Genomic DNA, 55652 nt, shown 5'->3' on the forward strand with positions numbered 1-55652 from the left:
CAATGGCTGTACACGACCAGTGGTGAGGCGCTCTTATCCTTGTTCGGGCAGTTGGTTGAAACTGAAGCTCGCCAAAATGGTGGGCAAGCTATTCGAGCTGCCATTTTGTTGGCTGCCGCCGATCCCAACGGGCTTTCACTGCTCAACATCATCCGTCACTACCCGACCCGCAAGCTACGATTGGATCTGCGACAAATTCAGGCTGTGGCCCAATCTGTCAATACCAGCCTGGAGACTACTGGTGAGTTGATCAGCGCTGTTGCCCAAGAGTCGCGGGCCACTGCCGCCGCGGCGCCAGCCCTGGACTATAGCGCCCTGCCAACCCTAGGCGAAAACGGTCAGTTTGCGGTGGAGCAGCGATCGCTACTATTAAACGACAGCCAGCGAAATCGCACCTATCCCGTTGACCTTTATCTACCCGCCGACATCGGTGCCATTCAAGGCCCCCTGCCGGTGATGATCCTGTCCCATGGCCTGGGTACTATCCGCAACCATCCAGAAGCGGTCAATCTTGCTCGAGGGCTGGCATCAAATGGTTTTTTTGTGGCGATGCCAGAACACATTGGCAGCAACCAGACCTACCTAGAGGGTCTGGCACAGGGCCTGTATCAGGAATTTTTTGACCCGATGGAATTTATTGATCGCCCGCTAGATATTCATTTTCTACTCGATACGCTAGAGCAGCTCAATGCGACTGAATTTCAGGGGCATCTTCAGTTAGATAACGTGGGTATCATGGGTCACTCGTTTGGTGGTTATACCGCGCTAGCAGCCGCAGGTGGCACCATTGATATGAATTATCTAGAGCAGCAATGTGATTTAGACGCGGATATTGGCTCAAATGCTATCAACATCGCACTTTTACTGACGTGCGGAACCCTAGAGCTAGCAGCGGTGCCCAGTGCCATCCAACAATTAACCGACGGTAGTCTGACCGACGACCGCATCGGCTTTGTGTTCGCCCTCGCTCCAGTTAGCGGCCTCTTTGGCGAAACGGGGCTGAGCACTATTCAGATTCCAGTGGTACTCATGGGTGGAGAAACTGATATTGCGACTCCCGTTGCCCTAGAACAGGTGGTTGCCTTTGAGGCCCTGACGACACCAGAGCGCTACCTATATTTAGCCGAAAACATTTCTCATTCCACAGCGCTGACTCGATTAGTCCTCGATATCACTAACTCCAGTAACAATATCGTTGAGCTTTTTGAAGAAAATGAAGCCGTGTTTTCGAGCCTGCTGGCGTCCTTAGTCATTGCCCATGGAAAATTCTACCTACGCGATGATGAGTCGTATCGACCCTATCTAACGTCTGCCTACGTTGAGGCCGTCAGTGTAGAGCCCATCAAACTTCATTTGATACGAACCTCAGCCGAAGGATTTTAGACATAGGCCCAACGGGCCGAGTTGGCGACATCATAGGGGACGTTTATTTAGATAGAAGACTCTTAGGTCGATGGGAGATCGAGCTCCTCGCCAACCTCACGGGCACGTTCGACGAGTTCCACTATTAACGCTTCGCGGTCGGTCACTGTGCGAGCAGCGATTTCAGCATAGTCAGTGCCTGGAGTATGCTTGCGCCCCCAAACCCCACTGTGACAACAATAGATGAGACAGCTTAGCCAGTCCCAATTAGAGTAGAAGGAACGGTTATCCCGCATGTCAGACTCTATGCAATCGCAGCTCTTGAATCCTGAAAACAATGGGAAAGCCGCCCGTCTAGATCCCGAAGTTCTAGAAAAACCTGTCCGCCGTCAATTCACCGCCGCTTATAAGCTCGAGATGGTACAAGCTGCAGATCGGTGCACTGAGCTGGGTCAAATCGGGGCCTTACTGCGACGAGAAGGGCTGTACTCATCGCAGTTGAGTACCTGGCGCAACCAGCGACAACAGGGGCAACTGCAAGCGCTGGCCGATAATAAGCGGGGCTGCAAAGCCACAATTCCGCATCCGGTTCAACAAGAGCTGGCGCAATTGCGCCGAGAGAATCAACAGCTGCGCCACAAAATGCAGCAGGCCGAACTGATCATCGATATCCAAAAAAAGACTTCGCAGTTAATGGGGATCTCTCTGAGTCCTATCCATTGCGACGAGCCCGACTGAACCGTGCTGCTGAGACCCTGGCGCTCGACGTGGGCGTTGCCCCGGCTTGCCTGGCGTTAGGCGTCAGTCGAGCCACCCTGTATCGTCAGCGTAGCCCGTCCACGCCGTCTGCCCCTAAGGTTCGACCTAAACCGCAGCGCTCCCTGTCTGTGGCAGAACAGCAGCAGGTGTTAGCCTGGCTCAATTCAGAACGATTTATGGATTGTTCGGTGGCTGAGGTCTACGCCACGCTCTTGGATGAAGGCATCTACCTCTGTTCGATACGGACCATGTATCGACTGTTGGCCGCTGATGGCGAGACCCAAGACCGGCGTCAGCAACGCCAGCATCCCACGTATACCAAGCCAGAACTGTTGGCCACCGCGCCCAATCAACTCTGGTCTTGGGACATCACAAAGCTCCGTAGCCACCAAAAATGGACGTACTTTCAGCTCTATGTGATTCTCGATGTCTTCAGTCGCTATGTCGTCGGCTGGATGGTGGCGCATCGCGAATCGGGCGCGTTGGCCGAGCGCTTGATTCGACTCACCTGTCAGAAGCAGGCCATTGAGCCGGGGCAGTTGACGCTCCATGCTGACCGGGGTACGTCAATGACCTCGAAGACGGTCGCGTTCCTGCTCTCTGATCTGGGCGTGACCAAGAGCCATAGCCGTCCCCAGGTGTCCAATGACAATCCGTTTTCGGAGGCGCAATTCAAAACCTTGAAATATCAGCCCACGTTTCCCACACAGTTTGGCTGTATCGAAGATGCCAGGGCCTTTTGCCAACACTTCTTTGCCTGGTATAACCAAGTCCATCATCATGGGGGCATTGGTCTATTGACCCCTGAGGTGATGCATTCAGGCCAAGCTGACGTCGTCACTCAGCAACGACAAGCCGTTTTAAACACGGCTTATCTCGCCCATCCTGAGCGCTTTGTCCATCATCCGCCCACTCCACCCGTGGTGCCCAATGCCGTTTGGATCAATCCACCGATAGCAGCTCCTAACAGCCAGGCGGTTCCACACTAATTTGTTTTTAGTTTCTGTCTCATTTTTGTTGACACATTCCGAACCAGCAAATCGATCAGGACTGGAACTAGCTCCAGGCCGCTATCGGTAGGAACATACTTACGACTGCGACCATCGCGAGGATCCCGTCGCTGCTTTAGTACGCCAGCCTCGATCAATCGCTCCAGTCGATCCGTCAGGGTATTCGTGGCGATGCCTTCGTCAGCGGCAATTTCTGAGAACGCACGGCGTTGCCCCAACAGCACATCTCGCAGCACCACCAGCGTCCATCGGTCTCCTAATAGATCTAGAGCGCAGGCAATCGGGCAGTTTGAGCGCGGCGTGTCTTTGCCAGACGGCATGAATCGCTGATCGCTGATGGTTCAAGGGCTTCAGAATTATAGCTTGCATTTTGCCAGTCAAAAAGTTACTCTTGTTTTGCAAGTTAAATGACTTGTGTTTTGCTACTGTGCGTCTACCCCTAATCGTGACGTCCTGCCTTGCTAGCTGAACAGTCATGTTGTGAAACAAAACGTGCGGGACTTGCTCGCCTCACTACCCCGGAAAGGAACGATTCATGGACGAAACCAAATATCCCGAGGGTAGCACCGCGCTACTCTTCATCGACCCCTACAACGACTTCCTTGCAGAGGAGGGCAAAATGTGGCCCCAGGTCGCTGAGGTGGCCCGGTCGGTCGACCTTCATGCCAACCTGGCTCGGGTCCGTGCGGCTGTGCGCGAGGCCGGGATCCCGATCTTCATTCTGCCCCACCATCGGCACAAGCCGACGGATTTCGAGGGATGGGCGAACCTGACACCCTCACAGCGTGCGGCGCACGAATACCAGTTGTTCGCCGTCGACAGCTGGGGCGGCAAGTGGTATCAGGGCTTCGGCCCCGAACCTGGCGACATCGTCGTCAAGGAACACTGGGGTGCGTCCAGCTTCGCCAATACCGACCTGGATGTGCAGCTGCGCCAGCACGGTATCACCCATGTCATCTTCATCGGGATGATTGCCAACACCTGTATCGAAACTACCGCGCGCTATGCGTCCGAACTCGGCTACCATGTGACGCTGGTACGCGATGCAACGGCGGCCATGTCGGCAGAAGCCATGCACGCCGCCCACGAAGTCAACGGCCCGACCTATGCGCACGCCATTCTCACCACGGCAGAGGTTGTTTCGAGACTGGTTAGTGAGGACGCCGCATGATCTCGGGACATGCAGCAACGACGCTGGTGGCCAAACGCGCAGTGCCGGAAATGCCCTGGTGGCTTCTTCTTGTCAGTGCCTTTCTGATCGATATCGCGATGTTCACTTTCGTCGCGCTCGGCATTGAGACAATGGCTCCTACGGGTGCCGACGGACCGACCCTGGCGAACGTAATAGTCGACATGACATTTAGTCACGACCTGATCCCCCAGATTGGCTGGACATTGCTGGCCGGTGCGATCGCGTTCGCGGTGACGCGCCGTCGTGTGTTCGCGCTTACTGCCATGGCATTGTCGTTGGGCCATTGGCTGGCAGACCTGGTTACGGGCTACGAGCACCATGTCTTTGGCCCTGAAAGCTATTCCCTTGGGACCGACTGGTATCGCCTGAACCTGCCGGCGGCGCTGTCGTTCGAGGCCGCTCTTGGTATATTTTGCGTCTTTATCTTCACCCGCGGGAGATCATTCTCGCCCGGCGCACTGGCGGGACTCTACGGTCTGTTCGGTGTTTTCCCCTTCGCTTTCCTCTTCATCTGACGCCAAATCCAATCATCGTTCGGCGCAGGCCATCCGCCTGAGAAAGCGAAAGCACTCCAAAATTCCTTGCATACGACAAGCAATCGTGTGTATTACTGCTTTTGATCCGCAAGCGATTGTTCAACCAACAAAAACAGGAGCCATTTCATGCTTACAGTCGGAGAAGCCACCGCAAAAGCCATCATTAACGCACCTATAGAGTCTATAAATTTAGGTGAATGGATGTTTACGATTAGTTCAGAAGAATATGCGGCCTGCGCCGAGGGGCACCAAAGTGCAGCGCAAGGGAAATTGGTTTCCGGAAAAAGGTTCTCGGTAAACTTAGAAACCGTGGGCGGCATGTTCATGGTTCAACACTACATCGAGACGGTTTCGGAAAGAGATCATGTCGTGGGCTTTTCACCCAATAGCGTTTTTTGGCTAAATGATACAGACTACGTCTTTTCACAAATTACTTGGGAGCTAAAGGTGGCGCAACTTGATGAGAATCGCTGTGAGCTTACTTGCAGCGTTCTCTCGAAAAGTGAGAACGAAGCGTTCGTAACCGCACTAAACGAGGCAATGAAAGATGTGCCGCCAGAGAACACTCCCCTTCAGCAACACATCAACGAAGAAACCCCGTTGTTTGGGAAAGACATCGAACGTAAGGCATTGGCTGGAGTTTGGGTTTGAAGTAGGGTTTTCCAGGGTCTGGATCGCCCTTGGCGCACCTGAAGTGCTCGCGAATCACACCAATTTCTTCAACTACCAATCTACAAAATCAAAGAAATGCCATGCAAGTTCTCATGATTGTTCGCTTGACCAGCTCATCGAAATAGTGAGCGATGAAAGCCAACATCATATCCATTCCTGCTAGTCGTCAGAATCGCGGGCACGTTCGACAAGTTCTGCCAGTAAAGCATCGCGATCGCCCACGGCACGGGCCAAAAGTTCGGCAGGAACAGTCCTCGACATGTACTTATTCCCCCAGACCATCAGCTCGATTAGTACCGGAATCAGTTCTAGACCGCTCTCGGTTGGTACATATCGACGACTGCGGCCATCGCGGGGATCTCTTCGCCGCTCAAGTACGCCAGCCTCGATCAATCGCTCCAGTCGATCGGTCAGGGTATTCGTGGCGATGCCTTCGTCAGCGGCAATTTCTGAAAACGTGCGGCGCTGCCCCAAAAGCACATCGCGCAGCACCACCAGCGTCCATCGGTCTCCTAATAGATCTAGAGCGCAGGCAATCGGGCAGTTTGAGCGCGGCATGTCTTTGCCAGACGGCATAAATCGATGATCGCAAACAGTTCAAGGGCCCTAAATTATAGCTTGCATTTTGCCAGCCAAAACGTTACTCTTATTTCGCAAGTTAAATCACTTGTATTTTGCAAGCTAACCAGACTGGCCATGACTGGCTGAGGAACTATCCATGGATCTCAACGGAAAGCGTATCGTCATCACGGGCGGCGGTTCAGGGATTGGGTTGGCAATGGCGCGATCGCTCGCTTCTGAAGGTGCCCACGTGGTGATCACGGGCCGCGATCAGACGAAGCTAGCGGCGGCGGCTTCCCACCATGCCAATATTTCGTCCCAGGTCTGCGATGTGGCTGACGAGGCGGCTGTTGTCGCCCTGCGCGACGCTATGGATGCGGCGGGCGGCACGGATATTTTGGTCAACAATGCCGGGATCATGCACGCGTTTGATGTCACCCAGGGTTTCCCGCTGGAGAAACAGCTGCAGGAAATCGACATCGACGTGTCAGGCCCGGTGCGTCTGGTTCACCACTTTTTGCCTGGGATGCTGAAACGGGAGTCGGTGATTGTCAACGTCAGCTCCGGCTTAGCCTATGCGCCCTATGCTGCGGCCCCGGTTTACAGCGCGAGCAAAGCATTTTTGCACTCCTATACCCAAAGCCTGCGATCGCAACTGGCGAATACTTCTGTTCGGGTGGTGGAGCTGTTGCCGCCGGTCGTCGATACTCCATTGGCGGCTGACCTCGATCCGTCATTCCCCCGCATATCGCCTGAAAAGTTAGTCGCAGCCCTGATCAAAGGGCTTAAAAACAATACTGACGAAATTGCTCCTGGCCAGTCAGCGCAGCTGAAGCTGATGAGTCGCCTAGCACCCGGATTGCTCTTTCAGCAAATGAATAAGAACGTCTAGAGCTAATGATTCGGATGCATCTAAAGGTTAGGGGACACTGCTAAAACTTGCGATCCCTCAGTCGTTGCATAGGCCTAACGATTCATTTAGGGCAGCGCAAGATGAAATATTCAGTCATCTGACTCGATACCGATAACTTAAGCACGGAGATAGTAAATGATCCTGAACAACTGGACTATCCTGGGCATTCAGAGCACCATCGGATTAGTTCTATACACATTGATATTTTTCTGGTACGTGCAACCGAGGCTCTCAAAGTCACCCTTTGAAAAAGCCGTTTTGCCGCTGCTGCTATTGCACGTTTTTCGCTTTGCGGGCTTTGCATTGCTGGTTGTTGGTCAGGTAGATCCGTCTTTGCCGCGACAAGCGCTGTCTGCGATCGCCTACGGCGATTTACTGGCTGGCCTCAGCGCGTTAATTGCAGCGCTGGCCCTGCGAGGGAAGTCTAGTTTGGCAGTACCGCTGATTTGGCTCTTCACTTTTATCGGAGTTGCAGACATCGTGAATGTCGGGCGCATCGCCATCGGGCTTGATCTGTTCAATCAATACATCGGCACGATGTGGTTTGTATCGATCTTGTTTTTCCCGACCCTTCTGATTGCACACATTTACATTGTTTATCGTCTCCTTAATAAGGGAAATGAAGATCTTAAAAGGATTGAAAACACCTAATGAAAATTACTTTTCCAGAGCGCGAGGACACAGATCTCGTAACGCCTCCAGATAGTCAATAGAGGAAATATCCTATGTCCAAACGATCTCATTTCATGGCCGTTGTCGCCACTGGACTGTTTGCAGGCGGCGGTACCATGGTCGGCCTCTCCTTCGGAATTGTCTTTCTGGGACTTGGCAACCTGGTGCCAGCGATGAGCGGTGAGCAACTGGTCGAGCTTTTCCCGAAATACTGGATCGCGATCGCTTGCACGATCATCCCTGTCGCACTCACAAAAACGATCTCGCTCTTTACCGCAACATTCACGTCACCCAAGGGCAACGGTGTTCGGCGGCTTTGGTCCTGGGCGCTGGGTCTTTGGCTCATCAACTGCACGATCACCGTGGGATACCACCTTCAGGTCGTGATCGCGTCATTCCAGGGCCAGTACTCCCCTGAGGAAATGGTCGGCACGATCCAGATGTGGATTGCGCTTCACTGGGTTCGGGTGGCGCTGGCCCTGGCGAGCTTTGTGTTGGCTATCCTGGCGACCCTGCGCGCGGCCATAAAGAACGCAACCCGGCAGCGACGGACTGAACAGCCATCGATGCAACGAGGAACTCAATTGTGACCAAAACTCCTGCCCGACAATACGCTGATCATCACGGATGTTGAGAATGGTGGCCTCGCCGCCCTGTCGCCCGACGGCATGCTCGGAACACTGACCAAACATTCAGAGGTTGATTGACAAAACTTTGGAGGTAGGTTGGGTGAAACGCAGTGAAACCCAACGCCAGAGATAGTTTCGTTGGGTTCTGCTATCGCGCCACCCAACCTACGCAATAAAAGGCATTTCGGAGATTTGTCAGTCAACCGGGGTAACGCCAGCAGACTCAGCAAAAAGAAGACTCAGTAAAAAGGTATCGACAATGACCCAAAGAGTCAGATGGGCCATCGCTATATTGATGGCAGCAACGCTTTTCCGGGTTCAAACAGTCCTTTTCCTTCCCACAGTGGAAATGTTCGGCGGTCCTGCTCCAGATGGTTGGTTTGGTCCGTGGCTAAGCGATGCCATCCTCGGCTTCCTCTTGCCGGTAATGCTCTTCCTGTTTTGGACGTGGCGCGGAATCCGGGTCTGGGGCATGCTGGTGGGCTATAACGCTGTCGGAGCCTTTGACTATTCCCAAGGTCTGATCACGCAATATATCAGCCCAATGCCAGCAGAGATGGCTTCGCCCGCAACCGTCTATGGTGGCATTGGCATCTTTGTGGTGTTGCAGCTGATCGCGCTCTGGCTGCTGTTCCGCCGCGATGTTGTCGCCCATTTCAAAACGTGAGTTCAGAGGGCAGGCGGTGTCAACAATCGGTGCAATCATCGCGTTTTTTCTGATGAGAGCAGAAGATCAGTTGGCAATACTTTTTAGCGCAAGGGAATCTGAAAATTATTACGTCGATACCACAGGGAATTAATTCAAGACTATGGATTTCAAAACCGCTTTGATTGTTGGTGCAGGCAATGGACTCAGCGCATCGATAGCACGCCTTTTTTCTGAAAACGGTATGACGATAGGATTAGCCGCTCAAAATACTGAAAAGTTGACGCCTCTTTGCGATCAGATTAAGGCACAGGCTTTTCAGTGCGATGCCTCGCAGCAAAATGAGGTTGAGCAGCTTTTTGCTGACTTTGACAATCGCCTTGGCTCGCCTGATGTAGTGGTTTACAATCCTAGCTACCGCACCCAGGGATCTCTGGTTGATTTGAAGCCTGCCGATGTTGAAAGAACATTGGCCGTCACAGCCTTCGGCGGTTTTCTCGTAGGCCAGCAGGCCGTGAAGCGAATGCTAGAAAAGGGGCATGGGGCAGTTTTATTCACAGGTGCTTCTGCGAGTGTAAAAGGCTATGCGCTTTCTGCGCCTTTCGCGATGGGTAAGTTTGCCCTGCGCGGGCTGGCTCAAAGTATGGCCAGAGAACTAGCGCCGAAGAATATTCATGTGGCCCATTTTATTATTGATGGGAGCATTGCCTCGCATCACCGACCGCAGCCTGAGGATAAGCCGGACAGTTTTTTAGAACCGGATGCGATCGCACAAACCTATCTAAACACCTTAATGCAGCACCGCAGCGCTTGGACATGGGAAATAGAGCTACGTCCCTGGGTCGAACGGTTTTGAGCCGAGTTATCTGTTCTCCTGCCCTATATGAATCTTACCCTCAGCTTGGAGGCTCAAAAAAGATGCAAAACATAGTAGCCATTGTCGCTATTATTGCCACCGCTGCTTTTGCTGGCAACATGATTAATATCGGCATGAGCTATGCGAGATATTGGCAATTCATTGATCCAATTGCCTTTATGGAAGATTTTAAGGTGAAGTTTCCGCTGCTTTTACCCCCTACGGCAGCTACTCTCTTGCCTGCCTTGATTGCAACCCTGTTGGCTGTTGTCTTCAATTGGAATACCCCTGCAACTCGATCACTGTGGCTGGTTTCTTTATTTGGATTATTGATTACCGTAGCCATTACGCTAATTTACCATTTGCCTAACAACCTGGCTTTCATGGACTTGAAGTATAGCGCGACAAAAGCAGCCAGCCGATTGCAAATTTGGGTGTTACTGCATTGGGTGCGAGTGGTGGTGGCGATCGCCGCCGCCGTCTTTGCAATTTTAGGTTTCAAAAAGTCGTGACATGAATAGAGTTGAATTCAAAGGGTATTGCTCATGAAAAAAGTCGTCGTTTGCGGAGCCAGCGGATTGGTTGGCACCAGGCTGGTTCAGCTGCTCCATGAAAAGTCTTGTCCGTTAGTGCTCGTGGGAAGAACCCCTCAGCGGCTTAAACAAAAATTTCCATTTGCAGCAGATTGCTATTCCTGGGAGGAATTTTCGGCATCCCCAGCTCAAGAGTTAGGTGTCATCATCAACCTTTCGGGTGCCAGTGTCGGTGAACAATCGTGGTCGGATGCCTATAAGCAAGTCATGACTGATAGCCGTCTAAATGCGACCAAAATCTGCGTAGAGGTCTGTAAACAGAATCCAGATATCCGTCTGATTAATGCGTCAGCAGTCAGTGCCTACGGGTTTTATGACCATGACCACGAGGCGTTTTCAGAAGCTGACCGCGATCGCAGAACAGGCACTTGCTTTTTGCAGGAGATGATTGACCAATGGGAGCAGGCAACGGAGCCAGCCGTGGAAGTGGGTAATCGGGTGGCGCTGCTGCGAATCGGATTCGTACTTGACGGCGATGGGGGGGCTCTGCCGACAATGGCAGCTCCGTTTCGTTATTTCCTGGGGGGAAAATCTGGCACGGGGAAGCAAATCATGTCGTGGGTCAGTTTGCGCGATCTGGTGGCCGCCATCGAGTTCATTTTTGACCATCCCGACCTCAACGGCCCTATCAACATTGTTTCGCCAGGGGCCTGTAGCAATCGAGTTTTTGCCCAAAGCCTGGGCAAAGCGTTGGGCAGACCAAGTTTTGTCCCTGCACCCGCTTTCTTGATCAAAGCGCTGATGGGGCAACTAGGGCAAGAACTGGTTCTGACGGGGCAGCGCGTCTCACCACGCAAACTGCTAGAGGCAGGCTTTGTCTTCCAAGATCAAGACATCGAACAGTGCCTGAGAGAAATTTACAGCCGTTAGATAGGGATGGCTCGATGGAGATTGTGTGCTGCCTCTCTATAGATTTCACCGTCTAGTGGTTCACATCATTCGAGAAACCGGCATTTGATTTGGGAGTAAATGCATGAATTCTGCCTATGGAAGGTTATGTGGTATTACCGGTGGATCACTGATATTACTTGGTTTTACCCTACTTACCGTGATGCTGGTTTTCTTGGGCACGGGTCAGTCACCCATTCCAGTGGATGGCGTAGGGTATTACTTTGTGGCATTTACGGGCTCTGTGCTAATGGCCTGGGGGCTGAGTCTACGTGTAGCCTCTCGGGACATGGATCTGGCGCGTGTCCTCGCCCCTGCTAATGCCATGGGTATGGCGTTAATGGCGTTCTATCGATTGGTGATTGTGTTCAGCAGTGCTGATGTCAGAGCATGGATTGGCTTTCTTCCGATGGGTGAAGCCTTTCTTTTTGGTGGTTTAGCCATTGCCTTTTGGTGGGGACGCCCAAAGCCTGTTTAGAGCTGAGCGTGAAGCTACCTAACGGTCGCAATCACCGGACACAGATAACTTTTGCAACCAACCAACTGAACTGTTCCGGTGCATTGCGATTGTTATACAGCGATCGCTGAATCACTTTTGTTCAATGATCATTACCAGCATATATCCACATTGGTTCTGTTTTCCCAGCCCTTGTAAACCCACATTTCTCGTAAAATGAAATCGCCTCACTGTCAGCTACAAGCATGTGCATGTGCATTTGTTCGTATCTCTTCTTTAAGATTTCCATGATTCTTTTGCCAATGCCTTGACCTTGATAATCTGGATGAACTAACAGATGGGGATAATACACGACTAAAAACCCATCTGAAATTGCATTGCCAATGCCCACAAGCCTTTCGCCATTCCACGCCGAGACAAGGGCATGAGAGTTAAGTAACGCTTGATACAATGCCTGGGGTTTTTGTGCTGAAGACCAACCATTCAACTCGTATATGGGGAGAATCTGCTCGATCGCAATATCTCGCTGCTCAGAAAAAGTAATCATGTCTAGTGGGATTGACCTACAACTTCGTAATGTACGACTCTTGGTTCAAACTCTAGTAGGAAATCTTCGTCTTCCGAGTAATATTTCGCAACTTCTACATCCTGACCAGCGAAACCTTGAATGACTTCCATACTTTCCCAAAACGAGAGGGTAATGAAGTGCGTTACCTCTCCTTCAGGATGTTCAAGAATGTAGACACCGACATTCCCCTCTACCGATTGATAATCAGGGATAGCCCGTGTGTTCAAAAATTCTCGGTATGCTTTGGCTTTAGAGGTTGGTACTCTACCATGCCAGATTCTTGAGATCATCTTTTTCCAGGATTCAATGAAACTTATACTAATTCAGTTCGATCAAAACATCCTTAAAGCTGCCGGACTTACTAACCACCTACAGGGAATGCTCCCATCGACAAGTGAAGCTGTATACAGCGGTTCCCGGGTGGGTGAGGTACAGATTTTTATCTGAGATTCCTGCGTGGCAAGGGTTTCAGAGCTTGTGCTGTACCTTATGGGATCAAGAAACGCTGTAACTCGTAATTAGAGGGAAAATTTCTGCCTAATACCCCCACGCGGGATCTTAGATAGAAATCTGTCTGCCTCAACACCCCCATAGAGATCTTATGCGAGAAATTTCAGTATAAATCCCTGGCGTCTAGGGGGCAGATAACTGAAGATGCCCTTCTGGCAAGTACAGAGTTATTTGTGGATAGTTCAGCTCCACTAAGGCGCTTGCTTGACCAGGTGCGCGATGCGATTCAGTTGAAACATTATTCTGACCGGACGGAGCAGTCCGATGTTTAGTGAAACGCCTGTGGCAGAACCATGAGTCGGTTGCAAAGGGAGACATCCAGTGAAATAACTCTGAGTCCTGGAGTAGCTGCCCGCGCCGCAACCAGCATCCCAATCTCCCTCGGCAGCTCTTTCGTGAAAAGTTCCAAAGTTTGTCCAACGCAGAGTAGGACAATTTCTCCCCGGCTGCATCAGCGCAAGCCAGCTCGGCTAGCTGCGCGCGCAGGCAACTACTCGATTATTTTTAACGCATTACATTCATAGCAATCTGCCCACCTTTTTGAATTCACCCCCATTTAGGGATCGATCCTTAACACATCGTCGCTGGCTGCAGGGAGTTCAAACATCATGCCGTCTTCGGTGAGCACGGTACCTTTGGGCAGCTCCCGCGAGAAGATCTTCTTGAATAGAGCATTCTGAGGCGGTGGCACCAGATGGTAAAGGGCAAGCTGCTGCACCCCACTCTGTTCAACTAAATCTGAAAGGTCGCTCGTGTGTGCATGATAATTCTGAAATTCATGCAAAATCTTCCCAAATCGCGTCCCTGCTGAGGCCTGCTCAAGCGTCTCGATAATCGGCAGCGACAAACTGTCTTGAAGTAATAAGTCTGCCCCGGCAGCGGCCTCGATGAGGCCCGGTGTAATGGTTGTATCGCCACTAATGACTACGGATCTGCCCCGATAATCGAATCGATAACCCACCGCAGGGCGGATTGGATCATGATTCACCAGGAAGCTGGTGATGGACAGAGCTCCCATCTCAAGCACCGTGCCGACCTCCATCAATTGAGCCTGCATCACCCCAAGCTCGGGAGGTAAAAGCTCCTCGCCATGATGGGCCACCCGATAGGTTGAGTCGAGCCGATAAGCGGTATTCAGGCCATCGACCACCTCCGACACGCCATCAGGACCATATACGGTCATCGGCTTGGGCCTCCCAGCTACCCAGGAATTAAGGTTGAATTCAGGCAGCGCAGCGATATGGTCGGAATGAAAGTGGGTCAGGAAGACCGCTTCGAGGCGCTCTAGCGGCAAGCGCCCAAGGGTAGCAACCTGAGCGGAGCCAGCACCGGCATCAACTAAATACAGTGATTCTCCAGCGAGAACGGCAATACAGGCCTGAGCCCGCCCACGGGCGGGCATTGGGGACGAGGTACCACAAAGAAAGACCTTAAGCCCCTCATAGCTATCCATGCTGGCAGGACGTGCCATCTCTGCGGTCACGGCTTTTTCGAGCATCCAGTCCTGGGCTGTCTCCGAATTCCAGGCCCAAATTCCGAAGGCGATGATTATGACAATCAGGCTAGCGAGAAATCCGAGGGCTTGTTTCATCATTTTGAGTTGAACGACTCATTGTCTCCTTAAATTCCAAAGTCTGCTTGCACCTCGACAAGCGATCGCGCCCACAGCTTCTCCGGTTGCCAGGTATCAGGATCGAAGTGGGCGTTGCGACCCCGGTGATAGGCCGTGAGTAAGCGAGATCGCACCGCCGCATGACTGAGCGCCGGGATCTGTTGCCGCCGTTGCCGCTGAATGCCCCGCAGAGCTCCCAGCCCAATGAGCATGTTCGCTAACCGAAACTTGGCCCCGAGTAAAAATGCCTGCACTTCCGCTTCACCTACGGGGTCGATGTCATAGCCGGTTAAGACATGAATGCCGTCGTGGAGTTGTTGGCGGCGTGGCCCTCGGACGAACGGGGAAAGACTATTGGCATCAAGGTGTTCCGCCCAGGCATGGCCGAGGGTGCCGGGGGGGAGCGATCGCAAATAGTCCATTTCCACAATCGGCGGCACGTTGAGATCGAGGCGATCAGTAACCCAGCCCAACACTTGCAAAAAGCGATCGACTCGCTGGGTCTGCATCTTTTCTACGGACGATACGGAAGAGGTGTTCATGGGATTTCTGTGTGATTACAACGTCAGCAAATGTGGTCATTCAGAGGGAAGGAGGCGGTCGAATCCTCGGGTTCTGTCTCAGTTTTGTTAACGACGACGGTTTTGGCGACGTTGTTGACGAGTTGGTTGTTGACGATTTTCTTGTAGTTCCGCCAGTTGTTCGTCAGTGAGTACTTCACGCAAATCGGCTTGGGTGTCTTGCAGCACCTTGCGGAGGTCTCCCCTTTGACTAGTCGTCAGGTTGTCGATCGCCTGGACGGCTGCTCGCACATCTTGCAATTCTCGGTACGCTGCCTGAAATTGTTCCTGTTGCTCGTCGGTCAGGATGCCGTCTAAATCGCCGCTCAGGTCTTGAAAAATGTCCTGCACGGCTGCCTGCTGGTCGTCACTCAGTTCGAGTTCCTCAAGCAAGGGATACACTTGAGCGTTGGCAGCAGTTAGGGTGAGCGGAGCCATCATCAACGTTGCGGTAGCGGCAAGGCTGATCAGTCCGAGATGAAAGAAGCGTTGCATGGTTTTGTCTCCCAGTGAGTCGTGAACTCTAACGCTCTCAATTTAGCCAGGAGACAACGCTAAATATTGGCTAGGAGGTCATGTCGTGCCCATGACTTTGGTCATGTTCTATGCAGACTGAAGTGGGGTTAGATAGAACATGCCCACCGTTAAGTCTTTTCATGCCGTCGATTCGCACCATTCGCCTGGATAATCATCCGTTTCCGTTTTTGTTGTACGGAGAATGGATGCTAGTGGCGATCGCTTTAATCAGCGAATTTTCTCCCAGTGTGCTGCCCCGCAGCGGTGGGTTTCCCGTCTTGGCCCTGCTGACAATTCTAGGATTCGGAGCCTTGGGCCTTTGGTTGCCGACGAGGCCATTGGGACTGAAAATCGGCCATGTCGCTCTACAGTTTGGCCTGTTAGTTATTGCCGCCTGCTCAAGTGCCGTTGGCCTGCGGCTGTTTCCGCTGCTGCAAGTCGTCTTGGTCATGCGGAGTTGCCTGATGTTTGGCCTTTGGGGTCGCTTGCTGGTGACCGGTGCCACGTTTATCTTCTTTTTCAGTGTGGTGCAGCGTCGGTTGGCGACTTTAGAGCAGGCCTTTCCCTTGCGCTCCAGTGGACGACTGGTCACGCAACTCATCGGTGTGCGGCTCAGTCTGATGGTGATGTTTTTGGTGCTGCTGGTGTTTTTGCTGCTGTTTATGAATGCGCTCTTGTCGGAGCGGCAACGGCGAGAAGAATTACGACTAGCCAATCAAAGACTCCGCGAATCAGCAGCACAAATTGAAAAGCTAGCCATGAATCAGGAGCGCACCCGGATTGCGAGAGAAATCCATGATTCGTTGGGACATGCTTTAACGGGGCTAAACATTCAGCTAGAGGGAGCCTTAAAGCTGTGGGACGCCAATCCTGACCAGGCCAGAACCTTTGTGGCGCAGGCCAAAGAGATGGGATCGACGGCCCTCAACGAAGCACGGCAGGCCGTAACGACCCTGCGGCAAACGCCTTTGGCCCAGCAGGATTTAGCTGAGGCGATCGCGCCCCTCACTCAACGACTCCAGCAGGTTACGGGGGTTACCCCCAATGTGTCGGTGGACTCTCCCCCCCTACCCGAATCTTTGAAGCTAACGGTCTATCGTCTTGTGCAGGAAGCCGTCACCAACATTTGCAAGTATGCTCAGGCCAGTGAAGTTAGCATCGCGATTCAGGCGTTGCCAGACGTATCACGATTGCACATTACCGTGCAAGACAACGGCCTGGGCTTCAATCCTCAGGAAAACACAACAGGGTTTGGTCTGCGTGGCATTCAAGAACGAGCCCAGGCGGAAGGGGGACAAGTGCAGTTAACTACCGCTCCCGGCCAGGGCTGCACGGTACAAGTTTGGTTACCTTTACCTTCGGAGGTAGCATGATTCACGTTTTGCTAGTGGATGATCAGGCGATCGTGCGTCAGGGACTCAAGGCGCTGCTGTCTCTGGAAGCGGATTTGGAGATTGTCGGCGAAGCGGCAAATGGTCGGGAGGCCCTCCTCATTACACCCAACGCGGTCGATGTTGTGTTGATGGACATCCGCATGCCCGTCATGGATGGCGTTGCTGCCACCCGCGAACTCTTGCACCAGTATCCCGATCTAAAAATATTGGTGCTCACCACGTTTGAAGACGACGAACTGGTCCAGCAAGCCGTGGCAGCAGGGGCCGTCGGCTATCTACTTAAAGACACCCCCTCGGAGGAAGTAGCTCAGGCCATTCGCGCGGTGCATCGCGGCTATGCCCAATTTGGCCCCGGCATTTTGCAAAAAATGGTGGTGGCCCAACCTGCACCCCTCAAGCCTGAAATCCCTCCTGGATTTAAGGAATTAACGCCACGGGAGCGGGAGGTGCTGGTGCTGATTGGTCAGGGAGCCAACAATCGCGAAATTGCCGAAGCTCTGTTCCTCTCCGAGGGAACCGTCAAGAACCATGTGACCAATATTTTGGGACGGCTGGGGCTGCGCGATCGCACCCAGGCCGCCCTCCTCGCCGTGTCCTTGCCACTGGAACGTGATTAGAAACCCTACACGAACTCAAACCCCTGGTTGAAGTTCGTGACCTCAACTCCGGCAATCACCGGCATTGGACTGTTAACGGGTGATGGAATCCTAAAAGCCTTGTCAGCCAAGCTTTTCAGGGAATTTTGCTAAAGGCAGCTCAAATCCTTGCACACAAAGGCTTGTGGCCACTCATCACCTCTTTAGAGACCAGTGCCTAACCTTGAAAAATCCCAAAGTTTCGCAACAGGTTAAGGAACCAGTGCCAACTATTCTAGTGTTTGGATAATGACCTCTTCGCCCAAGCCAAAAGACAGAGTCATCCCAGCCCCACTCAAGCCATTCACGATAGTGACTCCCACTTCGGGGTGGGCAATGAATTCGGTTTTGCCCGGTAGTTTGGCGTAAATACCGTGCCAGGTGGCGGCAATATCCAGACAAGGAACCTGAGCGAAACCTCGCAGATAGCTCAGCACAAATTGATTGATGTCAGCCCGATCAAACGGGTCGAAGGTGAGGCCGTATTCGTGCGAGTCGCCTAAAATCAATTCGCCCAGACCGTTTTGAGACATCATGACGTGAATGTGCCGGTCCACGGCAAAAGGGAGTTGGGCGCTGAACCGCTGTTTTAAGGCAGGCAGTGATGGACAGTCCGCGAAGGCGGTGTAGTGAGTGAGGGTGAGCCCACCGCAGAGGGCCGGGCCAATGCGATGCCCCTTTGGTTGGGAGGCGGTGCGCATCATCTGCAGTTTAGATTTGGTGATGCCGCTACTCTGGTAAAGGCTGGGGTATAGCGTCTCAAAATCAGCCCCGGAGCACACGAAGATATGGTCTGCACTCCAGGTTTCGCCATTCACGGTGAGCTGGGGATAGCTGATTTCGGTAACCGTTGAGCCAAAGTGAAAATCTACCTCGAAGTCAGATTGAAGGACCTTGGGTAGGGCGGCGATCGCCTCTCTCGGATCAACAATCACCTCCGTATCGCTCCACAACGCCCCTAGTAACCCGTCAGTTACCGCAGCAGAGCTTTTCATAGCCGTTTCATCGGCGGTCAACCGCTGCACTCCGTAGCCTGCAGGTTTTGCAATATCCACAAATTCCTCAATCACGGCTAGTTCATCGGGGTGGTAGGCCAGGTGCAGCGACCCGACCGGATCACAAAAAAAGCCGCCCCGCGCTGCCATCTCTAGCCAAATCTCGCGCGATCGCATCGCCCGATTGTACAGGGGGCCGGGCGGCTGTCCAATCGGCCACACCATACCAAAGTTGCGAATAGACGCCCCGACAGCGCGATCGCTGCGCTCGAATACGGTCACTTGATGGCCCCGGCGGGCAGCAGCTAGCGCATGGGCTATGCCCACAATCCCGGCTCCAACAACGGCAATTTCGGTAGATTTTGTCTCGGTCATAGTTCAGTTTTCCAACCACTGCTCAAGTTGGCTTTGGAAATGGGTCATCGAGTCAAACAGGCCGTCATTGGCATACTGGGCCAGTTGCTCCTTGGTATGGGTGCCATTGGTGACGCCGCAAACATAAAGGCACCCGGCGTGGCGACCAGCGTCTAAATCAGAGGGGGTATCGCCAATGACCACGACGGTTTTGGGATCATTGATGCCTAGGCGATACATCGCTTTTTGAATCATGAAGGGGGCGGGGCGTCCTTCATTGCCGTAGATTTCCGACGGGGTGACAGACGCTTGAATCGTGGATTCCGGGGATCCAACGTAGTAGGTCGGATCCAAACCCTGATCCCAGCCCAGCCGGTCAAGGATAATGTTGGTCACTTCTCGGTAAAAGCCTGTGGTCAGGGCAATGGCAATGGATTGCGATCGCAGCCAGTCAAATAGGTCCAGACAGCCCGCCGTAGGTTCCACGGGTTGGGTGCGGTAGTGCTGCTCTAACACCGTCCGAAAGCAGTCGTAGGAAACGTCTACATTGGCAAAATAATCAGTGCTATCGGCCCCAATCTGTTCAGCCCATAGGGTTTGAAAGACAACCTTTTTGGGCAGCCCCATCATGGCGTTGACTTTTTCGGCAGTGGCCACCAATTTAGTTTGCTTTGCCGCTGCAAAGAAGCAATGCAGCACCTCGTTGTCGTCACGGACGGTGGTTCCCGCCATGTCGAATACGATCAGTTTGATGTCGGCCATTGAGATCACCTCCTAAAAAACAATCCACCCTCCAGGGGAGTAGTTGGTTTTAAGCCAGGTATGGGACGATTGACCCACGCCACCCATCTACCCCCCATCACCGGCTTAACCACGCCTCAGACCTGGCCCGCATCCCCCGCGTTAGCCATGAATACAGGAGCCGTACGCCCAGGCTAGTGGCAACAATCAGGGTAGACATAGCGGCAGCTGCCGAAATATCGCCTGCGTCGTCCATGTTCACGATCGCAACGGCGGCCAAGGGCAGGTTGGCAGGGTAGAGAAAGATGATGGCCGAAATTGTCACCATGGCATTGACAAAGAAGTAGATGCCAATCTCAAGGATGGCAGGCAGGGAAAGGGGCACAGTGACCCGCCAGAAGGTTTTATAAAAGGGCACCGCCATTGACGCTGACACCGCCTCAAACTCCGGGTCAATCTGCTTCAGCGCCGTGGTCGCGGTCAGAAAGCAGACGGTGTAGAAGTGAATGATGTTGACGATTACCAGCAGCGCCATGGTGCCATACAGCCCCTTAAATGGGTTGTAGATTGCCATCCCAGTGAAGGGAATGCGCCAGATCGGATTGTTGAAGAAAAATACGTAGGAGAGGCCCAGCACCAACCCCGGCAGCGCCAGGGGAATGGTGGAGAGAACGTATTTCGCCGAGCGCAGCCAGGCCAGCCCTCGCCCCTTCTCCACCAGGTACGCGCCGATAAACACAATGACAGTGCCAAAGATCGCCGTATAGAGGGACATGCGAATGCTGTTCCAGTAGGCCCGGTAGCCGCCACCACCGACGCCGCCAAAGTCGTAGTTCTTCAGGCTGAGCGACAGATCGTAGGGCCACACTCGCACCAGCGAAGCAAGAATAATAGTGGCGAAGACAGCGATCGCAAACCCCGCCACCAGGGCACAAAACGCAAACATGGCCCGGTCTAGGGCTGGGTTGGGTTTTGGCTGGAGGGGCACCGACTTGGCACTGACCAGAGCCGTCTGCCGCCGCTGCACAATGCGATCGATCCCAAACGCCAGCACCGACGGGAGCAGCAAAAACACGCTGATGGTGGCCCCCATCGCAAAGTTCTGCTGCCCGATCACCTGCTTGTAAATGTCCGTGGCCAGCACGTTGAAGTTGCCGCCCACCACCTTGGGCACGCCGAAGTCGGTAAAGGCCAGAATGAAGCACACAAAGATAGCGCTAACTAACCCGTACTTGACGCTGGGTAGGGTCACGGTAAAAAAAGTCTTCACCGTCGAGGCGCCCAGCACCTCTGCCGCCTCATAGAGCCGCGCATCGGTCAAATTCAGCGCCGTCATCAAGATAATCACGGCCTGGGGAAAGCAGTAGAGAAACTCTCCAATCACAATGCCGTTAAAGCCGTAGAGGTTGATATTCCACCCCGGCAGGCTGCCAAACAGCCCCGTGGTCATCAACCCCTGATTGCCAAACAGAAAGATCAGCCCGATCGCCACCGCCAGCGGCGGAATGTACAGCGATAGCAGACCCAACGTACGGAAAACCTGCTTTCCCGGCATGGCCGTGCGGGTGAGGGCATAGGCGTAGATAAACCCTAGGCCGCAGGCCAGCAGGGTCGTGGTCAGCGCCACCGTCAAGCTATTTATAAACGACTGCACCAGGGAGGGAGTCGTGAGATATTGCCAGTAGTTCGCCAGCCCGACCCAGGCCCCACTGTTGTCGCGAAAGCTGCGGCCAACCATGGGAATCAGCGGCAGCACGACGCCCACCAGCAGCCACAGAGCCCCTAGGGTGAGAAAGAAGCGCATGATCCAGGCTTCGGCGTCGATCGCTCTGGTGCGGTCAATGCGGAGAGGGCGGGGGGAGGAAGTGGGGGTCATGGGGTAAAGATGTTAGGGAGATGGCGAGGTTTGGGAAACAGAGTTTTGCTCAAAAACTAAGCATTCAGAATTACCCAGTGCTCTATTCCTTCGGAAACACCCGAATCATCTCTGGGGGCAGCTGGATCGACAGCGCCTCTAGAGCCTCAACGTTTAGGTTGCGGGCGCGGTTGGCGGAGATCTCCAGGGTGATGGGCTGGCGGGCGTTGCCGGAGAGGGTAAGGTCAAGGCGGTAGCCCGCGCCGAGAAATTCGCGGCTGACCACGTCGGCTTCGACCCGGTTGGGGGCATCGGTAGCGATGTCCGCCACGCGCATGTCTTCGGGGCGAATGGCGATCGACACCGCCTGGCCCACGGGCACCTCGTTACTGGGGGCATGCAGCAGGATGTTGCCGCAGCGCACGGTGTCTGCGGCTTCGACCACGCCATCTAGAAAGTTCATTACGCCAATGAAGTTTGCGACAAATGGGCTACTGGGGTGTTGGTAGATGCTGCTGGGGGTGCCCACCTGGGCTATGTAGCCCTTGTCCATCACCACGATGCGATCGGCCATGGCCAATGCTTCGGCCTGATCGTGGGTGACCATCACAGTGGTAATGCCAAGGCGGCGCTGGAGTTCCGCGATCTCGGCCCGCAGTCTTACCCGCACCTGAGCATCCAGAGCCGAGAGGGGTTCATCTAGCAGCAGCAACCCTGGAGAGAGCGCCAGGGCGCGGGCCAAGGCAACCCGCTGCTGCTGCCCCCCGGAGAGCTGGGAGGGATACTTATGGCCCATGCCCTCCAGCCCGACTAGATCCAGCAGTTCCTTCACTCGCGTCGCAATTTGGCCCTTGGGCAGCTTTTGGTTCTCTAGCCCGTAGGCGATGTTCTGGGTGGCGGTCAGGTTGGGGAACAGGGCGTAGGACTGAAACACAATGCCAAAGTCGCGCATCGACGGCGGCAGCTTCGACACGTCTTTGCCGCCCTGGATCACCCGGCCCTGAGTCTGCTGCTCCAGCCCAGAGATGATCCTCAGCAGGGTGGTTTTGCCGCAGCCGCTGGGGCCGAGCAGGCAGACAAACTCGCCGGGGTAAACGTTCAGATAAATATCCTTCAGCGCTACGAAGCTGCCAAAGATTTTGTGAACATTCTCAATGCGCAGGTAGGGTTCGGTGAGGGTGCGATGGCCTAAGCCTGGCCCCGGATGGCCATCGACCTCCACCTCCCTGGCAGGCGCGATCGGGGGCACTAGGGGCGTAGTCTCCCCCAGATTAGGTACGGCGGACGGCTCTGAAAAGGTCATGGGAGAGACAGGGTAAACAACAGTACGGCTTACGGAAAGGCCGACCTAGAAATAGCTCCCAAAGTTCTTGAGTGAGTAGCAGAAACCATGGTGCATCCTCAAAAAGAACCCTAGGATCTGAGTTTCAAGCCACAAGTCTTTAACTCTTGGGCTCAGATTTGGCGTCGTAGCGTTTGGTCCACTCAGCGAGAATGCGCTCCCGATTCGCCGCCGCCCAGCGCAGGTCATTGTCGGCTAGTTGGGCCACGGGGTCAGTGGGAAAGCCAGCGGGCGCAGGCACGTCGGTTTTCACCGCTGTGATGGCAAAATTCTCGGCGTACTTTTTTGACACCACCGGAGAGATCGCCCAGTCCAGAAATGTCTTGGCGGCATCCTTAATTTCAGCTTTTTTGATCAGGGCATTGGCCTCTACATCCCAGCCTGATCCTTCGATTGGAAAGACTGGCTCGATCGGTTCGCCGTCGTTCTTTTGACTGACCGCCCGGTAGCCAAAGGAAATGCCGATGGGGAATTCGCCCGCGCCTGCCGCTTTGCAGGGGCGAGAACCGGAGTGCATGTATTGGGCAATGTTTTCGTGGAGCTTATCCAGGTAGGCCCAGCCCGCTTCTTCGCTGGCAGAGTTCTGCAAAATTGTGGAAACAGACAAAAATCCAGTTCCAGAAGACGCCGGGTTAGACATGACAATATGACCCTTATAAACCGGGTTAGTCAGATCAGCCCAGCCCTTGGGAATGGGCAGTCCTAGCTTCTCAGACTCGACGGTGTTCACACAAAAGGCGGACATCCACACGTCAATGCCAACCCACTGGGGCGGGTTGGCATCGTCGCGGAATTTGGGGTTGACGGCATCTAGCCCGGCGGGAGCGTAGGGCTCTAGCAGCCCTTTCTCTTCAGCCACTAACAAGCTGGATGCGGCGGTTCCCCACACCACATCGGCTTGAGGGTTGTCGGCTTCGGCTAACAATTTAGCGGTAATAATGCCGGTCGAATCGCGAACGATGTTCACGTTAATGTCTGGGTTTTGAGCTTTGAATGACTCTAAATAACCGCCTATTTGATCATCTTCCAAAGCGGTGTATACCGTAATGGATGAATCACTGGAGGAGGTAGAACTAGCCGCCCCGCTATCAGCCTGCGGTAAGTCTTCCTGAGATACAGCACAAGCCGCCACAAGCAGAACAACTGCAAAAGAGGCAGCAGCCATTGAGAAGAAACGCTGTCGGCGTCGTGCGGAAAACGCTTGAGCAACGATACGCACTAGGTCGCTAACCATAGCCTTAACCTTAGCCATAAAACTCCAAGGCTGATACTACGGGCAATTGGCGCTTCCTTGGGTAAAGTGGAGATTATGAAAAGATTTTGAAAACGTTATCTCTGAGGAAGGAATTGATGTAAATCAAGGATTTCCTTGAACCAAAAATTTTAGTTAAGTTTTTGATCGGTGGTGAACTGGTAAAATTAGAAAACAAATCCAAGTATCAAAAATTAATACGGCATAGTAGCGCAGCACTCACCCAAAAAGTTCACGAATATGCTCAGCCAATGCTAGTTTGACGTTTGCATTGACGACTCAGGAAAATATCGCTGCACTGCTTACCCATCGAGTTAGATATGCCATTTCCCGCCGAAAGTGACCTCAATACCTCTCCCCGCCGCCATCAATGGCATGAATCTCATTGGGATGGGGAACTGAGATCGCTCCTTCACCGCGACACCCAGGGCTTTCTACATCAATCTGCTTCGACCCCCTGCCTGTCGGCGATCAGGTCAGCTTCCGGCATCTGGTTAGAAGACTACCAGGGACGTCGGTTTATGGATTTCCACGGCAACAGTGCTCACAACCTGGGCTACAGTCATCCCAAATTGATCGAAGCCATTCAGGCTCAGCTGCAAACCCTTTCCTTCGTGCCCCGCCGCTATACCTGCGCCCCAGCAGTAGAGCTAACAGAAATGCTGACGGCCTTAGCCCCTGGCGATCTGGGCAAAGTTCTTTTGGCCACAAGCGGGTCCGATGCGATCGAAATTGCGCTGGCCTACGCTCGCGCCGCCACCGGACGGTTTAAAACCCTTTCATTTTGGGACGCTTATCACGGTGCCGGGTTTGGTGCCCGCAGCATCGGCGGTGAAGCCATGTTTCGCAGTGGCCCCATTGGGCCATTGCTTCCCGGCAGTGAGCATGTCCCTCCCTTCGGCGACTATCGCAACGCCTGGGGGGTTACCCAAAACAGCGCCGACGTTTGCCTCAACCAAATTCGTTACGTGCTAGAAAAAGAAGGAGACATCTGTGCTCTGATTGCTGAACCCATGCGAGCTACGAACCCAGTGCCAGCTCCCCCTGGCTTCTGGCAGCAGGTTAAAGCGGCCTGTCACCACTACGGGGCGCTGCTAATTTTTGACGAAATTCCCACTGGCTTAGGGCGCACCGGCAAGTTGTTTGCCTGCGAGCATGAACAGGTCGTGCCCGACATCCTAGTGTTGGGCAAAGCTCTGGGCGGCGGCGTGCTGCCAATTGCCGCTACCCTCTGCCACCCCGATTTGGATGTTTGCGGTGACTATGCCTATGGCCACTACACCCATGAAAAGAACCCCGTTACCACCCGCGCAGCCCTGACAACACTGCAAATTCTTCAGGAAGAGGAGCTGGTTGACAATGCCAGCACGGTAGGTGAACTAGCTTTGCAAAGACTACAGGATATGATGACTCGTCATCCCCTGATTGGCGATGTACGTGGTCGCGGCTGTCTAATTGGGGTTGAACTAGTCAGCGATCGGCATACCAAAGAACCCTTTAACGATGCGGCTGAAGCCCTAATGTATAAAGCCCTAGAGCGAGGGCTGAGCTTTAAAGTATCGATGGGGAACATCTTGATCCTCTCACCGCCGTTGACGATTACTTCTGCTGAAATGACCAAGGCCCTAGATATTCTAGATGTCTGCTTGGTAGAACTAGTGGGTCATTTGCCTTGAATGCAGCCATTAATTTTTAGGCCACTGACTTCTGAGTCACGGCTCCAGTTGTCGTTGTGCTCGTTGCCGTCGTGCGGCTCGTTTACCGCCCCATCCAAACGGCGTTGGGCGTTGATTCCAAAACTCAGCAACGGCCTCAAATGTCCATAATCTGTTGAGGGTTTCGGGATGCTGACTATCTAACGCTCGTCGCTTGAGGATGCGCTGTATGGACTCGGCCATGTTTAACCAACTCCCCGATAGCGGGGTGTACAAGGGCAAAAGGCCATGCTCACACAGCCACTGCATCAACTCAGGCGTTTTATGACCTTTTAAGTTGCCCCATACAAACAAGAGGCGCAACGGGGGTGAGACTGAGGTGGTAACGTCTGGTAAGGTGTCGAGAATGGTGGTCAGTTCGACTTTTAACCAAGGGTGTTTAGTGATGCAGAAAACTCCTAAAATCTTTGTAAATCAAGGGCTCTCAACGAGACAGCGGATTTGGGCTTTCTCGATGAATGGAACGAAGACAATGGGTTTCAGCCGCTATTTTGAACCGTCTGGGCCGTCCACTATGAGACTCGGAAAAGTTTTCTGCACCACTAAGCTGCCCCCCGCATCAATGGCTATGGCCAGACCAAGTGACCCATTCTTAGTAAATGGGTTTTCCGTGCATGGGCGCAAATCTGAATTTATCTAAATATTAACCTAGCCCAAAATTATTTAACCAATAAAGCCCTCAAGCTTAATTTAGGGCCAAAGGTTTCATGACATTATCACTAATGTCAATTAGGTAAGAAATAGCTGCCGAGCAAAGGACTTGGCGGCGAGTTTTTGCGACCGTTTGAGGTCTTGATTTGATAATTAGGAGAACCTTGTACTCATGGCTTTTGATACAACACAGCCCGCTCAGGTAACCGGGCTAAATGCTTATACAGTTGATCCTCTGATCACCATTGGCGACGAAATCAATGAGTACATTGCTCCTGGTGTTCCCGATGGTCTGGGTGCGATCGCCCTCGACGAAAATACGATCCGACTATTCGTTAACCATGAGATCGCCACCGACGAGGAGAGCTATGCCTACACCCTCGCCAATGGCACCGAACTGACCGGGGCACGGGTCAGCTATTTCGATATCGATAAAGCTACCCGCACGGTTGTGGACGCAGGCTTAGCCTTCGACACCATCTACAACCGAGCCGGTGACATCGTCGACGAAGCCTCCGACCTGGAGTTTGGCGAACATGGGGCCAGTGACATTCCAGTGGAAATTGTGGGTCTTTAAGTACAGCGTATAAGTATCTGCCAGTAGGTTGGAAAGCCCTTAGGCAATTTCGCGACGATCTTGCTCTTCAATTCCAATGTTGATGGGCATGGTCTGCATAGTGATCTCCTAGATAGTCTGGCTTAGTGGTGCAGAAAACTTTTCTGAGTCTCATGATGGAAAGCCCAGACGGTCAAAATGGCGGCTGAAACCCATTGCCTTCGTTCGATTTTTAGAGAAATCCCAAATCTGCTGTCTCAACGAGAATCCTTGATTTATAAGGGTTTCAGGAGTTTTCTGCACCATCAAGGATAGTCTGGTGAGTACGTTGAATTGGCTATTGGTCTAAATCAATTTATCCAGCACTATTGACCGTCATCTGACTGACAATCTTTTGCACAATTTGCACTCCGGTTATGGCTTGCCAGCCAAATAGCCCCAGCACCACCAAGTTCAACGAAACGTGAACGCTGCGAACCCAAGTGTGCTTTTGCATAAAAGGAACCAGCGCCGCCGAGGTAGCAATCAAGCCAACTATGCCTAACCCAGCAAATAAGTGGGGGCCAATGACAATCTTGCCACTATTGATATAGGTCACGGTGATGCCGCCGATCGCCCCCATCACCATCAGCGCCAAAAGAATGGAGCCAATTTGGTGGTGGCGAATCGCAAACCGACCCTTGGTCAGCTCTTTTTTAGGCTCTCCCTCTGCCAGTCTTGTGCGCCGAACCTGTACCCCCAGGTATAGGGTGTAGAGCGCCAGGGCTAGCAAAATCCACATCGTAACGGGGTGAAAAAAGCTGAGATAGGGTTTAAGAGCTGCTAGGCTTTCCAAACTCATGATGGTAATTCCTGAAGTTTTTATGAATCTTGAATTGGTCTGTCATGGCATAACTATTTGCTGGACAGGGCTTATCATTGATCCGTGAGCGATCGCCATTCTTTGACGAACTCAGGTGAGACATTGAGCGCGACCTCAGGTTGGTCGAGGGTGGAAAGTGACAGTTGCAGCGGAATCCCTAACTCCAGCTGCATTAAAATTGGCTGTAAATCATACTCTGCCGCGTTAAGGTCTACCTGGGTTTTGTCCGTAAACATTTCTTGGGAGATATCTTTAGCGGTCAATGTTTTGCCCAGCGAGTCGGTCAGCGTTAACGGCTGTGAATGGTCGAGTTCTGCTGTGCCGGGGAACCCAACTAGACGTAGGTAAGTGGTGGCTGCTTTGTCGGGTTGAATGCGTTTGAAGGCGATTGCTTGCCAGCTATTGCCCTGCTGATCTTTGAGCGTTTGGCGAGACTGGTAGACCATCTGCCCTGGGGCTTCTTCTAGCTGGCGGATGGCGGCCTGAACGGGGGCGATCGCGACATTAAGCGTCACCACCCAAGCCAGCATTCCAAGCAGGAATGCTGAGCCGATGAAACGGGAAAAAGTCTTCATGTTCAGCACTCTTGGATTCGAGGTAGACCGTCATTAATTGACGGCATTTTGAATGGCGCTTTGGATCTCATCGGGAATGAAAACGGAATACATACCGCGCAGGTCGCCGACGTTAAAGTTGTAGGCCAAATCTTGAGGGTAGCCATCTTTAACAAACTGCGGGCGGCGATCTTTCAACCCGTGGCAGGTCAGGCAGCTGGCTTCCACATCAATGCGGCGGTAGTAGCGGGTGCCGGTCTGGTCATCTACGGTGGCTCGGCCCCAAAAGCCAATCAGCTCTGGATCTTGGTCAAATTTAGCCAGCGCCATCTGGTCGTGGGGGTTGCCTGGGGCGTGGTCTGGATTGCGATATTTCTTCGCGACTTGCTTAACCTGCCAGCCATGCTCTTGACTCAGCTGCATGGCCCGCATCCCCACCGGGCGGCAGACGTCTTTCATGGTTTGCATCGTCGGTACTTCGGTGCTCCCCTCCAGGGAAGAGGCGAGTCCAGAGCGCATGGCATCCAGCGATTCAATTTCTTGAACGACCTGCACCAGCTCATTGGGGTTGGGGATGATGGGAGCAGCTGAGGCAGGTGCTGGATGCCAGCCGATAGCCACCAGGCTGATACTCATTATCAGACCAAGGCTCAGAATCAACTGAGATAACGTCTGCATCGGGTCTTTCTCCTGAGATGAACTGATCTGACACCCACTAAATCATGCCTGGGCCCTTGTGACGCCAATCATGTTTTGTGGTCAGTTTGCCGTCCTCATCTTCAGATAGCTCCTGCAATTCATGGACACGTTCTGCCGCCGCCTGGGCGGCTTGCTCACGCAGATCTCCAGGCACCTCGACGTACATTTCTGGCTCAATCGCGTAGTTATTGATCAACCCTTCTTTGTCTACGGTGTAGCCATCTGTGGTGTGGCTCGATTTACCCTTCAGCTCGTCATGGGGAGTGTGGCCAAAATCCTGACCTTCCCGATGCTGACGGGCGGCAGATTCAGCCGGGATGAGGTGCGCGTCATATTGCGGCGCAGGGTAGTGCATTAGTGCACGGGAAAGAGGAAAATCAGGCGATACCATCACGAGGACAAGGAAGTCGGCCCCATGACGATTGAGATGACCTGTCCGACCTGTGGGTCTCATGACATCTCCAAGAACGGCACTAGCCACCGAGGGAAGCAAAACTACAAGTGCCGGGACTGTGGACGTCAATTCGTCGAAGATCCGCAATGGCGACCGAAGCCGAAGGAGACGAAGGCACTGGTGAATCGGCTGTTACAGGAGAAGATCCCGCTGGCGGGCATTGCGAGGGCCACGGCGGTGTCAGAGAGTTGGCTTCAAGGTCATGCCAATGCCGTCTATGAGGCGGTTCCCCAAACGGCGGCGGTCATTCCCAAGCCCAAAGGCCCGCTAGCGGTGCAGATGGATGAATTGTGGTCTTTTGTCGGTCATAAAGGCAATAAACAATGGGGTCTGGTTGGCCATGGATGCCAAGACCCGAGAAATTATTGGTTGCCACATCGGTGACCGCTCTCGGGAGTCGGCCATCGCCTTATGGCAGTCCATCCCAGCGGTCTATCGACAATGCGCCAAGGTCTACACTGACTTCTGGGAGGCCTACGTCACGGTGATTCCGAGCAAACGGCATGAGGCCGTGGGCAAAGACAGCGGCTTGACGAGTTATATCGAGCGCCTGAACAACACCCTGAGGCAGCGAATTGCCCGACTGGTGAGGAAGACCCTGTCGTTCTCCAAGAAGCTCAAGAACCATATCGGGGCGATCTGGCTGTTCATCCATGACTACAATCGCCAAATCAGACAGAAGCTCGCAGAGCAAGGTGACCTCGTCTTTTCCTCTGGCCTGCACTAAAGTGCACTACCCGGCGCAGTCTCTTGGGATTCGTGTTTGGTACTCATTAAAATGGCCTCTTGTAGTGTTTTTAAAATTAGCCTACCAACAAGAAATGAGCTTTAGAGAGCCCTTGCTCAAAAATATGCTGACAGGCTATTGACTGTTTCTTGGGTTGACTTGGTTGACTTGATTGACTTTGATATCAAACGCAAGCAAAGCAGATTAGCTATAGAGCTTTAACTGAGACTTGGGACAGCCTTTAGGGTCAATGCTCCAGCGGTTCGCTAGGCGATCGCTAATCCCCTTGCCACTAAAAGCCTTACACAACAAAGGCTTAGCGGATTTAGCCAAGCTCACTTTTCCCTGCTCTAGCATTTTATAGCTAATTGGTTATATAATAGAATCGAAGTTACAAAACTAAAGCCAAGAGCCTAGAAGGTCGCTGCTTCATGACCAGGCTAGGCTTTCAAAATTTACTCAAACCTGGAGACTATTGCTATGAAAACGAATGTTGGTGCCTTTGATCGCGTGATTCGCCTTGGCTTGGCGGCGGTGCTGTTTTATCTGGGGCTATTCCTCTATAGCGGCTCTGCCCTGGGCATTGGTCTGGTCGTAGCAGCGGGCGTGTTGCTGGCCACCGGGCTGGTCGGTTTCTGCGGGCTCTATAGCCTACTGGGCATTCGCACCAGTCAGCCCCGTGAACAGTTGTAGACACCGTTACCCTGTGATCTTTTGCACCATTTCTTCGACAAATCACTATGACCTACCACCTCAGTGAGGTTGTCGAGACCTGCTTTGATGAGGCGATCGCCCAAGTCACCGCATCCCTCAAGCAACAGGGCATGGTCGTATTAACCGAAATGGATGTTGCTCACCGTACACAGTCCGAACGCTAAAGAAATTGCGATCGAGGCTAGTCAAATGATGCAGCGGGTGAGCGATCGCCTAACCGCTGCCCAGCTTAAAACGCTGATCCACGAGTACGCCATTTAAGTTCAGATTAAGGAAATCTATGATGGATACGAGTCTACCGATTGAAGTACCCTCCCTATCGCGGCGGCAGTTGCTTAACTTCTTAACCGGAGCCACCGTTGCCGCAACGGCGGGGTCTGCCCTCTACGTTGCGGGCAAAGTCTTCATTCCCCCCACCGAAAAAACAGGGCCGGGGGGAGCGATTTTGGCTAGAGACGCGCTAGGAAACCTAATTCCTGCCACGCAGCTTTTGGTCGAACCACCGGGAACACGCGCCCTGGTAGCCGGTTTAGCCGGAGAACCGACCTATCTCATTGTCAATGAAGACAAAACCCTAGACAGCATCGGCATTGTGGATAATTGCACCCACCTAGGCTGCACCTTTCCCTGGAACCCGCTCGATCAGCAGTTTCAATGCCCCTGCCATGGTTCTCTCTATGCTCCCGATGGCTCGGTGGTGCGGGGGCCAGCGCCGCTGCCGCTCAAGATTGTTCAGGTCAAGGTCAGTGATAACAGCATTTTGATCTCCCCCTGGACCGCAACCGATCCCCGTACGGGGAACAAACCTTGGTGGGTTTAAGGGTGAAGGGGTGGATGCAGATGTCCCATTACTCGCCCCCTTCAGCCCGCGACTTCACAGCCCATGCCGAGAAAATGCCCCTACGCAATCAATAGGTAACCTAATGAAAATTGCCGTATCTAGCCAAAATCAGACTCAGGTGACAGGCCATCTCGGGCGCTGTCAGAAATTCTGGATCTATGACGTGGATGACACCACCATCCAGACCAGACAACTGCTCCAAATCACCAAAGACCAAAGCTTTCACGAGAGTTCTCCGAAAGATGCCCATCCCCTAGATACCGTTCAGGTAATGATTAGCGGTGGCATAGGACGGGGATTAGCCCGTCGTCTGGAGTCTAAGGGCATTCAGCCGCTGATTACCGCTGAAACTGACCTGGACGTTGCCGTTATGGCCTATCTGACCGATACTCTCGTGGTGATGACCCCAGAAGAACATCATCAACGCGAACATGGTGATGGCCCTGGACACCGCCACGGGGAAACCGAACACAGCCCAGAATAAAGGCTAGCCCTGCCGTTTCATAGCTTGAAGCGGCAGGGTATGACGCTAACTCCACTTCGCTTTCGGTGATCGTTAGGTGACCGTTCGACGGTGCGATCGCCCGCTCAAACCACACCTCAATTCTCTGGTATCCCATGACTCAGCCCTCCCCATCCCCATTAGCCGTGGTGGATTTATCCCCCACAGACCTGGCCCAAGCGCCCAATGCTCCCCTCCTCATTGATGTGCGCAGCGGGTTGGAATACCTCACTGGCCACGCCCTAGGAGCCCAAAATTTAAGCCTGCCTCGCCTCTTACTTGGCCTAGGGATATGGCGAGGATTTTTACCCCAATGGTTTCGAGCACTGCCGCACGATCAGCCCGTAGCGGTGGTTTGCTTAACCGCTCACCGTAGCCCCATTGCTGCCAATCAACTGGTGAAATCAGGATTCACAACGGTTTATAACATCACTGGCGGCATGGTGGAATGGCGTCGCCTGGGGCTAAAAACAGAGACGAAGGCTCAAGTCAGTTAACCTAGACAGAGATAGATCAAGAATCTGACAAATCTGACAGTTCAAACTAAAAGTAAATCGGCTGCAATATTGTTGAATAAATTGGGAAAAGTTCCACGTTTACTATGAACCAACTTAAAGAATGGGGATTCTCAGAGCATTGGTGGCGCGGTGAGAAAGGCGAATACTGGGCAATCGGTCAAATGATCCTTTTCATTGGTTTTGCCCTGCTGCCAGTCTATCCAATTGTTGCTGTAGATACGTTGCCTCCTATTTGGAAATACATCGGTTGGGGAGTCACTGGTCTTTTTAGCCTAATTTCCGCATTTTTATTACTTCGGGGAGGAATAGAGTTAGGTGCAAATCTTACTCCCTTGCCCCACCCCAAAGATGACGGCGAATTAGTGTCTAGCGGAGTTTATGGGATAGTAAGACACCCTATTTATAGTGGTGTAGTTTTTTTAGCGATCGCCTATAGTTGCTGGCAGTGGAGTCTAGTCCATGCGATCGGCGCAGTGCTGTTACTACTATTTTTTGACATCAAAGCCAGAAAAGAAGAATTATGGCTGAAGCACAAATTTTCTGATTATGAAGTTTACCAATCAAAGGTAAAAAAACTAATTCCCTGGGTCTATTAGGGGAGCCATGAAACCGACTTTACTCCAAATTTGGCATAAAACCGTTTTTTGCCTGGGGCCTGGCAAAAGTCAATCATGCCGATGATGAGATGGTCAAGCTGCATGATTGTCAAGACTCTGCCACGATCGCAGACTTGAAGCGATCGCCGCTGAGCAAGTTACAGGGTAGGGGGTTAGTTCTCTATCAGTTTAATGTGACGAGACTGCCTGATAGGTCTTGAATCCGCCACTCAAGTTATAGGCATTAAACCCATTCAGCCGCAGCGCCCGGGTAGCATAATACCCTCGTTGCCCGACCTGACAATAGACCCAAATATCTTGCTCGGGGTTTAGCTCAGGCAGGCGATCGCGCATTTGAGACAGTGGAATGTTGACTGCACCTTCTACGTGGCCAGCCTCAAATTCATCAGCATTACGAACATCCAGCAGTAAGCCACCATTAAAGTCTGCAAGGTGCTGCCAGTGAACCAGGGGCGCATCACCTCTCAGGGCATTCGCGGCAATCATACCCGCCATATTCACTGGGTCTTTGGCGGCTCCAAACTGAGGGGCGTAACACAGTTCGGCTTCTTCCAAGTCAAACACCGTTGTTCCAGTTTGCAGCGCCATGGCGATCACATCGATGCGTTTTGCCGCGCCTTCTTCACCCACGGCCTGGGCGCCAAGAATGCGTCCGTCCTGGTTTGAAAACAGCAGCTTTAAATCAATTGGCTTGGCATTTGGATAATAGCCAACGTGGTGCCCTGGATGGAGATAGACTTTGCCATAGTCCCAACCCAACCGTTGCAGGGTTTTCTCATTGGCTCCTGTAGACGCGATCGTCAGCCCAAAGACACCACATACTGAAGTGCCCTGCACGCCTCGGAAGGTGCTGTCGCGTCCACAGATGACATCTGCTGCGATGCGTCCCTGGCGATTGGCAGGCCCCGCTAAGGGAATTACTGTCCACTCCCCAGTCACAAAGTCTTTGACTTCAACAACATCCCCTACCGCCCAAATGGTTGGATCGCTGGTCTGCATCTGGTCATTGACGCGAATACCGCCGCGATCGCCAATTTCCAGCCCTGCGGTCGTTGCCAGCGTCGTTTCTGGACGCACCCCAATGCCTAAAATCACTAATTCAGCAGTATGAGTGGCCCCTGATTGGGTCAGAACATCAACCCCACCCTGGGCATTGGGTTTGAATTTGGCAACGCTATCCCCTAGACAAAGCGTGACGTTGTGCGATCGCAAGTGCCCATGAACAGGCACAGCCATCTCTGGGTCGAGGGGTGCCATCACCTGAGATTGCGCTTCAATCAGCGTTACCGCAATCCCACGATGCACTAGATTTTCTGCCATCTCTAACCCAATGAATCCGCCCCCGACAACGACGGCTTGCTTCACCTGATGCTCATCAATCCATGCTCGAATGCGCCGACTATCAGGAATCGTGCGGAGGGCAAAGATGCCGGGTAAATCAATTCCTGGCAAGGGGGGGCGAATCGGAGCTGCGCCTGGAGCAAGAACCAGCGCATGATAAGGTTCCTGGTACACCTGGTCCGTTTGGCGATTTTTCACCGTGATTTGAGCCGTATCGCGATCGATCGCGATCACTTCATTCTCTAACCGCACATCAATGTTAAATCGCTGTCGAAACAGGTCTGCATTGGCAACCAGCAGCTTTTTCTCATCCGTAATCACATCACCCACATAGTAGGGCAGACCACAGTTGGCAAACGAAACAAACGAACCTCGCTCAAACATGATAATTTCAGCGGTTTCCGAAAGGCGGCGGGCACGGGCGGCGCAGGATGCACCTCCAGCAACTCCGCCGACAATCAGGATGCGCTTTGGGGCGGTGGTCATGAATCATGTCCTAGATTGAGAGGGCAATAGGCACGGGGATAAGAGAGGATAACGGGATGGCGCACTCTCCACTCTTCTTACCCTGACTGCTTCACGGTTATGTGGGAAGCCGTTGATCCTAAGGGATGCGACGTGTGAAAGCTTTGGCGATTCTGTACCAATACAAACGTGGCCACGACTAGCAGAAAGTAACCAAAGGATTTTTGTAGCTTTTGGGCTGGAACGTAGCGAGCGAGATAGGCACCGGGGATAGTTCCTAGGCTGGCGGCAAAAATGAACGATACGATCAGGTGCCAATCTAGGGCAACATGCCCCAAATAGCCTAGAAATCCGGTAATTGAGTTGGCAATAATAATTAGCAGAGACGTGCCGATCGCCTGTTTCATCGGTAACTTGGCCAGCAAGACCAGCGCCGGAACGATCGCAAAGCCGCCGCCCACCCCCACCAGGCCAGTCAAAATACCTACGGCCAGCCCCTCACTCAAAAGCCAGAGCCAGCAGTATTTACAAACCGGTTTAGGATAGCCAGCTAGCGGATTGTCTGGCTGAATTGGCCTGGCACTGCGGTAGATCATAAACCCGGCGGCCATCAGCATGACGACGGCAAACAGCAGCATTTGAAAGGTTTCGGAGACCACGGGTAAGGTCGCGATCTTTGCGCCCGTGAACGTCCCCACCATGGTGGCAGAGCCAAAGACCAGTGCCGTTTTTAGATTGACATTGCCGGCTCGCCAGTGGGGAATCAGGCCCAAAAGGCTGACGGTTCCCACAATGATTAGCGTCATGGCGATCGCCGATTTGGGGGCGACCCCCATCACATAGACCAGTACCGGTAGCGCCAGCACTGAGCCGCCCCCACCCAACAGCCCCAGACTCAGGCCAATTCCCCCGGCCAGCACGAGGCCAACGATCCAGGGCATCAGTATTGGCTCCGCTGGTTGTAGGGCAACCTAGCCAGCAGCATGCCTAACATGCAGGTATCCGTTATCCCCGAAAAAATCAGCCCTGCCCCCACAGCCCCACTCAGCAGCAGAAACCAGGGAGAGACTAATGCCCCCAGCAGGGTTCCGGTCAGCATCAAGGAACCGGCGACAATTTGCACCTGACGCATCAGGCTAATCGGCGCATTCCGATTCGTGACCGTGGTATATCCCGCCTCTTTCCATGCCCCAATACCGCAGGAGAGATGGGTCACCGATTCAAACCCGGCATCAAACAGCTTTTGGGCTGCGATCGCCGATCGATTGCCTGAGCGACAATACAGCACCAGTTGCGTATCCTCCGTTTGGGGAATTTTGCGGGGGTCGAACTGAGACAATGCCACCAGGGTCGCCCCAGGAATATGCTCTCCGGCAAACTCCCCCGGTTCTCGCACGTCAATGAGGGTGACAGATTGCCGATCTAAACCCTGCTTTAGAGTTTGAGCATCCACCGTATGGAGCTGGTTCACACGAGTAGCCGACATTTAAAATTCTCCTAATAGCAATGCAAAGTACTGATCATGAACCCTCGCCTCGACCGCCTAAGCAGCCAGAACTTTGCCGCAGCGCTCATTGGCGGGCACGGCTTCGACAATTTTTTTCGGATTGGGCAGGTGCAGGGATGCCATGAATTGGATAAACTCTTCCCGGTTACGCCCTACAAAGCGAGGATTCCACTGCTTCTCTTCACCAATGGTAGAAACGGTGCGTCCCCGATAGTCATGGCCCGGATACACCAGCGTGCTATCCGGCAGGGTAAATAACCGTTGGGTGACGACATCGTAGAGCGTTCCGGCATCTCCACTCTGGAAATCGGTGCGCCCACAGCCGCGAATCAACAGCCCGTCACCCGTCAGTAGGTGGGTACTATTGACCAGGTAGGCCATGTGGCTGTCGGTATGCCCCGGAGTGGCGATCGCCTCCACCCGCACAGAGCCCACCTGCAACACCTCTCCATCTCGAATGAACCGATTGGCACAGACGGCCTGGGCCTGGTCTGGGACAATCCCTTCACAGCCGGTGGCCTCCCGCAGTTGGGCGGTTCCGGTAATATGGTCGGCATGGATATGGGTTTCCAGGCAATATTTCAGCGTCAATCCCAGCTCGGCCAGCAGTTGGCGATCGCGCTCTACCTGTTCCAGCACCGAGTCAACCAGGAGGGCAACCTTGGTCTCCGGATCAGCAATCAGGTAAGTATAGGTACTGGTTTCGGGGTCAAACAATTGGCGAAAGAGCATAGTAGGTTTACCTTCAACGGTTCAGGCAAGAACGCTGCGAAAGCGTCTCTGCTTTCTCCATTAATCTACTATATAGTTATACAAAGAGTCAAATATGCAATGATGCTAAATTTTGGGTAAGATAGTTATATAGTCCAGCTCTTAAGTTAGCGGCACTTGTCTCTCGACCTATGGCCTTACCTCCGTCTGCTCTGGCTCCCGTCGCCGATTACTTCAAAGTGCTGTCTGAGCTCAGCCGATTGCAGGTGCTGTGTTCTCTGCGGTCAGGCTCAAAAAATGTCACCGAAATTATTGAAGAAACCGGCCTGGGGCAGGCCAATGTCTCAAAGCATCTCAAGATTCTGGCCCAGGCCGGGATCGTCTCCCGCACTCCCCAAGGCGTCAGTGTCTATTACGAGATTGCCGAACCGTTCATTTTTGATCTGTGTGAACTGGTGGGCGATCGCCTCTCCATGCGCTTGGAGGCCCAGTCTCAACAACTCAAGCAGTTAGAAGGTCTGCGGCGGGCTTAATCTGTCGATCCAGACGGCAGGACCTCGTAACGACTCAACTCATAATCGACTGAATGCCCCGGAAGTGTTGCTTCTAGGGCATTTTATTGTTTCTTCTTTGGTAGTTACAGAGTATTACAACTTTTAAGATTATCAATTATATAACCGTATAGTGTTATGATGATTTTGTTAGCAGTCTAGAAGCCGTAAGACTGAGATCGCCTAACAGTCGCAAGCAACCCCTGGGCTTAACATCAGTAGGTGCGTTTGATTGCGCGGAGTATCTTACTAATTAGTTTGTCGCGATCGCTCATCAACCCCAACTGGTTGTTCTTAACCGCGTTTGTGGGTGTGAACCTGCTGCAATCGGCGTTTACCAACTGGTGTCCGCTGATGGTGCTGCTGAAAAAGCTAGGCGTGAGAGAGTGAAAAGCTGGGGAATGCCGAGTTGCCCCACCTTCGCTTCAATTCGTTTTGTTATTCGGTGAACCGTTCAATACTCAACATTAAAAACTCAATTTTTAGGAGTCGCTGCTATGGCTCGCGTTGTTGTGATTGGGGCTGGGCTGGGGGGGTTACCTGCCGCCTACGAACTGAGGCATGCTTTGCCCCAGGAACATCAGATCACGCTGATTTCAAATCAGCCGAAATTCACCTTTGTGCCCTCGCTGCCCTGGGTGGGGCTGGGGCTAAAATCTCTCGATCGCATCCAGTTAGATCTGGCCAATACCGTTCCGCAGCACGGCATTGAGTTTATCCAGGCGGCGGTCACGGCGATCGATCCGAAGTCTCGCCAATTGACGATGGGTGACACAACGCTGGACTACGACTATGCCGTCATCGCCACCGGGCCAGAACTGGCGCTGGATGCCCTGCCAGGGTTGGGCCCAGAGGGCGGCTACACCCACTCCGTTTGCAATCCCCACCATGCGCTGCTGGCCAGCGAAGCGTGGGAGAAATTTCTGGCCGATCCGGGGCCCATTGTGGTGGGGGCTTCGCCGGGAGCCAGCTGCTTTGGCCCCGCCTATGAGTTTGCCTTCCTGCTGCACCATGTGTTGAAGCAGAAGGGGTTGAGGGCACAGGTGCCGATCACCTTCATTACCTCAGAGCCCTACGCCGGACACCTGGGCATCGGCGGCATGGCCAAGTCTCGCTGGCTGATCCGCAAATTCATGGCCGATCGCGAAATTGAGCTGATGGAAAACACGGCCATTTCCCATTTTTCCCCCGACGCCGTGCATCTGGCCGACGGGCGAGAAATTCCCGCCAGGTTCACCATGGTGCTGCCGCCGTTTCGAGGCCCGCGCTTTTTGCGCGAGGCCCCGGGCTTAACCGATGCCAAGGGGTTTATCCCCGTATTGCCGACCTATCGCCACCCTGACTTTGAGTCAATTTACTCGGTGGGGGTGATCACCCAGCTCAAAGCCGTGGAGCAAACCCCCATTCCCACCGGCGCGCCCAAGGTCGGCCTGATGTCTGAAGAAATGGCGCTGGCGGTGGCCCACAATATTGCTCTGGAGCTGGGGGTGACGACAGGCTCCCAATCTAAACCCACCCTCCAGGCCGTTTGCTTTGCCGATTTTGGCAACACTGGGGCGCTGTTTTTAGCCGATCCGCTCCTGCCGGATGCGTCAGGGGAGCGCGATCGCGCCCTGATCTTTCACGGTATCTGGGTCTCTTGGATGAAGGCCGGGTTCGAGAAATATTTCCTCACGAAAATGCGCCTGGGCTGGACGATTCCCTGGTTCGAGCGTTGGGGCTTTCGGGCCATTGGGTTGCCGTTGGTGACACCTGTGCCCGTCCCTGAACAAAGCCGCTCGTTAACGCCGACCGTTTGAGGCCGTGGGTAATGACAGGATTAGGTAGTCTACTCTGCCAATTCTGCATGATTCCACCTGATTAACGCTGAGGGGAAATGCGCCATGGACGCAATTCTGAGTCCTGCTGAACTGGAGATACTGGCCGGTCGCTTCAAGATTTTGGCCGAACCGGCCCGACTACAAATTCTGGCCGCCCTGAGCTACCAGGAACACAATGTGCAAGAAATTTGTGCCTGTACCGGGCTCCACCAGGGCAACGCCTCTAGACATTTGCGGTTGATGCGGGATGCAGGCGTAGTCGCCTGTCGCCGAGAAGGCATATGGCGCTATTACCGGGTCATTGATACTGACTTACTGGCCCTATGTTCCCATTTGCAACCGTTGCTCCACCGATTGAAGGAGCAAGGAAAATCATGATGGCATGTCGTATTTGGCAAATCTTTTCCTGGGTGCCCGCTGCAATAGGCAAGCAGGAACTAACAAAATTCAACGCTCAAACCATTCAGGATCACGATCTATGCAGAACCATACCCCCGTCAGCTCAGAAAATTTCCCTGCTCCCCACCCGCGATGGTTGCTGCCGCTCTTGGTTCTCGGCCTAGTCGGGGCCTCTGGACTGTCTGGATGGTGGCTCAGAACCATGGTTCCTGCGAATACCGCCCGATCGAATCAGGGCATGGCTGAAACCGAACCACCGATTCCGGTCCAGGTAGCCACCGTGGTTGAGAAGTCGGTGGTGGGCGATCTCACCTTGACCGGCACAGTGGAGGCAGAAAATTCGGTAGTACTGACCAGCCGAGTGATGGGGCAGGTCGAACAACTCACGGTACAGGAAGGCGATCGGGTCAAAGCGGGCCAATTGATTGCCCAACTGGATGTCAGCGACCTCCAGGCCCAGCGGAACCAGGCGCAGGCGGCGGTGAATGTGGCCCAGTCTGCCTACCGGGGAGCCCAGACCCAGGTGCGGCAGGCCGAAGCCGAACTGGCCGAGGCTGAAGCCGAACTGGCCGACGCTCAGGTCAATCAGCAGCGGATGAGCAGCCTTCAGGCCGATGGCGCCGTGAGCCAGTCGATGCTCGATCAGGCCAATACTCAGGTGGCTATGCTGCAAGCCCGCGTCAACCGGATTCAATCCAGCATTCGCCAGGCTGAAATGGGGATTGGGCAGGCCCAGGCCCAGGTACAGCAGGCCCAGGCTGGGGTGGCCCAAATGGAGGCCAATTTAACCCACGGCACGGTGACGGCTCCCTTTGATGGCGTAGTGACGCACAAACAAGTTGAGATCGGCGCCATGGCCGGGGCAGGCCAACCCCTGGTGACGCTGGAGAGTGTGGATCGCCTGCGGCTCAGTGTCGAGGTGCCGGAAGCCGCGATCGCCCAGGTGCGAGTGGGGCAGCCAGAGCAAGTTCGGCTCGATGCCCTCAACCAGACGATCACAGGCACCGTCAGCCAGGTGATTCCCTCAGCGGACCCGGTATCGCGCAACTTTACCGTTAAGGTCTCACTGCCAGCCAACCCTGAGGTGCTCCCCGGCATGTTTGGACGATTGGTAGGGCTCTCTACCACCGAGCGCAAAACCCTCCAAATCCCCCGCAGTGCCCTGGTCGAAAGCACGGGCATCACCGGAGTATTCATAGTGCAGGATAATCGGGCTATTTTCCATCCCGTCACCTTGGGCAATCCTCAGGGGGATGGGGTCGAGGTGTTCTCTGGCGTGAAGCTGGGCGATCGCATCATCCTCAACCCACCCGCCGACCTCAAGGAAAACACACCATTACAGATCACCCCATCCTGATTCGTAGCGTGATTGATCAGCCTGGCTGAGTTTAGGCAGACCTAAGCGCTGCATCCCCTATCCCTCTCTACCCCCCTTCACCCACCATGCATTCCGATGATTTTTCTGCTAATGGAGCAGCGTCCCCGCCCCCGCCGCGCAGCCTGATCGGGAAGATCACCGCCTATTTCATCAATTCCCAGATCACCGTGCTGTTGATTGCGGTCCTGGTCATTTTTGGGTTGGGCGCCGTGATGCTGACGCCCAAAGAAGAAAACCCTCAAATTGTGGTGCCTGCGGCGGACGTGCTGTTGTCCTATCCTGGCGCTCCGGCAGAGGTGGTGCAGCAGACCCTGACCATTCCGCTGGAGGCCAAAATCCGAGAACTGAACGGGGTTGAACATATCTACTCGGCATCCCAAAATTCTGCGTCCAAAATCACGGTGCAGTTTTTTGTGGGTGAAAATTGGGAAGACTCCCTGTTCCGGCTGCAAAACCACCTCTACAGCAATCAGGATTTGTTGCCCCCCGATGCGACCTATGCGGTCAAGCCGATCATCATTGATGACGTACCCATTGTGACCCTGACGATCACCGGGCAAAGCTACAGCGACAATCAGCTGCGGCGCATCGGCGAACGATTGCTGGAAGACCTGCGCAGCATTCCCAATACGGCTAATCTGACCATGACCGGTGGGCAGCCCCGCACCATCCGGGTGGACTTAAACCCCGATCAGCTGGCCAGTTATCGATTATCGCCCGCGCAAATTGCCCAACGGCTGCAGGGAGAAAATGTGGAAATCCCCGCTGGAGACGTGTCCCTAGATAACTCGCGGTTGTTCCTTCAGGGGGGCAGTTTGTTTCAATCGGCCAGTGACGTAAGTGACATTATTGTTGGGTTTGGCCAATCGGCCCCTGGGTCGGAGTCGGCCTCGCAGTCGCCCATTTATCTGCGCGATGTGGCTACCGTGGTGGATGAGTTTGGCGATCGCCTCACCGAGTCCCGCATCGGCTTCCGGCAGGACTGGGATATTGCCGAACCCTACCCTAAACCCAGCAGCACAGCCGCAGGAGACTTTAGCACCCAACCGGCCATCACCATTGGCATTGCCAAAAAGAAAGGCACCAATGCCGTCACCGTTGCCCGTCAAATCTTCCGTAGGCTAGACGAATTGAAGCCTCAGCTCCCCCCTGGCGTTGAGGTGGCCATTACCCGGAATGATGGCCAGACGGCGGCCAGAGCCGTCGGTGATCTGTACCAGAGTCTGGGCATTGCCATTGTCGTTGTGGTGGCCCTGCTGGTGGTTTTCCTGGGCTGGCGAGAGGCCTCGATTGTAGCGTTTGTGATTCCCCTCACCCTGGCGGGCACGCTGGCGGTGGGCTGGATATCGGGGCAGACCATTAACCGGATCACCCTGTTTGCGCTGATTTTGGCGTTGGGAACCCTGGTCGACGATGCGATCGCCATCACCGAGAACATCCACCGTTATTTTGAAGAAAACCCAGGCATGACCTGGCCAGAGAAACTGGACTCCGCCACCAGCGCGGTGGCGGAGTTAGGTAGCCCGGTGATTTTGTCGACCATTACGGTGATTCTGGCCTTTCTGCCGATGGCCTTTGTCACGGGGATGATGGGGCCTTACATGGGGCCGATTCCCTTCAACGTGCCGGTGGCAATGGTGATCAGCACCACCCTGGCGCTGACGGTGACGCCCTTTTTGGCGGTGCGATTGATAAAAGTCAAACCCCATGCCGCCCGGCCAACTATTGAGCAGACGCGGACTTACCAGGGCTATCGTCAGCTCATGGAACCCCTGCTGGATTCCGCCCGGCGGCGGCGCTTTGTGCTGCTGGTCATCACCGGGCTGCTGCTGGCGAGTTTCCTGCTGCCGCTGACCCAGGCGGTGAAGTTTCGGATGTTGCCCAAGGCCAACAAAGACACCTTCTTGGTGCAGTTGGATATGCCCTTAGGTACGGAACTGGCCCAGACCAATCAGGCCGTCAGTCAGCTAGAAGCGGTTCTGCGCCAAACCCCAGAGGTGACGAACTTTGAAACCTATGTGGGGGTGGGTGCCCCGATCGATTTCAACGGCATGCTGCGGGGATCCTCCGATCGCAGCGACCAGAATTTCGCCGATATTCGGGTGCATTTGACCAATAAAAACGCTCGCTCCGCCAGTTCAGAAGCCGTTGTGTTGAGGTTGCGCCCTGAACTGACCCAAGTGGCCAGCGAACACCAGGCCGTCGTGAAGCTGGTGGAAGATCCCCCCGGCCCGCCCGTGCGCTCCACCATGCTGGCGGAGATCTATGGGCCAGACTATGCCGTTCAGCGGCAGCTGGCTCGGCAGGTGCGGCAGGTCTTTGCCGAGACGAAGGACGTGGTGGACATTGACGACTCGGTGAAAAACCAGATGCCCCAGATCAGGCTGGTGGTAGATCGAGATAAGGTTAACCGGGCCGGGCTGAGCACCAATGACATTGCCCAGACCGTGCAGATGGCGATCGCGGGAGCCAACGTCAGTACCCTGAAAGTGCCCGGAGAACTGGCTCCCGTGGCCATTCAAGTTCGCTTTGCCGACGCGAATCGCCAGAACATCAGCGACCTAACCCGCATTCAGATTCCGACCGCCACGGGGACCCTAGTGCCGCTGTCAACCCTGGTCACCTTTGAACCCACCACGGTGGATGAACCGATTCTGCACAAAGATCAGCGTCCGGTGACCTATGTGATGGGAGAAATGGGCGATCGCTCGTCGGTCTATGCCGTCATTGATCAGATGATTTATTTCTTCCGTCATCCCCTACCCGAGGGCTATTCCATCAACTGGGATGGCGAGTGGAAACTCACGCTGGATGTTTTCCGTGACCTGGGGTTGGCCATGCTAGTGGCCGTGCTGCTGATTTATCTGATTTTGGTGGGGCAGTTTCGCAGTTTCAAAGTGCCGCTGATCATGCTGGGCAGCATTCCCCTGGCACTGATTGGGATTCTGATCGGCTTTTCCCTGAATGGGGTGTACTTTAGCGCTACGGCCATGATTGGGGTGATTGCTCTGGCTGGCATTGTCGTGCGCAATGCGATCGTGCTGCTAGAATTTGTCGGCGATCAGCGGCAGGCTGGGGTAGAGCTAAAGCCCGCGATTCTCAAAGCGGGGGCGGTGCGGTTTCGGCCCATCTTGCTCACCAGCGTGACCACCATGCTGGGCACCCTATCCATTTTGAGCGACCCGGTTTGGTCAGGGCTGGCCTGGACGCTGCTGTGCGGCATGCTAGCCTCTTCTATCCTGACGCTGGTGGTGATTCCGCTCATGTACTACGGCGATCAGGTCCGCCACAGCAAACCCAGTCCAGAACTATCCAAACCGCCCAGTATCGGCCAGGAAGCCTTCAACTGATGGCGGGTTCAGGGCTACGTCTTGCCCCCACCTACCCCCCTGGTCTGTGGCAACGTCCTGAGTACTCTGTACATTACTAACTTCAGCCCCTTACCCCTTCTACCCTCAAAACCCCATGGCACCCATTCATATCTCCTACTTCTCCGATGTTCTCTGCGTCTGGGCCTATATTGCTCAAATCCGTCTCGATGAGCTGAAGGCTACCTTTCAAGACAACATTGAAATTGAGCTGCACTTTGTCTCTGTTTTTGGCAATGCTCGCGAAAAACTGGAGAAAAGCTGGCGCGATCGCGGTGGGTTTCAAGGCTATAGCGACCACATCCACGAAGTCGGCAAAAAGTTCGAGCACGCCACTGTACACCCTGAAATTTGGACTAGCGTAAGGCCACCCTCGTCGATGTCCTCTCATTTATTTCTCCATGGGATTAAGCTGCTGGAAATCAAAGGCATTGTGCCAAAATCAGAGAACAGTTTTGAACGGGCCACCTCGGCCTTTCGAGAGGCTTTTTTTGCCAAGGTGATGGATATTTCTGACCGCAATGTGCAATTTGCCATTGCTGAAGAGATCGGCCTCCCGATCGCCATGATTCAGCAGCAAATTGACAGTGGCGAGGCCTATGCTCAACTCTCTAAAGATTTTGATCTGGTGAAGGAGCATGCGGTGTCTGTTAGTCCCACGCTGATCTTCAATGAAGGACGACAACGGCTCAACGGCAATGTCGGCTACCGCGTCATCGAAGCCAATATTCGAGAATTGCTGCACAATCCCCCCGTTGAAGAATCCTGGTGTTAGATTGAGCAACAATCAGTTCTTACTAGGTAGCTAAAAAATATTCCCCTTTCGATTAGGTAATCTCCTGCCTGCTTATGACCCGACAGTCTTTGAAAGCAAGGCATGAACAGAGGTTTCACGTAGTACGATACTGGCAAAACCAGCTTCTCATGCTTAATCAACGTGTAGAGGACTCATGGATCTTTTATCAAATACCGTTGCACTCTCGCGAATGCAGTTTGCGCTGACGGCCATTTTTCATATGCTGTGGCCCGTTTTGACGACGGGCATGGCCATTTACCTGGTGATTGTGGAAGGGCTATGGCTCAAGACGCGCAACCCCGACTACTACCGCCATGCTCGCTTCTGGTCAAAGCTTTACGTGCTTAACTTTGGCATTGGGGTGGCCTCGGGGCTGCCGATGGAGTTTCAGTTTGGCACCAACTGGGCACCGTTCTCAGAGGCCGTGGGCGATTTCTTTGGCAGCATCCTGGGCTTTGAGGGGGCCATGGCCTTCATGCTAGAGGCGGGGTTTCTGGGCATTATGCTGTTTGGCTGGGGGCGGGTGCACCCGGTGATCCACTACCTGGCGACGATCATGGTGGCCTTTGGAGCTAACCTATCGACCTTCTGGATTTTGGTGGCCAACTCCTGGCTGCAAAGTCCGGCGGGAGGCGAGATGGTCAACGGCAAGTTTATTGTCAGCGACTATTTTCAGGCGATCGCTAACCCCTTCATGGTCAAGAGCGTGTCGCACATGTTCTTTGCTACCCTGGAAACCTCGCTGTTTGTGATTGGCGGTATTAGCGCCTGGTACATTCTCAACAACCGTCAGCAGGCGTTCTTTAGCCAATCGCTCAAAATTGTATTGGCCGCCGCCGTCGCCGTTACGCCGCTGCAAATCTACATCGGCCACCTCAGTGCCGAACAGGTGGCCCACTACCAGCCCACCAAACTAGCGGCGATGGAAGCCAAGTGGGAGACCAGCCCCGCCGGACAACCCGCCGACTGGAGCCTGCTAGCTATCCCCGACGAGGCCACCCAAACCAATAAATGGGAAATCACCATTCCCAACGGGTTAGGCTACATTTTGGAATTTAAGAAGAACCTGTCTGAGCCGGTGTTGGGGCTGAGGGAGTGGCCTGCCAGCGATCGCCCTCGCATGGTGGGGCTAATCTACTATGCTTTCCGCATCATGAGCGGCATTGGTTTCTTTTTGGCCGGGCTGATGCTTTGGAGCGTCTTGCAGTGGCTGTTGGGCAATCTCTCCACCGAAAAGATTGGCCAGCAAACCTGGCTGCTGCGCACCTGGATCTTTGCCGCCCCATTGGGCTATATCGCCGTGGAATCGGGCTGGATTGTGCGCTGCGTGGGGCGGCAACCCTGGACCCTGTACGGCCAAATTCGCACCGCCGATGCTGCTTCTCAGATCCCGGCCAGCAATGTACTAACCTCGCTGACCCTGTTTTCGGTGGTGTACTCGATCCTGTTTGTCGCGACCCTGTACTTTGGCAGCCGGATCATCCGCCAAGGTCCCAATCTAGAGCTACCGATTCCAGGGTTAGATGATCAACCGGCGGTGGAGACCGAACCCGCTACCTTTGTGCCCGATCAACGTCCGCTCGAAGCCCAGCAGTAGCAGTAGGTGATTGATATGGACGCATTAGTACATTTTTTGCCCCAGGTGTGGTTTGTCATTCTGGCCCTGTTTTTGTTTCTCTACGTCATGCTCGATGGGTTTGACCTGGGGGTGGGCATTCTCTCGCTCACCAGCTCCGACGAAGAGCGGCGCAGTCTTCTGATGACCAGCCTGGGCAATATTTGGGATGCCAATGAGACCTGGCTGGTGCTGATGGGTGGAGCCCTATTTGGAGCCTTTCCTTTAGCCTACGGCACCATCCTCAGCGCTCTGTACATTCCCATCTTCATGATGATTTTCGGGCTCATTTTTCGGGCGGTGGCCTTTGAATTTCGGGAGCATTCCAACCTCAAGCTGCTGTGGAATTTTGCCTTTGGGGCAGGCAGCTTTCTCGCGGCCCTGGGCCAGGGTTTTGCCCTGGGGAGCGTGATTGAAGGGATTGAGGTAGATGAGGCCGGTCACTTTATCGGCTCTACCTGGGACTGGCTCGACTGGCGATCGCTCCTGGTCGCCCTGACCTTAATTCAGGGCTACGTGTTGATTGGCTCCACCTACCTGATTTTAAAAACCGAGGGGGAACTGCAAAAGACCCATTACCGGACAGCTAAGCTGGCCGCTACCACTACAGTTATCGGCGCGATTTTGATCACCATTGTGACTCCCATCGTTTACGAAGCCGCACGTACTCGCTTATTTAGCCCGCCTTTAATCTATGTTTTTGCCGTGATTCCGGTGCTGGGGATGATGTTAGTGGGGCTACTACTGCGCAGCCTAAATCGAGAGGAAGAATCCACGCCCTTTATTTGGACAATTTTGATCTTTTTGCTCACCTTTATTGGCTTAGGACTAATTGTATTCCCCTACATTATCCCCACCCAAATTACCATCTACCAGGCGGCAGCAGCCCCCAGCGCCCTGGTGTTTATGCTCACCTTTATTGGGGTGCTAATTCCGATCATGCTGTTCTACAACATCTATAACTATGTGGTGTTTCGCGGTAAGGTGGCGGGCAGCGCCTACGGCGAGTAGGGGCATCAAACAGAATTCACTATCATTTGCGATCGCGGTTATCAACCATGTGGAATGAGCGCTACAGCCAACCTGACTATGCCTTTGGCAAGCACCCCAATGATTTTCTTGTTCAGGTCATCGAACAGATTCCCCAGGGGCGGGTGCTGTGCCTGGGCGAGGGCGAAGGGCGAAATGCGGTGTATTTAGCCCAGCAGGGCTGTAACGTCACAGCGGTAGATGCCTCCTCAGTTGGCTTGGAGAAAGCCCAAAAACTGGCAGCAGAAAGGTCTGTGGAGATAGAGACAATCGTGGCAGATCTGGCCGATTTCCTGATTCAGCCCGGCGTCTGGGATGGCATAATCTCTATCTTCTGTCACTTACCTCCGCCTCTGCGCGCCCAGGTTCATCGGCAGGTTGTGGCGGGGCTGCGGCCAGGTGGCGTTTTTGTCCTCGAAGCCTATACGCCTCGGCAGCTAGATTTCAAAACCGGGGGGCCACCCAAGGCAGAAATGATGATGGATTTAGCGACTCTCCGCCAGGAACTGGGAGGTCTAGATTTTAAGCAGGCCGCAGAACTTGAGCGCGAAATTCAGGAAGGACGGTTTCACCAAGGCCGCAGCGCTGTCGTGCAAGTGCTTGCCTTCAAACCATAGAATAAATTGACAGTCTCTCACTCAAAAAAGTGGAGCCAGGGCAAACTATAGAGCATCTATTTATCGAGCAAAAATCATCTTGATTGCGATCGCCAGCATGGCAATACCAAACACTTTTTCCAGCAGCACATTCGGGAGTACAGTCGCCAACCTTGCCCCCAGCAGTCCACCCACAAAGAAACCTATACACAAAAGAGCCGCAATCTGAAAATTTACATACCCTTGCTTGTAGTAAGTCCATGCTGCCAGTAACCCAACTGGTGGAACTAGCATCGCCAGCGTTGTACCCTGGGCTTCGTGTTGCGATAAACCAAACCCAAAAATCAAAACTGGGACAATGATAACTCCACCACCAATCCCAATCAAACCACTTAAAACACCGACCAAAAGCCCCAGGAGCAAGTACAGTAAAATGTGTGTCATAGGTGAACCTATCTTTGCTCTAATTTGTAGTCACGAACAAAACTATTAAGTTTGGAGTGATTTTGACCAACGGCCTTCAGCCTGAGTCAGCTCTGACAGTTCCAGGGCAGTCATTGTCTCTGGGAGTGAGTACCGTGGGCATTGTAACGCTGGATGAAGATGCAATTCTGGAATGTAGCAATTGGCTCAGCTTCCATCGCATTTGGGGACAGCTTCCAGCTGAGGCCCTGCAAGCCCTGGCCCAGTCCTTACATATCTTTCGGGTAGACCCCCAAACACTGATCTACCAGGAGGGTCAGCCTGCCACCGGGCTCTACTTACTCAAGTGGGGGGCGGTTGAGATTTATCGACTCTCCCCGATCGGCAAATCGCTGATTCGCCAGCGCAGCGCCGGGGATCTATTTGGCTATGTGTCGCTGATGGCCAACCCCGATCACGGTCGACATCAAACCCAGGCGATCGCGCTGACGGCCAGCGAGCTTTGGTTTTTGCCCCAGGCCCAGTTTCATCAGTTGTTGCAGCAGTATGCCGACATTGAGCATCTGTTCAACGCCCTGTTAGCCCAAGACCTCAACGCGTTTAGTGCCCGCATTGCCCAAGAGCAGTGCCGCATCCAGGGGCTGCGAGACTACATCCACGCGGTGCCTACCGGAGAACCGATTCTCGGCAGCAGTAAGTTTAGCCAAAAGCTGAAGGAAGCCGTTGACCAAGCTGCCACAACGCTCAAACCGGTGGTCTTGCAAGGGCCACCGGGCACCGGCAAAACCTTTCTAGCCGGGCTGATCCACAGCCTATCTGGCCTGGCCGACCAACCCTTTGTCGAGCTAGATTGCGCCAAACTCCCCCGCCTCGACGATGGCCGGTTAGATACCGACCTGCTGTTTGGCCGGGTTGGGGAGTCCCCAGGCCTGATTGAGCTCCTAGAACGAGGCACCTTACTGCTGAGCAATGTTCAGGTGTTGATGGGGGCGGGGGATGCTCCTGGGGAAAATCCTGCTTCTGCTCCGGGAACGCTATGGGAACGACTGATCCATTACCTACAAACCGGCAACCTCCTGCCTAACCCGAGTCGGGGGGACATCAACGCTGGGATAACCGCCCAGCCCCAGCCCATCCAATCCTGGGTGCGACTCATGCTGGCAGCCCCTGGCACAGTCGATCTACCGGAGGTCGAAACCCTTGCCATCAAGCTGTTTAGCCTGCCCCAGCGCAAGGCCGATATTCCAGACTTTGCCCGCCACTGGCTGGGTCGGTTTTGCCAGGAATACAATCGTTCCCTTCTCACCCTAGACCAGGCCGATTTGCGCCGCCTCATTAGCTACGACTACCCCGGCAACCTCACCGAACTGGCCGAAATTCTGCACCGAGCGGTGATCATGACCCCTGCCGGACAAACGGTGATTCCAGAGCAGGCTCTATGGTCAGTGCAGTCGGCCAAAAATGCCTTCCGAGTCGATCTACTCACCCAGGTGCCCTGGCTACGGCGAGTCTTGCTCAGCCGCTGGTACCCCGAAGGACTATGGATCGCGATGATGGCGGTGTTTGTGCCCGTCACCGTTGCCGGGTTCCTAGGGCCGCAAACCCGAGACAGCAGCGTTACGCTCAATTTCTTTTGGGCCTGGTGGTGGCCGGGTTATCTGCTGCTGTTTGCCTTTATTGGTCGTCTGTGGTGTGCCGTCTGCCCCTTCATGATCACGGCGGAAGGGCTGCGGCGGCTGTCGCTCTGGCTGTTTCCTCGCCAGCAGTTGTCCTGGCCGACTCGGTGGCTCAACCGCTGGGGAGCGTGGGTGCTCTTTGGCGGCTTTGTGGTGATTTATCTCTGGGAAAAGCTCTGGGATTTGCCCCACCACGCCTATCTCTCGGCCTGGCTGCTGTTAGCGATTACGGCAGGGGCGGTGATGTTTAGCCTGGTTTACGAACGCCGGCTGTGGTGTCGCTACCTCTGCCCCATCGGCGGCATGAACGGCATGTTTGCCAAGCTAGCCATGGTGGAGCTGCGGTCGACCCAACAGGTATGCGGCAGCCAGTGCAGCACTTTTGGCTGCTATAAGGGCAGTAGTGCAACCCCCGTCACCTTTGCCGATGCCCTGCCCACGGAAGGCCAAGCCACCGGAGGCTGCCCCCTCTATTCCCATCCGGCGCAGCTGCAAGACAACCGCGACTGCGTGCTGTGCATGACCTGCCTCAAGGCCTGTCCGCACCGCTCGGTGCAGCTCAATTTGCGCTTTCCCGCCTCAGATTTGCTGGACAATCATCAGGGCAATTGGGCCGAAGCGGCGCTGCTGCTGCTTTTGTTTGGTGGGGTATTGATGCACCACAGCCAGCAAATCTTAGGGTGGCTAGGGTTCAACGGTGTCGCCATGGATGCGGGCCACCTATTGACCAGTACGCCGATCGCCCTAGCCCTTCTGAGTATCCCGGCGGGGCTGACCTACCTCACCCATGGGATCGCTCGCCGCCTTGATCCCGAACAGCCGACCTATCTCACGGTCATCTATGCCTATCTGCCCTTTGTTCTAGCCGCCAATCTGGCCCATTACATCCCTGCCGCCATGACCGAAGCCGGGCAGATTCTCCCCGTTCTGGCTCGCACCTTGGGCTACAGCGGGGCCGGTTTGCCGACTCTCACATGGAGTAGCGATGTGGCGCAGTTTCTTCAGGGGGTTACCCTCCTGTCGGCCCTGGTTTTTAGCCCCTATCCGCTACTGCGCATTACCAAACGAACCTTGCTTAGCAATCTTCCCCATCTGATGCTGATGGTGGGGTTGGCCGGGTTCTTTTTCCAACTACTGATCAAAAGTTCTGGACTATGACGATTCATCGTGACATTACCGCAGCTGTCGGTCATACCCCCCTGGTCAAGTTGCAGCGACTGCCCCAGCAGTTTGGCTGTGTCGCTGAGCTGGTGTTGAAACTGGAGGGCATGAACCCAGCCAAGTCGGTAAAAGACCGGATTGCCATCAGCATGATCCTGGAGGCCGAAGCGGCTGGTTTAATTCAGCCGGGCGTCTCGACCATTGTAGAGGCCACGTCTGGAAATACGGGCATTGGGCTGGCGATGGTCTGTGCAGCCAAGGGCTACCGCCTGATGTTGACCATGCCCGCAAACATGAGCCGAGAACGGCAGCAAATTCTCCAAGCCTACGGAGCGGAGGTGATTTTAACCGCCGCAGAGGCTGACATGCTGGGGGCGATCGCCCATGCCAATCACCTCCTCACCACCCTGCCGAACGCTTTTTCGCCTCACCAGTTCAGCAACCCGGCCAATCCCAAAATTCACTACGAAACCACTGGCCCCGAAATCTGGCAAGATACCGATGGTCAACTGGCGGTTCTGGTGGTGGGTGTGGGCACCGGGGGAACCCTCACGGGAGCCGGTCGCTATCTAAAACAAAAAAATCCTCACCTCCAGATCGTGGCGGTTGAGCCGTTCAAGAGTGCAGTCCTGAGCGGGCAGCCTGCGGGGGAACACAATTTACAGGGCATTGGGGCTGGGTTTATTCCCGATGTCCTACGGGTCGATCTGATCGATGAAATTGCGACGGTTACCGAGCTCCAGGCCTATTCAATCGGGCGACAACTGGCCCAGCAAGAAGGCATCCTGAGCGGCATTTCTACCGGAGCTGCAGTCTATGCTGGTCTACAGGTCGGGCAGCGCCCCTGCTACCGCAACCAACGTATCGTGATCATCCAACCGAGTGGAGGGGAGCGCTACCTCAGCACGGCGCTGTGGCATGAGGTAAATCCTGACGATCCGTTAGCAGCGCAGCCTATAGCTCTGAGTCATTAGCCCTAATCTGTAGAAGCCATGCTGCCTGATGCGTACCCCTCCTGGCAGGTTCAAGACCGCTTTCTAGAACTCCACTCTCGCTGGATGACCCTGATCGGCGAGCACTGGCAAGACGCTCAGGGGCAACGCCTAGAGTATTGGCGCATTGAAAAAGCCGACTCAGTCATCGTCCTACCCATTCAGAAGGATACCCTGGTTCAGCCTCAGATTTTGCTACCCCCTGCTAGCTATCGGCCTGGTGTAGGAAGGGTGACGCTAGATTTCCCTGGGGGGCGGCGTCTGGAGGGGCAGAGGCCCGAAGAGGCTGCAATCTCAATTCTAAAACGAGAGTTAGGCGTTGAAGTCACCTCAATTACCCAGCTCATTGCTCTAAACCCCGAAGGCTGGGCCATTAACAGTTCCTTCTCCAATCAAAAACTCTATGGCTTTGTCGCTCACATTGAAGCAGGGCCCCCGCTGTCGCCGCCATTTACCGCTGCGACTTATCCTGCAGATTCAGCGGGCGTGCATCAATTACTCTGTGAACTTACCTGCTTGCAATGTCGCTCTGTTCTGTTGGAGTGGTACGCCCACCAAAGCGACCTGTCACCACAAGACAACTAAATGACAACTCGTGTATCTACCGGTTGGTAGGATTCTGCAAGTAGGGAGCCCCCTGAAAACTCCTATGAATCTAGCTTGCCTTGGATATTTATCCTTAGCTGCCTTTGTCAGTGACTAAACCTGAGGCTCTGGCAGTTTCAGCGTGCCAAATTTAGGTGACCAATATTCCCCTCGGCTTTGAAAAAAGGCCACCTCCTTGCACTTGCCACGGCGGTTCTCCAGGAGTGAGCACCGCAGCATGACTTTGTCTTGGCCGTCTTTGGTATAGGCATAGCGCTCTAGCAGGGCACCGCAGACGGGGCAGGGATGATCGGTAAACAGCTCTGAATTAGTAGCCTGTCGCTGGGCGTGGGGCAGTTCGTAGCGCTTGGCTTTGGCGTTCCAAAACATTACCGTACCGCAGGCCGCGCTCGAGCATTTGAGGAAGTGCTTGGCTTTCATCTTCTTGGAACGGGAGAGGACTTTGGTCATTGCCTCCCCGCAGGTAGGGCACTTGGTTTTGGTTGGTTGTCCGTTGGTGGGTTTTGCCTGATTGGCGGTTGATCGCTCAGCAGGCATTCCATCCGATGTCTGTGGCTGCTCGGCGAAGGTCGGGAGAGACAGGAGCTTGGACTTGGCCTCGGCGATCGCAGGCGCAAAGTATCCTCGATTCCAGCCAATCAGGTAGGCTTGCCACTCTTTTTCTCCCGTGGCGATCGTAAAACGTTGAGTCGGGTTAGTCCGATAAAAAAATACCCCGTGGGGCAATCGGTTGATCGCCCTAGCGGGGTATTGTACCTAGGAGTTGGTATCACATCACTCGATCGCGCTTTTTGCTCTGCCTCGGCAAAGACAAATTAGGCAAAGATAAACTGACTGGTATCAGCCGCATTCAGGCTGCTGGCCTGAACGCCGCTCAGCACAGCCAGGGTTTGGTTGCCGAAGTCGATTGAGGTATTGGCACCGATTTGGGTGAAGGCCAGGGTCGCGGCGCTGATGCCTAAGCTGCTTGCACCCTGGATGCCGATCACATCAGTACCCATCTCAAAGTCGAGGATACAGTTGGGTGCCGAAGGAAGTTCAGCATTGACAATCCAGAACTGGTCGGCACCCGACCCGCCAGAGAGCAGGTTGTCGCCTCCGCTACCCACAAAGAAGCGATCGCTGCCTTCACCGCCCAGAGCATAGCCGCTGGCTCCCAAAAAGAATGTATCATCTCCCCTGCCGCCGGAAATCCGATACTGCTCGGCATCGGTGGCATCTAGGGTATCGTTGCCGCTGACCCCAAAGGCACGATCGCCATTGGCCACAAAAATGCTATCATCGCCGCTGCCCAGGTTAATCCAGTTGTTGCCTGCCGCCGCTCCGGCGATCGCCGTGTCTACGGTGTCGTTGCCTGCGCCCGCATAGAGCAGGTTGCCCTGGCCAGTGAAGGCTGTGCCAGGGATAGCCACCAGGACATCGTCCCCAGCGGTGCCAACGGGAGCGAGTTGAGTGGGGATTGCACCCATGCTGGGCGGTTGGGGTACTTCTGCCGGAACGACTAACCCATCGGTACCACCGGCAAAGCCTGCCGCATCAAAGTAGGGAACGTTGCCGACCGTCTGCAGATTGAGGATAGTCTCCGCGCCATCGACCGGAGCGGAGACCAGGGTGGAAGCCGTGGAGGCAACACTATCAGGCCCATTTACCAGCGATTCTTCAATAACCCGCCCGGTGAGGGAACCGACCGCAGGTAGTTCCCAGCCCAGCAGGCTGGCCAGGGTCGGC

General features: G+C 54.1%; 61 protein-coding genes and 1 pseudogene (1 of these 62 cut by a window edge). 37 read left to right on the plus strand and 25 right to left on the minus strand.

Annotation, left to right across the window (positions count from 1 at the left end; genetic code table 11):
- Together LEPTO7104_RS0126160 and LEPTO7104_RS0126170 are read left to right on the plus strand one after the other, a co-directional pair.
- A partial coding sequence (locus LEPTO7104_RS0126160; protein WP_017301549.1) for an alpha/beta fold hydrolase occupies positions 1–1383 on the plus strand: 1383 nt, incomplete at its 5' end.
- A gap of 285 nt (positions 1384–1668) precedes the next feature.
- A protein-coding gene (locus LEPTO7104_RS0126170; protein WP_225887048.1) for an IS3 family transposase occupies positions 1669–3110 on the plus strand; the annotation gives its coding sequence in 2 pieces (ribosomal slippage) (positions 1669–2047 and positions 2047–3110; 1443 coding nt in all).
- Here LEPTO7104_RS0126170 and LEPTO7104_RS35430 read toward each other — a convergent pair.
- The gene (locus tag LEPTO7104_RS35430) at positions 3107–3451 is read right to left on the minus strand and encodes a winged helix-turn-helix transcriptional regulator (RefSeq protein ID WP_017301551.1); all 345 of its coding nucleotides are present in this window, start codon (positions 3449–3451) and stop codon (positions 3107–3109) included. The genes LEPTO7104_RS0126170 and LEPTO7104_RS35430 overlap by 4 nt on opposite strands.
- 215 nt (positions 3452–3666) lie before the next feature.
- Between LEPTO7104_RS35430 and LEPTO7104_RS0126180 the strand changes: the two genes are divergently transcribed.
- The 3 genes from LEPTO7104_RS0126180 (at position 3667) to LEPTO7104_RS35435 (ending at position 5510) form a co-directional block, all read left to right on the plus strand.
- A complete protein-coding gene (locus LEPTO7104_RS0126180; RefSeq protein WP_017301552.1) occupies positions 3667–4302 on the plus strand; it encodes a cysteine hydrolase family protein in 636 nt (211 codons plus the stop codon).
- Positions 4299–4838 carry a hypothetical protein gene (locus LEPTO7104_RS0126185; RefSeq protein WP_017301553.1) on the plus strand — a complete coding sequence of 180 codons (540 nt, stop codon included), beginning with the start codon at positions 4299–4301 and terminating at the stop codon, positions 4836–4838. Before LEPTO7104_RS0126180 ends, LEPTO7104_RS0126185 begins: the two co-directional genes overlap by 4 nt.
- A gap of 147 nt (positions 4839–4985) precedes the next feature.
- The gene (locus LEPTO7104_RS35435) at positions 4986–5510 is read left to right on the plus strand and encodes a hypothetical protein (protein WP_017301554.1); all 525 of its coding nucleotides are present in this window, start codon (positions 4986–4988) and stop codon (positions 5508–5510) included.
- Between the two features lie 180 nt (positions 5511–5690).
- Here LEPTO7104_RS35435 and LEPTO7104_RS0126200 read toward each other — a convergent pair whose 3' ends face one another.
- Positions 5691–6107, minus strand: a complete 417-nt coding sequence (locus tag LEPTO7104_RS0126200; RefSeq protein ID WP_017301555.1) for a winged helix-turn-helix transcriptional regulator — start codon at positions 6105–6107, stop codon at positions 5691–5693.
- 142 nt (positions 6108–6249) lie between these two features.
- Here LEPTO7104_RS0126200 and LEPTO7104_RS0126205 point away from each other — a divergent pair, with 142 nt between their 5' ends.
- The 8 genes from LEPTO7104_RS0126205 to LEPTO7104_RS0126240 all read left to right on the plus strand — a co-directional run bounded on the left by LEPTO7104_RS0126205 (position 6250) and on the right by LEPTO7104_RS0126240 (position 11767).
- Entirely contained in the window at positions 6250–6984 is a 735-nt protein-coding gene (locus LEPTO7104_RS0126205) for an SDR family oxidoreductase (protein WP_026073099.1), read from the plus strand.
- A gap of 156 nt (positions 6985–7140) precedes the next feature.
- Positions 7141–7656, plus strand: a complete 516-nt coding sequence (locus tag LEPTO7104_RS0126210; protein ID WP_017301557.1) for a hypothetical protein — start codon at positions 7141–7143, stop codon at positions 7654–7656.
- Positions 7657–7730: 74 nt separating this feature from the next.
- Complete coding sequence (locus LEPTO7104_RS0126215) at positions 7731–8267, plus strand: hypothetical protein (protein WP_155523791.1); 537 nt, start codon at positions 7731–7733, stop codon at positions 8265–8267.
- Between the two features lie 298 nt (positions 8268–8565).
- Positions 8566–8973, plus strand: a complete 408-nt coding sequence (locus LEPTO7104_RS0126220; RefSeq protein ID WP_017301559.1) for a hypothetical protein — start codon at positions 8566–8568, stop codon at positions 8971–8973.
- A gap of 142 nt (positions 8974–9115) precedes the next feature.
- The gene (locus LEPTO7104_RS0126225; RefSeq protein ID WP_017301560.1) at positions 9116–9808 is read left to right on the plus strand and encodes an SDR family NAD(P)-dependent oxidoreductase; all 693 of its coding nucleotides are present in this window, start codon (positions 9116–9118) and stop codon (positions 9806–9808) included.
- Between the two features lie 62 nt (positions 9809–9870).
- Positions 9871–10320, plus strand: coding sequence for an anthrone oxygenase family protein (locus LEPTO7104_RS0126230; RefSeq protein ID WP_017301561.1), 450 nt, complete (start codon positions 9871–9873; stop codon positions 10318–10320).
- A gap of 33 nt (positions 10321–10353) precedes the next feature.
- A complete protein-coding gene (locus LEPTO7104_RS35440) occupies positions 10354–11271 on the plus strand; it encodes a TIGR01777 family oxidoreductase (protein WP_017301562.1) in 918 nt (305 codons plus the stop codon).
- Between the two features lie 103 nt (positions 11272–11374).
- Positions 11375–11767, plus strand: a complete 393-nt coding sequence (locus tag LEPTO7104_RS0126240) for a hypothetical protein (RefSeq protein WP_155523792.1) — start codon at positions 11375–11377, stop codon at positions 11765–11767.
- A gap of 121 nt (positions 11768–11888) precedes the next feature.
- On the opposite strand, the gene LEPTO7104_RS0126245 is transcribed toward LEPTO7104_RS0126240, so the two are convergent.
- From LEPTO7104_RS0126245 to LEPTO7104_RS0126265, 5 genes are all read right to left on the minus strand, one after another.
- Positions 11889–12293, minus strand: a complete 405-nt coding sequence (locus LEPTO7104_RS0126245) for a GNAT family N-acetyltransferase (RefSeq protein WP_017301564.1) — start codon at positions 12291–12293, stop codon at positions 11889–11891.
- Positions 12294–12295: 2 nt separating this feature from the next.
- Positions 12296–12541 carry an antibiotic biosynthesis monooxygenase gene (locus LEPTO7104_RS35445; protein WP_225887049.1) on the minus strand — a complete coding sequence of 82 codons (246 nt, stop codon included), beginning with the start codon at positions 12539–12541 and terminating at the stop codon, positions 12296–12298.
- A gap of 839 nt (positions 12542–13380) precedes the next feature.
- Entirely contained in the window at positions 13381–14415 is a 1035-nt protein-coding gene (locus tag LEPTO7104_RS0126255) for an MBL fold metallo-hydrolase (RefSeq protein WP_196358153.1), read from the minus strand.
- A 29-nt stretch (positions 14416–14444) separates the two neighbouring features.
- The gene (locus tag LEPTO7104_RS0126260) at positions 14445–14978 is read right to left on the minus strand and encodes a Coq4 family protein (RefSeq protein ID WP_017301567.1); all 534 of its coding nucleotides are present in this window, start codon (positions 14976–14978) and stop codon (positions 14445–14447) included.
- Positions 14979–15065: 87 nt separating this feature from the next.
- The gene (locus LEPTO7104_RS0126265) at positions 15066–15491 is read right to left on the minus strand and encodes a hypothetical protein (RefSeq protein ID WP_017301568.1); all 426 of its coding nucleotides are present in this window, start codon (positions 15489–15491) and stop codon (positions 15066–15068) included.
- 161 nt (positions 15492–15652) lie between these two features.
- On the opposite strand from LEPTO7104_RS0126265, the gene LEPTO7104_RS0126270 reads away from it, so the two are divergent.
- Both LEPTO7104_RS0126270 and LEPTO7104_RS0126275 read left to right on the plus strand, forming a co-directional pair.
- Positions 15653–16885 (plus strand): sensor histidine kinase, encoded by a 1233-nt coding sequence (locus tag LEPTO7104_RS0126270; protein ID WP_017301569.1) that lies wholly within the window; start codon positions 15653–15655, stop codon positions 16883–16885.
- Entirely contained in the window at positions 16882–17523 is a 642-nt protein-coding gene (locus tag LEPTO7104_RS0126275) for a response regulator transcription factor (RefSeq protein ID WP_017301570.1), read from the plus strand. Before LEPTO7104_RS0126270 ends, LEPTO7104_RS0126275 begins: the two co-directional genes overlap by 4 nt.
- Before the next feature lie 248 nt (positions 17524–17771).
- Here the strand turns inward: LEPTO7104_RS0126275 and LEPTO7104_RS0126280 are convergent, their stop codons facing one another.
- The 5 genes from LEPTO7104_RS0126280 to LEPTO7104_RS0126300 form a co-directional block, all read right to left on the minus strand.
- On the minus strand, positions 17772–18911 hold the full coding sequence (locus tag LEPTO7104_RS0126280) for a TIGR03364 family FAD-dependent oxidoreductase (RefSeq protein WP_017301571.1): 1140 nt from the start codon (positions 18909–18911) through the stop codon (positions 17772–17774).
- 3 nt (positions 18912–18914) lie between these two features.
- Complete coding sequence (locus LEPTO7104_RS0126285) at positions 18915–19652, minus strand: HAD family hydrolase (protein ID WP_017301572.1); 738 nt, start codon at positions 19650–19652, stop codon at positions 18915–18917.
- 97 nt (positions 19653–19749) lie between these two features.
- Positions 19750–21507 carry a putative 2-aminoethylphosphonate ABC transporter permease subunit gene (locus LEPTO7104_RS0126290; RefSeq protein WP_017301573.1) on the minus strand — a complete coding sequence of 586 codons (1758 nt, stop codon included), beginning with the start codon at positions 21505–21507 and terminating at the stop codon, positions 19750–19752.
- Between the two features lie 82 nt (positions 21508–21589).
- The gene (locus tag LEPTO7104_RS0126295) at positions 21590–22789 is read right to left on the minus strand and encodes a putative 2-aminoethylphosphonate ABC transporter ATP-binding protein (RefSeq protein WP_017301574.1); all 1200 of its coding nucleotides are present in this window, start codon (positions 22787–22789) and stop codon (positions 21590–21592) included.
- Positions 22790–22928: 139 nt separating this feature from the next.
- Positions 22929–23993, minus strand: coding sequence for a putative 2-aminoethylphosphonate ABC transporter substrate-binding protein (locus tag LEPTO7104_RS0126300; protein WP_026073100.1), 1065 nt, complete (start codon positions 23991–23993; stop codon positions 22929–22931).
- A gap of 407 nt (positions 23994–24400) precedes the next feature.
- On the opposite strand from LEPTO7104_RS0126300, the gene pbfA reads away from it, so the two are divergent.
- Positions 24401–25756 (plus strand): (R)-1-hydroxy-2-aminoethylphosphonate ammonia-lyase, encoded by a 1356-nt coding sequence (gene pbfA, locus LEPTO7104_RS0126305; RefSeq protein WP_026073101.1) that lies wholly within the window; start codon positions 24401–24403, stop codon positions 25754–25756.
- A 36-nt stretch (positions 25757–25792) separates the two neighbouring features.
- On the opposite strand, the gene LEPTO7104_RS43775 is transcribed toward pbfA, so the two are convergent.
- The gene (locus tag LEPTO7104_RS43775) at positions 25793–26098 is read right to left on the minus strand and encodes a transposase (protein ID WP_071527309.1); all 306 of its coding nucleotides are present in this window, start codon (positions 26096–26098) and stop codon (positions 25793–25795) included.
- 520 nt (positions 26099–26618) lie between these two features.
- Here LEPTO7104_RS43775 and LEPTO7104_RS40440 point away from each other — a divergent pair.
- The gene (locus LEPTO7104_RS40440) at positions 26619–27023 is read left to right on the plus strand and encodes a hypothetical protein (protein ID WP_017301577.1); all 405 of its coding nucleotides are present in this window, start codon (positions 26619–26621) and stop codon (positions 27021–27023) included.
- Here LEPTO7104_RS40440 and LEPTO7104_RS38655 read toward each other — a convergent pair.
- The 5 genes and pseudogenes from LEPTO7104_RS38655 to LEPTO7104_RS0126330 form a co-directional block, all read right to left on the minus strand.
- Positions 26964–27122, minus strand: a pseudogene (locus tag LEPTO7104_RS38655) (Dps family protein); the annotation flags it as partial. The gene LEPTO7104_RS40440 and the pseudogene LEPTO7104_RS38655 sit on opposite strands and share 60 nt — an antisense overlap.
- 235 nt (positions 27123–27357) lie before the next feature.
- Positions 27358–27843: a DUF4079 domain-containing protein gene (locus tag LEPTO7104_RS0126315; RefSeq protein ID WP_017301578.1), complete on the minus strand. Its 486-nt coding sequence runs from the start codon at positions 27841–27843 to the stop codon at positions 27358–27360.
- 74 nt (positions 27844–27917) lie between these two features.
- Positions 27918–28439: a DUF3122 domain-containing protein gene (locus tag LEPTO7104_RS0126320; protein WP_017301579.1), complete on the minus strand. Its 522-nt coding sequence runs from the start codon at positions 28437–28439 to the stop codon at positions 27918–27920.
- A 33-nt stretch (positions 28440–28472) separates the two neighbouring features.
- Positions 28473–29096 carry a Tll0287-like domain-containing protein gene (locus LEPTO7104_RS0126325; protein WP_026073102.1) on the minus strand — a complete coding sequence of 208 codons (624 nt, stop codon included), beginning with the start codon at positions 29094–29096 and terminating at the stop codon, positions 28473–28475.
- A gap of 37 nt (positions 29097–29133) precedes the next feature.
- On the minus strand, positions 29134–29472 hold the full coding sequence (locus LEPTO7104_RS0126330) for a hypothetical protein (protein ID WP_017301581.1): 339 nt from the start codon (positions 29470–29472) through the stop codon (positions 29134–29136).
- 72 nt (positions 29473–29544) lie between these two features.
- Here LEPTO7104_RS0126330 and LEPTO7104_RS39495 point away from each other — a divergent pair.
- From LEPTO7104_RS39495 to LEPTO7104_RS0126360, 7 genes are all read left to right on the plus strand, one after another.
- A protein-coding gene (locus tag LEPTO7104_RS39495) for an IS1 family transposase (protein ID WP_083887169.1) occupies positions 29545–30298 on the plus strand; the annotation gives its coding sequence in 2 pieces (ribosomal slippage) (positions 29545–29898 and positions 29900–30298; 753 coding nt in all).
- A gap of 480 nt (positions 30299–30778) precedes the next feature.
- The gene (locus LEPTO7104_RS0126340) at positions 30779–30991 is read left to right on the plus strand and encodes a YgaP family membrane protein (RefSeq protein ID WP_017301582.1); all 213 of its coding nucleotides are present in this window, start codon (positions 30779–30781) and stop codon (positions 30989–30991) included.
- 153 nt (positions 30992–31144) lie between these two features.
- On the plus strand, positions 31145–31273 hold the full coding sequence (locus tag LEPTO7104_RS42540; protein ID WP_017301583.1) for a hypothetical protein: 129 nt from the start codon (positions 31145–31147) through the stop codon (positions 31271–31273).
- Positions 31274–31295: 22 nt separating this feature from the next.
- On the plus strand, positions 31296–31832 hold the full coding sequence (gene petC / locus LEPTO7104_RS0126350; protein ID WP_026073103.1) for a cytochrome b6-f complex iron-sulfur subunit: 537 nt from the start codon (positions 31296–31298) through the stop codon (positions 31830–31832).
- Positions 31833–31935: 103 nt separating this feature from the next.
- Entirely contained in the window at positions 31936–32337 is a 402-nt protein-coding gene (locus LEPTO7104_RS0126355; RefSeq protein WP_017301585.1) for a NifB/NifX family molybdenum-iron cluster-binding protein, read from the plus strand.
- A 134-nt stretch (positions 32338–32471) separates the two neighbouring features.
- Positions 32472–32852 (plus strand): rhodanese-like domain-containing protein, encoded by a 381-nt coding sequence (locus LEPTO7104_RS38665; RefSeq protein WP_071527310.1) that lies wholly within the window; start codon positions 32472–32474, stop codon positions 32850–32852.
- A gap of 104 nt (positions 32853–32956) precedes the next feature.
- Complete coding sequence (locus tag LEPTO7104_RS0126360; RefSeq protein ID WP_017301586.1) at positions 32957–33469, plus strand: methyltransferase family protein; 513 nt, start codon at positions 32957–32959, stop codon at positions 33467–33469.
- 189 nt (positions 33470–33658) lie between these two features.
- On the opposite strand, the gene LEPTO7104_RS0126370 is transcribed toward LEPTO7104_RS0126360, so the two are convergent.
- From LEPTO7104_RS0126370 to LEPTO7104_RS0126385, 4 genes are all read right to left on the minus strand, one after another.
- Positions 33659–35317, minus strand: a complete 1659-nt coding sequence (locus tag LEPTO7104_RS0126370) for an FAD-dependent oxidoreductase (RefSeq protein ID WP_017301588.1) — start codon at positions 35315–35317, stop codon at positions 33659–33661.
- Between the two features lie 77 nt (positions 35318–35394).
- A complete protein-coding gene (locus LEPTO7104_RS0126375; RefSeq protein WP_017301589.1) occupies positions 35395–36237 on the minus strand; it encodes a sulfite exporter TauE/SafE family protein in 843 nt (280 codons plus the stop codon).
- Entirely contained in the window at positions 36237–36782 is a 546-nt protein-coding gene (locus LEPTO7104_RS0126380) for a rhodanese-like domain-containing protein (protein WP_017301590.1), read from the minus strand. Before LEPTO7104_RS0126380 ends, LEPTO7104_RS0126375 begins: the two co-directional genes overlap by 1 nt.
- Before the next feature lie 57 nt (positions 36783–36839).
- Complete coding sequence (locus tag LEPTO7104_RS0126385; protein WP_017301591.1) at positions 36840–37535, minus strand: MBL fold metallo-hydrolase; 696 nt, start codon at positions 37533–37535, stop codon at positions 36840–36842.
- Positions 37536–37705: 170 nt separating this feature from the next.
- On the opposite strand from LEPTO7104_RS0126385, the gene LEPTO7104_RS0126390 reads away from it, so the two are divergent.
- From LEPTO7104_RS0126390 to LEPTO7104_RS0126435, 10 genes are all read left to right on the plus strand, one after another.
- Positions 37706–38047 (plus strand): ArsR/SmtB family transcription factor, encoded by a 342-nt coding sequence (locus LEPTO7104_RS0126390; RefSeq protein ID WP_017301592.1) that lies wholly within the window; start codon positions 37706–37708, stop codon positions 38045–38047.
- A gap of 240 nt (positions 38048–38287) precedes the next feature.
- Positions 38288–38455, plus strand: coding sequence for a YgaP family membrane protein (locus LEPTO7104_RS0126395; protein WP_026073104.1), 168 nt, complete (start codon positions 38288–38290; stop codon positions 38453–38455).
- Between the two features lie 107 nt (positions 38456–38562).
- Positions 38563–39864 carry an NAD(P)/FAD-dependent oxidoreductase gene (locus tag LEPTO7104_RS0126400; RefSeq protein ID WP_017301594.1) on the plus strand — a complete coding sequence of 434 codons (1302 nt, stop codon included), beginning with the start codon at positions 38563–38565 and terminating at the stop codon, positions 39862–39864.
- A gap of 84 nt (positions 39865–39948) precedes the next feature.
- Entirely contained in the window at positions 39949–40263 is a 315-nt protein-coding gene (locus tag LEPTO7104_RS35455; protein WP_017301595.1) for an ArsR/SmtB family transcription factor, read from the plus strand.
- 223 nt (positions 40264–40486) lie between these two features.
- A complete protein-coding gene (locus tag LEPTO7104_RS0126410) occupies positions 40487–41641 on the plus strand; it encodes an efflux RND transporter periplasmic adaptor subunit (RefSeq protein ID WP_017301596.1) in 1155 nt (384 codons plus the stop codon).
- Between the two features lie 86 nt (positions 41642–41727).
- Positions 41728–45012: an efflux RND transporter permease subunit gene (locus LEPTO7104_RS0126415; protein WP_017301597.1), complete on the plus strand. Its 3285-nt coding sequence runs from the start codon at positions 41728–41730 to the stop codon at positions 45010–45012.
- Between the two features lie 115 nt (positions 45013–45127).
- Positions 45128–45805 (plus strand): DsbA family oxidoreductase, encoded by a 678-nt coding sequence (locus tag LEPTO7104_RS0126420; protein WP_017301598.1) that lies wholly within the window; start codon positions 45128–45130, stop codon positions 45803–45805.
- Between the two features lie 175 nt (positions 45806–45980).
- A complete protein-coding gene (locus LEPTO7104_RS0126425; RefSeq protein ID WP_026073106.1) occupies positions 45981–47423 on the plus strand; it encodes a cytochrome ubiquinol oxidase subunit I in 1443 nt (480 codons plus the stop codon).
- A gap of 15 nt (positions 47424–47438) precedes the next feature.
- Positions 47439–48452: a cytochrome d ubiquinol oxidase subunit II gene (gene cydB / locus LEPTO7104_RS0126430; protein WP_026073107.1), complete on the plus strand. Its 1014-nt coding sequence runs from the start codon at positions 47439–47441 to the stop codon at positions 48450–48452.
- 47 nt (positions 48453–48499) lie between these two features.
- Positions 48500–49087, plus strand: a complete 588-nt coding sequence (locus LEPTO7104_RS0126435; protein ID WP_017301601.1) for a class I SAM-dependent methyltransferase — start codon at positions 48500–48502, stop codon at positions 49085–49087.
- 60 nt (positions 49088–49147) lie between these two features.
- Here LEPTO7104_RS0126435 and LEPTO7104_RS0126440 read toward each other — a convergent pair whose 3' ends face one another.
- The gene (locus LEPTO7104_RS0126440; protein ID WP_017301602.1) at positions 49148–49510 is read right to left on the minus strand and encodes a sulfite exporter TauE/SafE family protein; all 363 of its coding nucleotides are present in this window, start codon (positions 49508–49510) and stop codon (positions 49148–49150) included.
- A gap of 125 nt (positions 49511–49635) precedes the next feature.
- Here LEPTO7104_RS0126440 and LEPTO7104_RS0126445 point away from each other — a divergent pair, with 125 nt between their 5' ends.
- The 3 genes from LEPTO7104_RS0126445 to LEPTO7104_RS0126455 are packed head-to-tail and all read left to right on the plus strand — an operon-like array spanning position 49636 to position 53903.
- Positions 49636–52323, plus strand: a complete 2688-nt coding sequence (locus LEPTO7104_RS0126445) for a cyclic nucleotide-binding domain-containing protein (protein WP_017301603.1) — start codon at positions 49636–49638, stop codon at positions 52321–52323.
- Positions 52320–53300 (plus strand): cysteine synthase A, encoded by a 981-nt coding sequence (cysK, locus tag LEPTO7104_RS35460; protein ID WP_017301604.1) that lies wholly within the window; start codon positions 52320–52322, stop codon positions 53298–53300. Before LEPTO7104_RS0126445 ends, cysK begins: the two co-directional genes overlap by 4 nt.
- Before the next feature lie 18 nt (positions 53301–53318).
- On the plus strand, positions 53319–53903 hold the full coding sequence (locus LEPTO7104_RS0126455; RefSeq protein WP_017301605.1) for an NUDIX hydrolase: 585 nt from the start codon (positions 53319–53321) through the stop codon (positions 53901–53903).
- Positions 53904–54017: 114 nt separating this feature from the next.
- Here LEPTO7104_RS0126455 and LEPTO7104_RS0126460 read toward each other — a convergent pair whose 3' ends face one another.
- Both LEPTO7104_RS0126460 and LEPTO7104_RS0126465 read right to left on the minus strand, forming a co-directional pair.
- A complete protein-coding gene (locus tag LEPTO7104_RS0126460) occupies positions 54018–54650 on the minus strand; it encodes a hypothetical protein (RefSeq protein ID WP_017301606.1) in 633 nt (210 codons plus the stop codon).
- Positions 54651–54739: 89 nt separating this feature from the next.
- On the minus strand, positions 54740–55652 hold the 3' end of the coding sequence (locus tag LEPTO7104_RS0126465) for an alkaline phosphatase family protein (RefSeq protein WP_155523793.1). Its footprint extends 1799 nt past the window's final position; only the last 913 of its 2712 coding nucleotides appear in the window; the start codon falls outside the window, past its right edge — the gene reads right to left on this strand; the stop codon is at positions 54740–54742.

Origin of the sequence: Nodosilinea nodulosa PCC 7104, assembly GCF_000309385.1 — a bacterium.
In the GTDB taxonomy this organism is placed as follows: domain Bacteria; phylum Cyanobacteriota; class Cyanobacteriia; order Phormidesmidales; family Phormidesmidaceae; genus Nodosilinea; species Nodosilinea nodulosa.

Coding starts and splice junctions, on each gene's coding strand:
- LEPTO7104_RS35430 (WP_017301551.1), bottom strand. CDS start 3,451: ATGCCGTCTGGCAAAGACACGCCGCGCTCAAACTGCCCGATTGCCTGC.
- LEPTO7104_RS0126180 (WP_017301552.1), top strand. CDS start 3,667: ATGGACGAAACCAAATATCCCGAGGGTAGCACCGCGCTACTCTTCATC.
- LEPTO7104_RS0126185 (WP_017301553.1), top strand. CDS start 4,299: ATGATCTCGGGACATGCAGCAACGACGCTGGTGGCCAAACGCGCAGTG.
- LEPTO7104_RS35435 (WP_017301554.1), top strand. CDS start 4,986: ATGCTTACAGTCGGAGAAGCCACCGCAAAAGCCATCATTAACGCACCT.
- LEPTO7104_RS0126200 (WP_017301555.1), bottom strand. CDS start 6,107: ATGCCGTCTGGCAAAGACATGCCGCGCTCAAACTGCCCGATTGCCTGC.
- LEPTO7104_RS0126205 (WP_026073099.1), top strand. CDS start 6,250: ATGGATCTCAACGGAAAGCGTATCGTCATCACGGGCGGCGGTTCAGGG.
- LEPTO7104_RS0126210 (WP_017301557.1), top strand. CDS start 7,141: ATGATCCTGAACAACTGGACTATCCTGGGCATTCAGAGCACCATCGGA.
- LEPTO7104_RS0126215 (WP_155523791.1), top strand. CDS start 7,731: ATGTCCAAACGATCTCATTTCATGGCCGTTGTCGCCACTGGACTGTTT.
- LEPTO7104_RS0126220 (WP_017301559.1), top strand. CDS start 8,566: ATGACCCAAAGAGTCAGATGGGCCATCGCTATATTGATGGCAGCAACG.
- LEPTO7104_RS0126225 (WP_017301560.1), top strand. CDS start 9,116: ATGGATTTCAAAACCGCTTTGATTGTTGGTGCAGGCAATGGACTCAGC.
- LEPTO7104_RS0126230 (WP_017301561.1), top strand. CDS start 9,871: ATGCAAAACATAGTAGCCATTGTCGCTATTATTGCCACCGCTGCTTTT.
- LEPTO7104_RS35440 (WP_017301562.1), top strand. CDS start 10,354: ATGAAAAAAGTCGTCGTTTGCGGAGCCAGCGGATTGGTTGGCACCAGG.
- LEPTO7104_RS0126240 (WP_155523792.1), top strand. CDS start 11,375: ATGAATTCTGCCTATGGAAGGTTATGTGGTATTACCGGTGGATCACTG.
- LEPTO7104_RS0126245 (WP_017301564.1), bottom strand. CDS start 12,293: ATGATTACTTTTTCTGAGCAGCGAGATATTGCGATCGAGCAGATTCTC.
- LEPTO7104_RS0126255 (WP_196358153.1), bottom strand. CDS start 14,415: ATGAAACAAGCCCTCGGATTTCTCGCTAGCCTGATTGTCATAATCATC.
- LEPTO7104_RS0126260 (WP_017301567.1), bottom strand. CDS start 14,978: ATGAACACCTCTTCCGTATCGTCCGTAGAAAAGATGCAGACCCAGCGA.
- LEPTO7104_RS0126265 (WP_017301568.1), bottom strand. CDS start 15,491: ATGCAACGCTTCTTTCATCTCGGACTGATCAGCCTTGCCGCTACCGCA.
- LEPTO7104_RS0126270 (WP_017301569.1), top strand. CDS start 15,653: ATGCCGTCGATTCGCACCATTCGCCTGGATAATCATCCGTTTCCGTTT.
- LEPTO7104_RS0126275 (WP_017301570.1), top strand. CDS start 16,882: ATGATTCACGTTTTGCTAGTGGATGATCAGGCGATCGTGCGTCAGGGA.
- LEPTO7104_RS0126280 (WP_017301571.1), bottom strand. CDS start 18,911: ATGACCGAGACAAAATCTACCGAAATTGCCGTTGTTGGAGCCGGGATT.
- LEPTO7104_RS0126285 (WP_017301572.1), bottom strand. CDS start 19,652: ATGGCCGACATCAAACTGATCGTATTCGACATGGCGGGAACCACCGTC.
- LEPTO7104_RS0126290 (WP_017301573.1), bottom strand. CDS start 21,507: ATGACCCCCACTTCCTCCCCCCGCCCTCTCCGCATTGACCGCACCAGA.
- LEPTO7104_RS0126295 (WP_017301574.1), bottom strand. CDS start 22,789: ATGACCTTTTCAGAGCCGTCCGCCGTACCTAATCTGGGGGAGACTACG.
- LEPTO7104_RS0126300 (WP_026073100.1), bottom strand. CDS start 23,993: ATGGCTGCTGCCTCTTTTGCAGTTGTTCTGCTTGTGGCGGCTTGTGCT.
- pbfA (WP_026073101.1), top strand. CDS start 24,401: ATGCCATTTCCCGCCGAAAGTGACCTCAATACCTCTCCCCGCCGCCAT.
- LEPTO7104_RS40440 (WP_017301577.1), top strand. CDS start 26,619: ATGGCTTTTGATACAACACAGCCCGCTCAGGTAACCGGGCTAAATGCT.
- LEPTO7104_RS0126315 (WP_017301578.1), bottom strand. CDS start 27,843: ATGAGTTTGGAAAGCCTAGCAGCTCTTAAACCCTATCTCAGCTTTTTT.
- LEPTO7104_RS0126320 (WP_017301579.1), bottom strand. CDS start 28,439: ATGAAGACTTTTTCCCGTTTCATCGGCTCAGCATTCCTGCTTGGAATG.
- LEPTO7104_RS0126325 (WP_026073102.1), bottom strand. CDS start 29,096: ATGCAGACGTTATCTCAGTTGATTCTGAGCCTTGGTCTGATAATGAGT.
- LEPTO7104_RS0126330 (WP_017301581.1), bottom strand. CDS start 29,472: ATGCACTACCCTGCGCCGCAATATGACGCGCACCTCATCCCGGCTGAA.
- LEPTO7104_RS0126340 (WP_017301582.1), top strand. CDS start 30,779: ATGAAAACGAATGTTGGTGCCTTTGATCGCGTGATTCGCCTTGGCTTG.
- LEPTO7104_RS42540 (WP_017301583.1), top strand. CDS start 31,145: ATGTTGCTCACCGTACACAGTCCGAACGCTAAAGAAATTGCGATCGAG.
- petC (WP_026073103.1), top strand. CDS start 31,296: ATGGATACGAGTCTACCGATTGAAGTACCCTCCCTATCGCGGCGGCAG.
- LEPTO7104_RS0126355 (WP_017301585.1), top strand. CDS start 31,936: ATGAAAATTGCCGTATCTAGCCAAAATCAGACTCAGGTGACAGGCCAT.
- LEPTO7104_RS38665 (WP_071527310.1), top strand. CDS start 32,472: ATGACTCAGCCCTCCCCATCCCCATTAGCCGTGGTGGATTTATCCCCC.
- LEPTO7104_RS0126360 (WP_017301586.1), top strand. CDS start 32,957: ATGAACCAACTTAAAGAATGGGGATTCTCAGAGCATTGGTGGCGCGGT.
- LEPTO7104_RS0126370 (WP_017301588.1), bottom strand. CDS start 35,317: ATGACCACCGCCCCAAAGCGCATCCTGATTGTCGGCGGAGTTGCTGGA.
- LEPTO7104_RS0126375 (WP_017301589.1), bottom strand. CDS start 36,237: ATGCCCTGGATCGTTGGCCTCGTGCTGGCCGGGGGAATTGGCCTGAGT.
- LEPTO7104_RS0126380 (WP_017301590.1), bottom strand. CDS start 36,782: ATGTCGGCTACTCGTGTGAACCAGCTCCATACGGTGGATGCTCAAACT.
- LEPTO7104_RS0126385 (WP_017301591.1), bottom strand. CDS start 37,535: ATGCTCTTTCGCCAATTGTTTGACCCCGAAACCAGTACCTATACTTAC.
- LEPTO7104_RS0126390 (WP_017301592.1), top strand. CDS start 37,706: ATGGCCTTACCTCCGTCTGCTCTGGCTCCCGTCGCCGATTACTTCAAA.
- LEPTO7104_RS0126400 (WP_017301594.1), top strand. CDS start 38,563: ATGGCTCGCGTTGTTGTGATTGGGGCTGGGCTGGGGGGGTTACCTGCC.
- LEPTO7104_RS35455 (WP_017301595.1), top strand. CDS start 39,949: ATGGACGCAATTCTGAGTCCTGCTGAACTGGAGATACTGGCCGGTCGC.
- LEPTO7104_RS0126410 (WP_017301596.1), top strand. CDS start 40,487: ATGGTTCCTGCGAATACCGCCCGATCGAATCAGGGCATGGCTGAAACC.
- LEPTO7104_RS0126415 (WP_017301597.1), top strand. CDS start 41,728: ATGCATTCCGATGATTTTTCTGCTAATGGAGCAGCGTCCCCGCCCCCG.
- LEPTO7104_RS0126420 (WP_017301598.1), top strand. CDS start 45,128: ATGGCACCCATTCATATCTCCTACTTCTCCGATGTTCTCTGCGTCTGG.
- LEPTO7104_RS0126425 (WP_026073106.1), top strand. CDS start 45,981: ATGGATCTTTTATCAAATACCGTTGCACTCTCGCGAATGCAGTTTGCG.
- cydB (WP_026073107.1), top strand. CDS start 47,439: ATGGACGCATTAGTACATTTTTTGCCCCAGGTGTGGTTTGTCATTCTG.
- LEPTO7104_RS0126435 (WP_017301601.1), top strand. CDS start 48,500: ATGTGGAATGAGCGCTACAGCCAACCTGACTATGCCTTTGGCAAGCAC.
- LEPTO7104_RS0126440 (WP_017301602.1), bottom strand. CDS start 49,510: ATGACACACATTTTACTGTACTTGCTCCTGGGGCTTTTGGTCGGTGTT.
- cysK (WP_017301604.1), top strand. CDS start 52,320: ATGACGATTCATCGTGACATTACCGCAGCTGTCGGTCATACCCCCCTG.
- LEPTO7104_RS0126455 (WP_017301605.1), top strand. CDS start 53,319: ATGCTGCCTGATGCGTACCCCTCCTGGCAGGTTCAAGACCGCTTTCTA.